The sequence below is a fragment of the Haliea sp. genome, from assembly GCF_040221975.1.
Classification (GTDB): Bacteria; Pseudomonadota; Gammaproteobacteria; order Pseudomonadales; family Halieaceae; genus Haliea.
In genome coordinates, this window is record NZ_JAVJWR010000017.1 from 1 (window position 1) to 57,671 (window position 57,671).

Annotated in this window: 47 protein-coding genes, 2 pseudogenes and 1 riboswitch (1 of these 50 running past the window's edge); of the genes and pseudogenes, 22 read left to right on the forward strand and 27 right to left on the reverse strand. The window is 63.5% G+C overall.

Features of this window, described 5'->3' with window-relative positions:
* The 3 genes and pseudogenes from RLO07_RS06320 to RLO07_RS06330 form a co-directional block, all read left to right on the forward strand.
* Positions 1-256 (forward strand): annotated as a pseudogene (locus RLO07_RS06320) (TonB-dependent receptor); the annotation flags it as partial.
* An 11-nt stretch (positions 257-267) separates the two neighbouring features.
* Complete coding sequence (locus RLO07_RS06325; protein WP_462291290.1) at positions 268-1,401, forward strand: serine hydrolase domain-containing protein; 1,134 nt, start codon at positions 268-270, stop codon at positions 1,399-1,401.
* Positions 1,398-2,864 carry an outer membrane protein assembly factor BamB family protein gene (locus tag RLO07_RS06330; RefSeq protein ID WP_462291291.1) on the forward strand — a complete coding sequence of 489 codons (1,467 nt, stop codon included), beginning with the start codon at positions 1,398-1,400 and terminating at the stop codon, positions 2,862-2,864. Before RLO07_RS06325 ends, RLO07_RS06330 begins: the two co-directional genes overlap by 4 nt.
* Before the next feature lie 132 nt (positions 2,865-2,996).
* On the opposite strand, the gene RLO07_RS06335 is transcribed toward RLO07_RS06330, so the two are convergent.
* From RLO07_RS06335 to RLO07_RS06360, 6 genes are all read right to left on the reverse strand, one after another.
* Complete coding sequence (locus RLO07_RS06335; protein WP_462291292.1) at positions 2,997-6,479, reverse strand: 2Fe-2S iron-sulfur cluster-binding protein; 3,483 nt, start codon at positions 6,477-6,479, stop codon at positions 2,997-2,999.
* Positions 6,476-6,772, reverse strand: coding sequence for a sarcosine oxidase subunit delta (locus RLO07_RS06340; RefSeq protein ID WP_462291293.1), 297 nt, complete (start codon positions 6,770-6,772; stop codon positions 6,476-6,478). Before RLO07_RS06340 ends, RLO07_RS06335 begins: the two co-directional genes overlap by 4 nt.
* 12 nt (positions 6,773-6,784) lie before the next feature.
* Entirely contained in the window at positions 6,785-8,035 is a 1,251-nt protein-coding gene (locus RLO07_RS06345) for a sarcosine oxidase subunit beta family protein (RefSeq protein WP_462291294.1), read from the reverse strand.
* Positions 8,036-8,043: 8 nt separating this feature from the next.
* On the reverse strand, positions 8,044-8,916 hold the full coding sequence (purU, locus tag RLO07_RS06350) for a formyltetrahydrofolate deformylase (RefSeq protein ID WP_462291295.1): 873 nt from the start codon (positions 8,914-8,916) through the stop codon (positions 8,044-8,046).
* Between the two features lie 159 nt (positions 8,917-9,075).
* On the reverse strand, positions 9,076-9,918 hold the full coding sequence (locus RLO07_RS06355) for an SDR family NAD(P)-dependent oxidoreductase (RefSeq protein WP_462291296.1): 843 nt from the start codon (positions 9,916-9,918) through the stop codon (positions 9,076-9,078).
* Between the two features lie 147 nt (positions 9,919-10,065).
* On the reverse strand, positions 10,066-10,638 hold the full coding sequence (locus tag RLO07_RS06360; RefSeq protein WP_462291297.1) for a helix-turn-helix domain-containing protein: 573 nt from the start codon (positions 10,636-10,638) through the stop codon (positions 10,066-10,068).
* Between the two features lie 90 nt (positions 10,639-10,728).
* Here RLO07_RS06360 and tdh point away from each other — a divergent pair, with 90 nt between their 5' ends.
* On the forward strand, positions 10,729-11,757 hold the full coding sequence (gene tdh / locus RLO07_RS06365; protein ID WP_462291298.1) for an L-threonine 3-dehydrogenase: 1,029 nt from the start codon (positions 10,729-10,731) through the stop codon (positions 11,755-11,757).
* A gap of 23 nt (positions 11,758-11,780) precedes the next feature.
* Here the strand turns inward: tdh and RLO07_RS06370 are convergent, their stop codons facing one another.
* Positions 11,781-12,326 carry a PadR family transcriptional regulator gene (locus RLO07_RS06370; RefSeq protein ID WP_462291299.1) on the reverse strand — a complete coding sequence of 182 codons (546 nt, stop codon included), beginning with the start codon at positions 12,324-12,326 and terminating at the stop codon, positions 11,781-11,783.
* Positions 12,327-12,464: 138 nt separating this feature from the next.
* Here RLO07_RS06370 and RLO07_RS06375 point away from each other — a divergent pair, with 138 nt between their 5' ends.
* Positions 12,465-13,430, forward strand: a complete 966-nt coding sequence (locus tag RLO07_RS06375) for an NAD(P)H-dependent flavin oxidoreductase (protein WP_462291300.1) — start codon at positions 12,465-12,467, stop codon at positions 13,428-13,430.
* Positions 13,431-13,511: 81 nt separating this feature from the next.
* On the opposite strand, the gene RLO07_RS06380 is transcribed toward RLO07_RS06375, so the two are convergent.
* From RLO07_RS06380 to RLO07_RS06405, 6 genes are all read right to left on the reverse strand, one after another.
* Positions 13,512-14,108 (reverse strand): helix-turn-helix domain-containing protein, encoded by a 597-nt coding sequence (locus tag RLO07_RS06380; RefSeq protein WP_462291301.1) that lies wholly within the window; start codon positions 14,106-14,108, stop codon positions 13,512-13,514.
* A 66-nt stretch (positions 14,109-14,174) separates the two neighbouring features.
* Entirely contained in the window at positions 14,175-14,960 is a 786-nt protein-coding gene (locus RLO07_RS06385) for an N-formylglutamate amidohydrolase (protein ID WP_462291302.1), read from the reverse strand.
* Positions 14,957-16,345: an aldehyde dehydrogenase family protein gene (locus RLO07_RS06390; RefSeq protein WP_462291303.1), complete on the reverse strand. Its 1,389-nt coding sequence runs from the start codon at positions 16,343-16,345 to the stop codon at positions 14,957-14,959. Before RLO07_RS06390 ends, RLO07_RS06385 begins: the two co-directional genes overlap by 4 nt.
* Before the next feature lie 9 nt (positions 16,346-16,354).
* The gene (locus RLO07_RS06395) at positions 16,355-17,728 is read right to left on the reverse strand and encodes a glutamine synthetase family protein (protein ID WP_462291304.1); all 1,374 of its coding nucleotides are present in this window, start codon (positions 17,726-17,728) and stop codon (positions 16,355-16,357) included.
* Positions 17,729-17,775: 47 nt separating this feature from the next.
* Positions 17,776-20,007 carry a TonB-dependent receptor gene (locus RLO07_RS06400; RefSeq protein ID WP_462291305.1) on the reverse strand — a complete coding sequence of 744 codons (2,232 nt, stop codon included), beginning with the start codon at positions 20,005-20,007 and terminating at the stop codon, positions 17,776-17,778.
* Positions 20,008-20,055: 48 nt separating this feature from the next.
* Positions 20,056-20,808: an SDR family NAD(P)-dependent oxidoreductase gene (locus RLO07_RS06405; protein ID WP_462291306.1), complete on the reverse strand. Its 753-nt coding sequence runs from the start codon at positions 20,806-20,808 to the stop codon at positions 20,056-20,058.
* A 191-nt stretch (positions 20,809-20,999) separates the two neighbouring features.
* Between RLO07_RS06405 and RLO07_RS06410 the strand changes: the two genes are divergently transcribed.
* From RLO07_RS06410 to RLO07_RS06420, 3 genes are read left to right on the forward strand one after another with little or no spacing between them, the layout of a single operon-like run.
* Positions 21,000-22,577, forward strand: coding sequence for a GMC family oxidoreductase (locus RLO07_RS06410; protein WP_462291307.1), 1,578 nt, complete (start codon positions 21,000-21,002; stop codon positions 22,575-22,577).
* Between the two features lie 21 nt (positions 22,578-22,598).
* Complete coding sequence (gene eat / locus RLO07_RS06415; RefSeq protein WP_462291308.1) at positions 22,599-24,041, forward strand: ethanolamine permease; 1,443 nt, start codon at positions 22,599-22,601, stop codon at positions 24,039-24,041.
* Positions 24,042-24,074: 33 nt separating this feature from the next.
* Positions 24,075-24,812 carry a glutamine amidotransferase gene (locus tag RLO07_RS06420; RefSeq protein WP_462291309.1) on the forward strand — a complete coding sequence of 246 codons (738 nt, stop codon included), beginning with the start codon at positions 24,075-24,077 and terminating at the stop codon, positions 24,810-24,812.
* A 68-nt stretch (positions 24,813-24,880) separates the two neighbouring features.
* On the opposite strand, the gene RLO07_RS06425 is transcribed toward RLO07_RS06420, so the two are convergent.
* Positions 24,881-28,393: an indolepyruvate ferredoxin oxidoreductase family protein gene (locus RLO07_RS06425; RefSeq protein ID WP_462291310.1), complete on the reverse strand. Its 3,513-nt coding sequence runs from the start codon at positions 28,391-28,393 to the stop codon at positions 24,881-24,883.
* Between the two features lie 149 nt (positions 28,394-28,542).
* Between RLO07_RS06425 and RLO07_RS06430 the strand changes: the two genes are divergently transcribed.
* On the forward strand, positions 28,543-29,010 hold the full coding sequence (locus tag RLO07_RS06430) for an Lrp/AsnC family transcriptional regulator (RefSeq protein ID WP_462291311.1): 468 nt from the start codon (positions 28,543-28,545) through the stop codon (positions 29,008-29,010).
* A 15-nt stretch (positions 29,011-29,025) separates the two neighbouring features.
* Here the strand turns inward: RLO07_RS06430 and RLO07_RS06435 are convergent, their stop codons facing one another.
* Together RLO07_RS06435 and RLO07_RS06440 are read right to left on the reverse strand one after the other, a co-directional pair.
* Positions 29,026-30,138, reverse strand: coding sequence for a DUF1214 domain-containing protein (locus RLO07_RS06435; RefSeq protein WP_462291312.1), 1,113 nt, complete (start codon positions 30,136-30,138; stop codon positions 29,026-29,028).
* Positions 30,135-31,304, reverse strand: coding sequence for a sulfotransferase family protein (locus RLO07_RS06440; protein ID WP_462291313.1), 1,170 nt, complete (start codon positions 31,302-31,304; stop codon positions 30,135-30,137). The genes RLO07_RS06435 and RLO07_RS06440 overlap by 4 nt, the downstream gene beginning before the upstream one ends.
* A 200-nt stretch (positions 31,305-31,504) precedes the next feature.
* Between RLO07_RS06440 and RLO07_RS06445 the strand changes: the two genes are divergently transcribed.
* Positions 31,505-32,263: a creatininase family protein gene (locus tag RLO07_RS06445; RefSeq protein ID WP_462291314.1), complete on the forward strand. Its 759-nt coding sequence runs from the start codon at positions 31,505-31,507 to the stop codon at positions 32,261-32,263.
* A gap of 110 nt (positions 32,264-32,373) precedes the next feature.
* On the opposite strand, the pseudogene RLO07_RS06450 reads toward RLO07_RS06445, so the two are convergent.
* Positions 32,374-33,564: pseudogene (locus tag RLO07_RS06450) on the reverse strand (serine hydrolase domain-containing protein); the annotation flags it as partial.
* A 111-nt stretch (positions 33,565-33,675) separates the two neighbouring features.
* Here RLO07_RS06450 and RLO07_RS06455 point away from each other — a divergent pair.
* Complete coding sequence (locus tag RLO07_RS06455) at positions 33,676-33,882, forward strand: hypothetical protein (RefSeq protein ID WP_462291315.1); 207 nt, start codon at positions 33,676-33,678, stop codon at positions 33,880-33,882.
* A gap of 289 nt (positions 33,883-34,171) precedes the next feature.
* Here the strand turns inward: RLO07_RS06455 and RLO07_RS06460 are convergent, their stop codons facing one another.
* The 4 genes from RLO07_RS06460 to RLO07_RS06475 form a co-directional block, all read right to left on the reverse strand.
* Positions 34,172-35,236, reverse strand: coding sequence for a 3-deoxy-7-phosphoheptulonate synthase (locus RLO07_RS06460; protein ID WP_462291316.1), 1,065 nt, complete (start codon positions 35,234-35,236; stop codon positions 34,172-34,174).
* 83 nt (positions 35,237-35,319) lie between these two features.
* Positions 35,320-35,886, reverse strand: a complete 567-nt coding sequence (locus RLO07_RS06465; RefSeq protein WP_462291317.1) for a nucleotidyltransferase family protein — start codon at positions 35,884-35,886, stop codon at positions 35,320-35,322.
* Complete coding sequence (locus tag RLO07_RS06470; RefSeq protein ID WP_462291318.1) at positions 35,883-36,842, reverse strand: XdhC family protein; 960 nt, start codon at positions 36,840-36,842, stop codon at positions 35,883-35,885. Before RLO07_RS06470 ends, RLO07_RS06465 begins: the two co-directional genes overlap by 4 nt.
* A gap of 2 nt (positions 36,843-36,844) precedes the next feature.
* The gene (locus tag RLO07_RS06475) at positions 36,845-37,336 is read right to left on the reverse strand and encodes a DUF501 domain-containing protein (protein ID WP_462291319.1); all 492 of its coding nucleotides are present in this window, start codon (positions 37,334-37,336) and stop codon (positions 36,845-36,847) included.
* A 115-nt stretch (positions 37,337-37,451) separates the two neighbouring features.
* Positions 37,452-37,614, forward strand: a riboswitch (cobalamin riboswitch).
* 102 nt (positions 37,615-37,716) lie between these two features.
* Here RLO07_RS06475 and RLO07_RS06480 point away from each other — a divergent pair.
* Genes RLO07_RS06480 through RLO07_RS06500 form a run of 5 tightly spaced genes read left to right on the forward strand, consistent with a single transcriptional unit; the run spans position 37,717 to position 42,896 of the window.
* Positions 37,717-39,579 (forward strand): TonB-dependent receptor plug domain-containing protein, encoded by a 1,863-nt coding sequence (locus tag RLO07_RS06480; protein WP_462291320.1) that lies wholly within the window; start codon positions 37,717-37,719, stop codon positions 39,577-39,579.
* Positions 39,580-39,591: 12 nt separating this feature from the next.
* The gene (gene cobO, locus RLO07_RS06485) at positions 39,592-40,203 is read left to right on the forward strand and encodes a cob(I)yrinic acid a,c-diamide adenosyltransferase (RefSeq protein WP_462291321.1); all 612 of its coding nucleotides are present in this window, start codon (positions 39,592-39,594) and stop codon (positions 40,201-40,203) included.
* The gene (locus RLO07_RS06490) at positions 40,193-41,233 is read left to right on the forward strand and encodes a FecCD family ABC transporter permease (protein WP_462291322.1); all 1,041 of its coding nucleotides are present in this window, start codon (positions 40,193-40,195) and stop codon (positions 41,231-41,233) included. Before cobO ends, RLO07_RS06490 begins: the two co-directional genes overlap by 11 nt.
* The gene (locus RLO07_RS06495; RefSeq protein ID WP_462291323.1) at positions 41,230-42,009 is read left to right on the forward strand and encodes a heme ABC transporter ATP-binding protein; all 780 of its coding nucleotides are present in this window, start codon (positions 41,230-41,232) and stop codon (positions 42,007-42,009) included. The genes RLO07_RS06490 and RLO07_RS06495 overlap by 4 nt, the downstream gene beginning before the upstream one ends.
* The gene (locus RLO07_RS06500; RefSeq protein ID WP_462291324.1) at positions 42,006-42,896 is read left to right on the forward strand and encodes a cobalamin-binding protein; all 891 of its coding nucleotides are present in this window, start codon (positions 42,006-42,008) and stop codon (positions 42,894-42,896) included. Before RLO07_RS06495 ends, RLO07_RS06500 begins: the two co-directional genes overlap by 4 nt.
* On the opposite strand, the gene RLO07_RS06505 is transcribed toward RLO07_RS06500, so the two are convergent.
* On the reverse strand, positions 42,893-43,585 hold the full coding sequence (locus RLO07_RS06505; RefSeq protein ID WP_462291325.1) for a YIP1 family protein: 693 nt from the start codon (positions 43,583-43,585) through the stop codon (positions 42,893-42,895). The two genes, RLO07_RS06500 and RLO07_RS06505, sit on opposite strands and share 4 nt — an antisense overlap.
* A gap of 149 nt (positions 43,586-43,734) precedes the next feature.
* On the opposite strand from RLO07_RS06505, the gene RLO07_RS06510 reads away from it, so the two are divergent.
* The 4 genes from RLO07_RS06510 to RLO07_RS06525 all read left to right on the forward strand — a co-directional run bounded on the left by RLO07_RS06510 (position 43,735) and on the right by RLO07_RS06525 (position 50,500).
* Positions 43,735-44,979 carry a hypothetical protein gene (locus RLO07_RS06510; RefSeq protein ID WP_462291326.1) on the forward strand — a complete coding sequence of 415 codons (1,245 nt, stop codon included), beginning with the start codon at positions 43,735-43,737 and terminating at the stop codon, positions 44,977-44,979.
* Positions 44,976-46,139: a glutaredoxin family protein gene (locus RLO07_RS06515; RefSeq protein WP_462291327.1), complete on the forward strand. Its 1,164-nt coding sequence runs from the start codon at positions 44,976-44,978 to the stop codon at positions 46,137-46,139. The genes RLO07_RS06510 and RLO07_RS06515 overlap by 4 nt, the downstream gene beginning before the upstream one ends.
* A 42-nt stretch (positions 46,140-46,181) precedes the next feature.
* Positions 46,182-48,029 carry a lytic transglycosylase domain-containing protein gene (locus RLO07_RS06520; RefSeq protein ID WP_462291328.1) on the forward strand — a complete coding sequence of 616 codons (1,848 nt, stop codon included), beginning with the start codon at positions 46,182-46,184 and terminating at the stop codon, positions 48,027-48,029.
* Between the two features lie 134 nt (positions 48,030-48,163).
* The gene (locus RLO07_RS06525; RefSeq protein WP_462291329.1) at positions 48,164-50,500 is read left to right on the forward strand and encodes a TonB-dependent receptor; all 2,337 of its coding nucleotides are present in this window, start codon (positions 48,164-48,166) and stop codon (positions 50,498-50,500) included.
* Positions 50,501-50,532: 32 nt separating this feature from the next.
* Here the strand turns inward: RLO07_RS06525 and RLO07_RS06530 are convergent, their stop codons facing one another.
* Both RLO07_RS06530 and sstT read right to left on the reverse strand, forming a co-directional pair.
* Complete coding sequence (locus RLO07_RS06530; protein ID WP_462291330.1) at positions 50,533-51,315, reverse strand: PhzF family phenazine biosynthesis protein; 783 nt, start codon at positions 51,313-51,315, stop codon at positions 50,533-50,535.
* A complete protein-coding gene (gene sstT, locus RLO07_RS06535; protein ID WP_462291331.1) occupies positions 51,312-52,529 on the reverse strand; it encodes a serine/threonine transporter SstT in 1,218 nt (405 codons plus the stop codon). The genes RLO07_RS06530 and sstT overlap by 4 nt, the downstream gene beginning before the upstream one ends.
* A gap of 97 nt (positions 52,530-52,626) precedes the next feature.
* On the opposite strand from sstT, the gene RLO07_RS06540 reads away from it, so the two are divergent.
* On the forward strand, positions 52,627-53,091 hold the full coding sequence (locus RLO07_RS06540) for a DMT family transporter (protein ID WP_462291332.1): 465 nt from the start codon (positions 52,627-52,629) through the stop codon (positions 53,089-53,091).
* A gap of 2 nt (positions 53,092-53,093) precedes the next feature.
* Complete coding sequence (locus RLO07_RS06545) at positions 53,094-53,549, forward strand: DMT family transporter (protein WP_462291333.1); 456 nt, start codon at positions 53,094-53,096, stop codon at positions 53,547-53,549.
* Between the two features lie 19 nt (positions 53,550-53,568).
* On the opposite strand, the gene RLO07_RS06550 is transcribed toward RLO07_RS06545, so the two are convergent.
* The 3 genes in view from RLO07_RS06550 to RLO07_RS06560 are tightly spaced (at most 57 nt apart) and all read right to left on the reverse strand, a layout consistent with a single transcriptional unit that may run on beyond the window.
* Positions 53,569-55,815, reverse strand: a complete 2,247-nt coding sequence (locus RLO07_RS06550; RefSeq protein ID WP_462291334.1) for a xanthine dehydrogenase family protein molybdopterin-binding subunit — start codon at positions 55,813-55,815, stop codon at positions 53,569-53,571.
* On the reverse strand, positions 55,812-56,306 hold the full coding sequence (locus tag RLO07_RS06555; RefSeq protein ID WP_462291335.1) for a (2Fe-2S)-binding protein: 495 nt from the start codon (positions 56,304-56,306) through the stop codon (positions 55,812-55,814). Before RLO07_RS06555 ends, RLO07_RS06550 begins: the two co-directional genes overlap by 4 nt.
* Positions 56,307-56,363: 57 nt before the next feature.
* Positions 56,364-57,671, reverse strand: the final stretch of a protein-coding gene (locus RLO07_RS06560; protein ID WP_462291336.1) for a cation-translocating P-type ATPase. It continues 1,383 nt past the right edge of the window; only the last 1,308 of its 2,691 coding nucleotides appear in the window; its start codon lies off the right edge, out of view; the stop codon is at positions 56,364-56,366.

Consider the following 57,671-nt stretch of genomic DNA (forward strand, 5'->3'; position numbering starts at 1 on the left):
GGAGTACAGCTACACCGACGAGGCGTTCCGGGAGGCAGTGAACATTCCCTACCTCGCCACCGAGGACTACGGCCTGTGGGGTGCACGGCTGGCGCTTCGCAGCGCGGACGACCGCTGGGAAGTATCACTCTGGGGCAAGAACCTGGGCGACGAGACCTACCGTCAGCATGCGTTTGACAACGGCATCGGCAATGGCGGCAGCACCTACGGTGCACCCCGGACCTGGGGCGCCACAGTGCGCATCAACAGCCTGTGACGGCTGGTGGCATGCCCCGGTTCACCGTGACACAGGTTGCACCGGGCTTTGAACCGCTGGCAGAAGCTTTTCAGGCGAATTTCCAGCGCAACGACGACTATCGTGAAGTAGGCGCCGCCTTCTGCCTGCTGCGCCATGGCGAGGTACTCGCCAACCTGGCAGGTGGGGTTACCGCGGTCAGTGGAGAGAACCCCTGGCGGCAGGACACGCTGGTTAACGTCTATTCGACCACCAAAGCTGTGGTCGCCCTGGCGATCGCCATCCTCGTGGAGCGCGGTGTTCTCGACTACGAGGCACCCGTGAACGACTATTGGCGCGACTTCCGCGGTCACGGCAAGGAGAAATTGACAGTCGCGGAGCTGCTTTCCCATCAGGCGGGACTACCGGGCTTTCAGCAAGCGGTGTCTTTGCAGGATCTCTACGACAGCGAGCGCATGGAGAACCTGCTGGCGCAGCAGGCCCCGATCCACCCGCCGGGTGAAAATACTTGCTACCATCCCATCACCTTTGGTTTTCTCGCCAACGCGCTGGTCCGCCACGCAACGGGTCGTGACCTGCGCTACTGGGTGGACACTCTGTTCCACCGGGAACTCGGACTCGACGTCTTTATCGGTTGCCCAGGCGCCGAAAGCGGGCGAGTGGCCACCCTGATTCCGCCCACCGCCGCAGACCCCTCCGACCTGGAAGCAATGTCCGAAGTAGTCCGGTTGGCACTTACCAATCCGGTCATACCGGCAGAGGTCGCGGCAACGGCAGCGTGGCGCAAGGCCGCGCTGCCCGCTGCGAACGGCCATGCCAGTGCCGCTGGTCTCGCGCACCTGTTCTCGATGCTTACCGATGGCCAGAGCCTGGACGCGCAGACACTGAAGGCCCTGTTCAAGGTTCGGTCCAGCCGCCAGGACGCGCTGTTGCAAATGCCCATGGCCTGGTGCGCCGGTCTGGTTCGAAACGACACCGGTCTCTACGGTCCCGTCAAGAACGTTTATGGTCACAGTGGCTGGGGCGGTTCGTTTGTCTGTGTAGACCCTGACAAAGGTCTGTCCTTTGCCTATGTCTGCAATCGGATGGGTGCCGATCTGGTGGGCGATCCGCGCGCGCGGGCCCTCTGTGAAGCGGTCTATCACTGCGGGGACAATGGCGCATGACGCAGGACAATCCCTGGAACCAGGCCCAGTGGAACAGTATCCACGGCGATAGCCGCAACTCCGATGCTGTGTCCTACCCTACAGCAGCCCGCTATACGCCCGCATGGCATGGGCTGGCAGGGACCGCTGTGCTGTTCGGTCCCACCATTGACCTCAACGGCAAGCTCTACCTCTGCAGCGGCCGTGGCCGCAACTTCAGTCATCTGCATGCCATGAACGCCGACGGTGCCATACGCTGGGAGAGCGAACCGTTCACCGATCCAGATCGTATCGGTCCACGCGCCTGCCCCTTTGCTCCCCTGGTGGATGCAAGCGGTGCCGTGTACCTGGCCGATGACAGAGCATTCTGGTGTCTGGAACAGGACGGCAGCCCCCGCTGGCGCACGGACTTGCAGCAACTCGGCATACGTGAGGGGTTTGCCTCGGCAGTATTCTCGGCCAGCGGCCTGGTCGGCGGGGTGTCACTTGATGGGATTGCGGTGTTCCTGGATCGGGCAAGTGGCAAACCCGCACTGCCAACCCTGACGCTGCCGGCGGGATTACCGCCACCGGCCGCCTCCCTGCCGCCGGGAATCTGGCAGGGCATGATGGACCCTGACACTGCAGCGTTGCTGTTTCCGGGCTTCTTCGGCACCCATTTCCCGGTGACCAACTCTCCCGCTGTGGATCTGTCCAGCGGACGGATCTATATCACCGGCGCGGGAAACAGTCCTACGCAGACGCGCCTCTACGCGCTGCAGGAAACCGCCGGCAAACTCGCCATCGCCTTTACCCGCGAGTTCGACGGGCGCTGTTCTGTAACACCGAGCCTTTCTCCTTCCGGGCATCAGGTCTACACAGGCAATCATCGTGGCGAGTTACTGGCGTTTTCCGGCGACAGCGGCAGACCACTCTGGCGCTATGCGCCCGCAGGTCCCGCGGCGTCACCTACTGTTGGCAGCGACGGCACGGTGTATACGGGGTCGAACACGGTGCCGGGGAGCCCTTCACAACTAAGCGCGATCAACCCCGAGACCGGTGAGGCACGCTGGTGTCGCGACTATGACGCGCTTGCCAGCGAGTTGCTCCCGGACCGGGCGCCATTGCTCCCCCTGTTTACGGACCCGCATCCACACGCGGTTATCAACAGTGTCCAGACCGTGGGCCGGGACCATCTGCTGGTCGTTCTGGCCCTGGGCTATACGTTCACGCCGCCGGGCGCCGCAGCGCTGACGCAGCCGCATCGGGTGGTTCTCGCCAGCATCAACCCCGCCGATGGTGAATTGAGAGGCTATACCCACCTTCCCGATACCAGCGAAGCCGGGGTCGTTCTGGCCCGCGACGGAAGCGTGTACATCTGTCACGCCGCGCTTACCAGTTCTGTCTTCTATTATGGGATCAATCCCCTGCTGCCTCCTTCTCACCGCACGCCTCTGGCCCCGAAAGGCGGCGTTACCGCATTGCAGCCGCAACTCCCCGGGTGACAGACATGAGTAAAAGCCCATCGAGCTTCGCGACCAGCATCACTCCAGCAGAACCTTGACCCTGGCAAGCACCTCGGCGAACACTGCCGCATCCAGAAGATGACGGGGCAGCAGCTGATAAATCCACGATTGTCAGCAATCCCGGCTCGCCGCCCCGAACCATTCCAGCAGGTATGCCGCCAGCGAGCGACAGGCGATGAGTAGAACCTCATCCGCCTCTGCCAGCAGCAGCACCGGCACCCCGGCGAACCGGGTCACCGCGCATTGCTGGTTGCCAAACTGCCGCGGATGCAGGTCCAGCGTTGTGCCGCGGGCGAGGACATCGCGCACCCGCGCGCCGCCCAGCCTCAGCGTCACCCGGCTATCGGTGACCTCAGTTGCGAGCGCCAGCAATTCCCCGGTATCGGCTCGCAACGCCGCCAGTTCCGTGGCGCCGGCGCCGGCCGACACCGCTACCAGCCAGTCGCCGGGCGCGCACCACAGCCAGCGCCGGCTGCCTTGCCGGTGCGCGATACCCGGACCCGGCAGCGCCGTGTTCAAATGCGTCGCCAGCGCCTGGACCTGGCCCTCGCTGCGGTGAAAGACTTGCAGGCGAATCAGTTCAAGGCCCGCTTCTTCCCGCAGGCGGAATGCAGACCTGGCAATGCCACTGTCGCCAGCCACGGGGCTGCGAGCCGTCAGGACAGGCGGTAGGGCGCCGAGCTGAGGTGTGGCCGTCCGTGATGCGCCAGTTACTGGTACAGCGCCATCGGCCTGCAGGCGCGCGCCCTCCGGATCAAGCTGGCAGGGCGTCACCAGCCGCGCCGGCTGGGTCTTGCCCTCGTAGTACACCGCTACCGTCTCGCCCAGCCGTGCGCGGGCGCCGGCGACAATCCCCAGGGCCACGGTGCGGCCCAGGGTCGGGCTGAAGCAGACCGAGGTGACGTAGCCCGCGCTGCCCCCGCCATCCCCGGCAAGCACATGGGCACCGCTGACGGTGGTCGAGGTCTCGTCCAGCAGTGCAATACCCGTGAACTGCAGGCGCTGCGGATCCTGCCCCACCTCCAGCGTCAGGGAGCGGCGACCGATAAAGTCGCCGGGCTTTTTCCCGATCGCGTGACTCCACCCGAGATCCTGGGGCATGGTATTGCCGTCGGTGTCGGAGCCCACGTGGAGATAGCCCTTCTCGGTGCGCAGCACCATCAGGGCCTCAATGCCAAAGGGCGTGATGTCCTGCGGCGCACCCGCCGTCATCAGTGCCTCCCACAGGGACTGGCCGCAGGCCGCCGGGACGCTGATTTCGAAAGACACCTCACCGGTAAAGCTGGCGCGCAGGATACGGACGGGCACGCCGCAGAGGCTGCCGCTGCGGAACTGCATGTGGGCAAAGGCGTCGCGACTCGGGTCGATGTCGCCGGGCAGCTGTGCCAGCACCGCGCGGGCCCTGGGCCCGCTGAGCATGAGCGTAGCCCACTGGGTGGTGACGTCGGTGACCAGCACTCGCAGCGCCAGCCACTCGCACTGCAGCCACTCCTCCAGGGCGCGGTGCACGGCACTGGCGCCGCCGCTGGTGGTATGCAGCAGGAAGTGGTCCTCCGCCAGGCACACCACCACGCCGTCGTCCACGACGATGCCGCGCTCGTTCAGCATCAGGCCGTAGCGGGCCGCGCCCGGTTTCAGGTTCGTTAGATTGTTCACGTACACACGGTTCAGGAACTCCCGGGCATCGGGACCATGCACCTCCAGCTTGCCCAGTGGCGAGTAATCGAGCAGGCCCACGGCATTGCGCACCGCCAGCACTTCCCGGGCAATGGCCTGAGCTTCACTCTCCCCCGCTCGCGGGTAGTATTCGGGGCGCTGCCAGCCGCCCATGTCTGCCATCTGTGCACCCAGCGCGACCTGACAAACATGCGCGGGCAGGCGCTGGAAGGGCTGGTACAGGGTGCCCAGCTCGATACCGGCCCAGGCGCCAATGGTCGCGGGATGCCAGGGCGGCCGGAAGCGGGTGGTGCCGACCTCGGGAATGCTGCGCCCGGTGGCCAGTGCCAGGATACCCAGGCCGTTGACGTTGCTGGTCTTGCCCTGGTCGATCGCCATGCCGTTGGTGGTGTAGCGCTTGACGTGCTCCACCGAGACATAGTTCTCACGCGCCGCCAGCTGGATGTCGGCGGCGGTGACATCGTACTGGAAGTCCACCCACTGGCAGTCGGCGGACACGCCGGAGGTGAGCCAGTAGGCCTGGGTGTGCAGGGGCTGGGGGAAATCGCCATTGGCGCGCCCGACCGCCGTTACCGCCTGGCTCGCGGTACCGGGCACGAAACAGCTGTCCTCCTCGCGCCATTTGAGCTGGCCGCCGGACTGGGAGTACAGATGCAGGGTCGGGCTCCAGCCGCCGGACATCGCCAGCAGGTCGCAGTCCAGGGTTTCCCGCGGCCCCTGCAGACCGTCGCCACCCTCAGTCAGGCGCCGGATCACCAGCTGCCGCAGGCCCCGCCGGCCGCGGGTATGCACCACGCTGTAGCCCAGCCGATCCACGATCCCCGCCACCGTGGCCCGCCGCAGCAGTTCCGGCGCCACCCGGGGGCGCACATCGACGATGACTGCGACCCGCAGGCCGTGCTCCGCCAGCTCCAGCGCGGTGTGCCAGGCGGAGTCGTTGTTGCAGAAGAACACGATGCGCTCGCCCAGGGTCAGGCCATAGCGGTGGCTGTACTCGCGCACCGCGCCGGCGAGCATGATGCCGGGGCGGTCGTTGTGGGGAAACACCAGCGGTCGCTCCAGGGCGCCGGTGGCCAGCACCACGCGCCCGGCAAAGATGCGCCAGGAGATCTCTCGCGGCGCGACGGGATCCGCCTGTGGACCGAGCGCAGTGCCGATCCGCTGCAGAGCAGCCAGCAGGTTGTGATCGTGGTAAGCGTTGACCGACGTCCGGGGCATCAGGGTCAGGTTCGGGCACCGGGCGATGCGCTCCAGCCTGCTGGCCAGCCAGGCCCGGTCCGCCGGGTCCGGGCTCGCCAGCAGGCTGCCGCCGGGTTCCTCCTGCTCGTCCAGCAGCAGCACCCGGCAGTCGGGATCCTGCGCCGCCGCCAGTGCCGCCTCCAGCCCCGAACGGCCGGCGCCCACGACCACCACCTCGGCGTGCAGGGTCTGCTTGAGGTAGTACTGCGGATCCGCCGCTGTCGGCGCCTCCCCCAGCCCCGCCAGCCGCCGTACCAGGCCTTCCCAGTACTTCCAGTTGGGCCAGATGAAGGTCTTGTAGTAGAAGCCCGCCGGCAGCACTTTTTTCAACAGGCCCAGCGCTGCCAACAGATCCCAGGCCGGCGACGGCCAGGCATTCTGGCCCTTCGCCACCAGGCCCTCGTACAGTGGGGTCAGCGTGGCCCTTGCGTTCGGCTCGGACCAGGCACCGTGCTCAAGTTGTACCAGCGCATTGGCGTCCTCCCTGCCGGCGGCGAAGACACCGCGGGGACGGTGCAGTTTGAAACTACGCCCGACAATGCTGACGCCATTGGCAAGCAGCGCCGAGGCGAGGGTGTCCCCGCTGTAGCCGCGGTAGGTCTCGCCCTCGAACCGGAAGGTCAGCGGCTGCCCGGTATCCACCCGGGCGTGGGGCAGGCGCTGGGGGCCGCGCTTCACGCCTCACCCCCGCTGGTGTCCGGCAATTCAGGTTTGGGGGCAGTCATGGGGTAGACGGCGAGCAACTCGTGGCTCACCGTGTCCCGCACCACATTGAACCACTGGCCGCAGCCGAAGCGGTGCAGCCAGCGCTCGTGATGCAGGCCCTTGGGATTATCACGTTGATAGAGATACGCGGCCCACTCGTCATCACTGGCGACCGACGGATCCGGCCGCGCGATATGGGACTGGCCGCCGCAAACGAACTCGTCTTCGCTGCGACTGCCGCACCAGGGGCATTCAATGCGCATCATGGCGCTGTCATCCTAGTGCGCCACACCGGCCGCGGCGCCTTCATCGATCAGCCGGCCGCGGGCGAAGCGGTCCAGCGAGAAGGGTTCCACCAGCGGGTGCGGGGCGTCGTGGGCAATGGTGTGGGCCAGGGTCTCGCCGCCAGCGGGAATGGCCTTGTAGCCGCCGGTACCCCAGCCGGTGCTGATGTAAAAGCCGGTAACCGGCGTCTTCGACACGATGGGGCTGGCATCCGGGGCAATATCGACGATGCCGCCCCACTGCCGCATCAGCTTCATCCTGCTGAGCATCGGGTACAGCTCCACCGCCGCGTTCAGTACCGCTTCCGTCGACTGCAGGCTGCCGCGCTGGCCGTAGGAGGGATGGGTATCTGCGCCGCCACCGATGACGATCTCGCCGCGATCCGACTGGGAAATGTAGCAGTGCACCATGGGCGACATGACCACGTGGTCCAGGCAGGGCTTGACCGGCTCGCTCACCATCGCCTGCAGGGTCTGACTGACGATCGGCAGCTTGACCCCCGCCAGCGCCGCAACCACGGTGCTGTGCCCCGCCACGGCCATCCCCAGTTTGTCAGTGCGTACTGTGCCGAGGCTGGTCTTCACCCCGCGCACACGGCCGTCACTCACCTCGATGCCGGTCACCTCGCAGTTCTGGATAATATCCACCCCCAGGTTGCTGGCTGCGCGGGCATAGCCCCAGGCCACCGCATCGTGGCGGGAGATACCGCCGCGGCGCTGGATAAAACCGCCATGTACGGGATAGCGGGCGCCGGCGCTCATGTTCAGCAGTGGCACCATGGCGGCGATCTGCTCCCGGCTCAGCACCTCGGAGTCCACCCCCTGCACCTGGATCGCGGTCGCCCAGCGGCGGAAGATCTCCAGCTCGTGGCGGCTGCAGGCCAGATTGATAATGCCAATCTGGCTCAGCATGATATTGAAATTGAGCTCGCGCCCGAGGGTCTCGTAGCGTTTCAGGGAGTGCTCGTAGAAACGGGTGCTCTCGGGATAAAAGTAGTTGGAGCGGCTGACCGCTGTATTGCGGCCGGTGTTGCCACCGCCCAGCCAACCCTTCTCCAGCACCGCGACATTGCTGATGCCGTGGACCTTCGCCAGGTAGTACGCCGTCGCCAGACCGTGGCCGCCGCCACCAATGATCACCACATCGTATTGCGGCTTCAGCTCCGGGCTGCGCCAGGCCTGCTGCCAGTGGCGATGACCGCCGAGGGCGTGTTTCAGCAGGGAAAAGGCGGAGTAGCGTTCCACGGGGGCGCCTAGAGGATGACCGTGCGCTGGCCATTCAACTGCACCCGCTCCTCGCAGTGCAGACGCACCGCCTGGGACAGGGCGGTGGCTTCCGTATCGTGACCGAGGTGGATCATCTGCTCCACCGACACCTGATGGTCAATCGCCTTCACTTCCTGGGCGATGATCGGGCCCTCGTCGAGGTCGGAGGTAACGTAGTGGGCGGTGGCCCCGATCACCTTGACCCCGCGGTCATAGGCCTGATGGTAGGGTTTGGCGCCTTTGAAGCCCGGCAGGAAGGAGTGGTGGATGTTGATCGCCCTTCCCTCCAGCTGCCGGCACAGGTCATCCGAGAGTATCTGCATATAGCGCGCCAGTACCAGCAGGTCCACCTGCTGCTCGCGGATCAGCGCCAGCAGTTGTGCCTCTTGCTGTGGCTTGGTTGCCGGGGTAACCGGCAGGTAATGGTAGGGCAAGCCATACCATTCCACCTGGCTGCGGCAGTCCTCGTGGTTGCTGACCACGCCGACAATTTCCGCCGGCAATGCGCCCGACCGCCACTTGGTCAGCAGCGCCACCAAACAGTGGTCGTAGCGCGACACCGCCAGCAGCACCCGCGGCAGCTGGTCGGCGGGGCGCAGGCGGTAGCGCATGTTCATCTCGCTTGCGAGCTCGGCAAAACGCTCGCTGAACTCTTCAAAGGAGACCGTCATCGCCCGATCGTCAAATACGCAACGCAGATGGAAGGTCGCGGTGACCGGGTCGCTGTAGTTGGAAATCTCGGTGATGAAGGCGCCTACCTGCAGGAACAGCTGCGAGTAATTCGCGACCACGCCGAGGCGGTCGGGGCACTGGAAGGACAGGATGTAGGCGCGAGGCGTGCCGGAGTCTGATGTGGTCATTGTTGGGCCATGGCTGCGAGGATTACGGCGAGGGTCCTGCCCTGCCGGCGCCAGCAGCGGGTCCGGCAACCGGGCCGCTGGTCTGGCAATACTGGGGGAATACTAAAGCATGACGCCGGCGCATTACAGCACCGGCGCTATTATCGCTGCAGGAACGGGCTAGAAATTGAAGCCGTTGCCCGTCACCACCGGCACATTGGTCCACAGGTCGTTCGGATCACGGTACCAGCCCGCCGCCGCCAGCGCACCGCCGTCGAGGTTGATGGTGGTGCCCGTCACCCAGGCGGACAACTCGGAGGCGAGGAACAGGGCACAGCCCGCCGCATCCTCCGGGGTACCAAAGCGCTCCAGCGGAATCCAGCGCCGGATATGCGCCTGGTGCTCCGGGGCGATCAGCTCGGACGGACGCACCTGGGCGGTCTCGGTGGTCTCCGGGGCGATGGCATTGACCCGGATGCCATCCGGCCCCAGTTCCAGGGCCAGGCTACGGGTGAAGCCGGTGATCGCATGCTTGAAGGCGCAGTAGGTGGTGACCATGGGGATACCGCGGAAAGCTTCGATGGAGGAGATGCTGATGATGCTGCCGCCCTTGCCCCGGGCCTGCAGCAGGGGAATGGCCGCCCGGGTCACCGTGAAGATGTGGCGCAAGTTGACCGCGTACAGGCGCTCCAGGTCCTCGTCGGTGCAGGCGGCAAAGGGCTTGATGATGCCGAGGAAATCGCCGACATTGTTCACCAGCACATCCAGCCCGCCGAAACGTTCCTGTACCTGCTGCATCAGGGTATTCACCGCAGCGCTGTCGCAGACATCGGTGCAGGACACCAGGGCATCGACCCCCTGCTGCGCCAGCACAGCCTCCAGTTCCGAGCAACGCTGCGAGTCGATCTCGGCCACTACCAGCGCTGCGCCGCGCGCCGCAAAGGCCTCCGCGATCGCCCTGCCGATGCCGGCGCCGCCGCCGGTGACCAGTACTGTCTTGCCGCTGAAATCCAGGTCCTGCATGCTGTTCTCTCCTGTCGGGAACGTCGTGGGAACCGGTGGTATAACACGGCGTCGACAGCCATGCATTCCCGCGGCCATGCCAGCGTGCAGGCGGGGCAAGGGAGTTTGATTTGTCAGGCTCCTGCGGCCGCCGGATGCGGCGTCGTGCTACTTGTAGGTCACCACCAGATAACCCTGCAACGCCATGCGGCCGGTGGCGCGAATACTGTGTTCGACATCGGCCCGGTAGTGCGCGGAATCACCCACCACCAGCTTGCACTCGGTACCCCCGGCGACAATTACCGCCTTGCCTGCGGTAACCGTGAACAGCTCACGGGTGCCACTGAAGTGGGCCGAGCTGTCGAGGCTGGCCCCGGGCTGGATCTGCAATTCGTAGAACTCGACGCTCTTCTCCATGTGCAGCGGCGACAGGGTACGGATCTGGCATTCGCTGTCGGCGCGGAACAGGCTGGCGGGGTCATCACCCCGCACCACCTCGATCAAGCCACTGGCGAGGGGGTCGTCCACCAGCTCACCTATACTGAGGCCGAAGGCCTGGGCGATGCGGAAGGTCACCGCCAGGGTCGGGTTGGCCTGGCCGCGCTCGATCTGGCTCAGCATGGAGCGGCTGACGCCGGAGGCGGCGGCCAGCTGGTCGAGAGTGAAGCCGTGGTGCTGGCGCAGCTCGGTCACCCGTTCGCAGAGGACCCGGCTGGCGGGATCAAGGGCGGATTTGGACATGGCATTCTTCCACAATAAAAGAATTTGTTCTTGTATACGGGATGGTCGCCATCTACTATACCGGAATATTTCCACAATGGTGAACTGGATATGAAAGCATTGGTGAAAAAGGAAGCGGCTCCGGGCCTCTGGCTGGAAGACGTGCCCGAGCCCCGGATCGGCATCAACGACGTGCTGATCAAGATCAAGCGCACCGCCATCTGCGGTACCGACATGCACATCTACCACTGGGACGCCTGGGCGCAGAAGACCATCCCGGTACCGATGGTAGTGGGCCACGAGTTCGTCGGCGAGATTGTCGAGGTGGGCTCCAACGTGGTGGATTTCCGCCCCGGACAGATCGTCTCCGGCGAGGGCCATGTGGTCTGCGGCCGCTGCCGCAACTGCATGGCGGGCCGACGCCACCTCTGCGCCCGTACCAGCGGGGTCGGCGTCGACCGCGCCGGTGCCTTTGCCGAGTACCTGGCCCTTCCCATGTCCAATGTCTGGGAGCACTCCCCGGGCATAGACCTCGATGTCGCCGCCCTGTTCGACCCCTTCGGCAACGCGGTCCATACCGCCCTGCAATACGACCTGCTGGGGGAGGACGTGTTGATCACCGGTGCCGGTCCCATTGGCGCCATGGCTGCCGCGGTCTGCCGCCACGCCGGTGCGCGCCACGTGGTGATTACCGATGTCATCGACCAGCGCCTGGAGCTGGCCGCCACCCTGGGCGCGACCCGCACCGTCAACGTGACGCGCGAGAGTATCGCCGACGCACAGAAGTCCCTGGGCATGCACGAGGGCTTCGATGTCGGCCTGGAAATGTCCGGCAACCCGCAGGCCTTCCGCGACCTGCTGGCCAACATGTGCCACGGCGGCAAGGTCGCGATGCTGGGCATCCCCAGCGAAGATACGGCCATCGACTGGAACACCGTGATCTTCAACATGCTCACCCTGAAAGGCATCTACGGCCGCGAGATGTACGAGACCTGGTACAAGATGTCGGTGATGATCGAGTCGGGGCTGGATATCTCACCGGTCATCACGCATCGCCTGAACTACCGGGATTTCCAGCAGGGGTTCGATGTAATGAGTGCGGGTGAAGCCAGCAAGGTGGTACTGAACTGGGAAGAGTAGCGGGGCGGCGGACCGCCTGAAGATCAGCGCTTGTCCACCGTTGCCAGCATCGCCAGCGCTTCGTCACACCAGGCCAGGAACTGCTCGCCCTGGCGAATACCCGCCAACAACGCCAGGTAGACACCCTTGCGCCGCACCGGCAGGGCTTCAGGCTTAGCGTAGTGGCGGCGGCGAATCCGTTCGTACAGGTACAGGCGCTGCATCATCTTTTCGCGGCGCTGCTCCACCTCCGCGGCCAGGTGGGCAGCGTTGTCCCGCCCCAGATTGTAGAGCTTGACGAACAGGTCGTCCTTGCCCTCCTGCACCCGGCTGCCGCCCAGCACCCAGTCCGACAGCGCATCCTGCCCCGCGGCAGTGAGGCCGTAGACGATCTTGTCCGGCTTGCCGGCCTGGGCCACGGTCTCCCGGCGCAGCCAGCCCTTGTCCGCCAGCTTGTGCAGTTCCTGGTAGATCTGCTGGTGACTGGCGCGCCAGAACAGGCCCAGCGACACGTCGAAGGCTTTCGCCAACTCGTAGCCGGACATCTCGTCTTCCAGCAGGGCAGTCATGATGGCGTGGGACAGGGCCATGGGGCTGGTGGATTTCCTCGCAAACCGTTTTGTCCAGCTTACCCCCCGGACCCTTTTTATGCAAAAGGTTGCATATATTTTTATTATGCAATAAATTGCATAAATCGATCTCAGCCACCCCCCCGGAGACTACTCGCCATGGCACTTCCCGCTTCCCTCCAGGGCCGTCTGCGGCTGCCCGCCGTTGCCGCCCCCATGTTCATCGTTTCCAACCCGGACCTGGTCATCGCCCAGTGCAAGGCCGGCATCGTCGGCTCCTTCCCGTCGCTGAATGCCCGGCCGGCGGACAAGCTGGAAGAGTGGCTGCAGCAGATCACCACCAAGCTGGCGGCCTGGGACGCGGCCAATCCCGACACTCCGGCGGCGCCGTTTGCGGTCAACCAGATCGTGCACGGCTCCAATGACCGCCTGCAGCACGACCTGGAACTGTGCGTGAAGTACAAGGTGCCGATCGTGATCACTTCGCTGGGGGCCAAGGAGTTCGTCAACGAGGCGGTGCACTCCTACGGCGGCATCGTGTTGCACGACATCATCAACAACCGCTTTGCCCGCAAGGCGATCGAGAAAGGCGCCGATGGCCTGATCGCGGTAGCCTCCGGTGCCGGCGGCCATGCCGGGCCGATCTCGCCCTTCGCGCTGGTGCAGGAAATTCGCGCCTGGTTTGACGGCCCGCTGCTGCTGTCAGGCTCCATCGCCACCGGCGATGCCATCCTCGCGGCACAGGCGATGGGGGCGGACCTCGGCTATATCGGTTCCGCCTTTATCGCCACGGTGGAGGCCAATGCCGAGCAGGCCTACAAGCAGGCAGTGGTGGACTGCGGTGCGTCGGACATTGTCTACAGCAATCTGTTTACCGGCATCCACGGCAACTACCTGCGGCCCTCCATCGAGGCGGCGGGGCTGGACCCGGACAACCTGCCCGAGAGCGACCCTTCCGCGATGAACTTCGGCTCAGGTGGCGGCAGCGATTCCAAGGCCTGGAAGGATATCTGGGGCTGCGGCCAGGGCATCGGCGCGGTGAAGGATATCGTGCCCGCCGCGGAACTGGTGGCGCGACTGCAGCGCGAATACGCCGCCGCCCGCGAGCGCCTGCTGGCCGGCTGAGTTTATACCATCACTCGGCTAAGCCGTGGGCGCTATTCTGGGCGGGATGGACCTGGACCCACAGCTTGCTGTCAGATACCTTTAATCGGGCTTGAAGCCCTCGACCGTATCTGCGGAAACCGTATTGGACATCAGCACCAGGGGGCGCTCGTCACTGACGGCGATATAGGCATGGGGGGTCATGCTATCGAAGCAAATGCTGTCCCCCGCCTCGAGTCGCACCGGCTTGTAGGTTTCCGTATACAGGTCCATTACCCCATCGAGGACGAGTAGAAACTCCTCCCCCGGATGGCGTGAAAATTCGCCATACTCTTCGGCTGAACGGCACTTCACGAGCATCTTCCACCACACATTGCGCTTTTTGACCATGTCATCGCAAAGCGTTTCCAGGTTCCAGCGCGGGTGCTCGAAATGCCGGCCTTCCCCATTGCGGGTCATGGCCCTGCGGCCACCCGCTGTCGGATCCTCCACCGGTCCAATCAGATTGGTGATTGGCAGGGACAGGTCCTCGGCGATCTTGAGAACCGTGCTGAAATTGACCGATGTCTTGCCGTTTTCGATCTTTGACAGCGAGGACACATTGATGCCCGTGACCTTGCTCAGATCCGCAAGCGTCATGCCCTGGGACTTGCGAAAATCCCGCAGCCTTTGCCCCAAGGTGATATCAGCGTTCGCCACAGTTATATCCATCATTCAATACGACGATTGCCTTATGGTGAACACCCCAACGAGGCATATCCACAGTCATGCCCACACGGGTTCAATCGCCTTTACACACCTGCTGATAAATCGGGACCATTGCGCCACCTGTTCGCCCGTACCCAGAAGGTCATTGCGGATCTCCAGGATCGCGTGTGGCAACCGGCGTGGCAGGACGTGGTGATCCAGGATCATCGTCTCATGTTCCCGCGCATCGTAGGGTTCATTGAACCCTACCGCGCCATCATACCCGGCCTTGATATGGCCGAACAGCTGTTCGGCAAAGTGACCGTCGCCTTTCCACAGCACCCCGACATGCCAGGGACGCTCGTGCTCGCCCAGACGGGGCGTGAAACTATGCACGGAAATCACACGGGGCTTCACCCCGGACGAGATGCGGGCATCAAGGTACTGCCGGAGCGTGTCGTGATAGGGGTCGAAAGCAAGCGCCTTGCGCAGGGCCAGTTCCTCACCGGTGAGATTCTGGTTGTCCGGCACATGCACGCCGCCCGATACCGGTGCCGCAAAATCGTGGGCGTCGACCATCCGGTTGCACTCCGCAAACAGCCGGGAATAGCCGGACAGGACTGCGGTCGCAGAGAGCGCATCCGACAGGGAGCGGGTCAGCGCAGCCGCCCCGGGATCCCAACCGATATGATCCTCAATCTCGCTCCGGGTCAGACCCAGAACGCCCCAGGGTTCGGGGACACAGCAACTGGCGTGTTCGCAGGTCAACACGATTTCGCTGTTGTCCCCGTCTCGCAGGACCTGGACCGCAGCTTTCCTGATCTGCTCGCGCTCTGGATCTGACAACACAGGCAGCAGCTTCATTCGGCGAGTGTCCGCAGGTGATAGGAGCGCGGCACCACCAGTTCTTCCAGCCCCTTGTCACAATAGGAGCGGCCGATTCCGGATTGCTTCACGCCGCCCCACGGCAAGTACATGTCAGCATGATCACAGCGATTGAGGTAGAACATCCCGCTTTCAAGCTGTCGCCCCAGCTCCAGCCCCCGCTCGGCATCCTGTGTCCAGACCGCGGCCGTCAGGCCGTAATCGCTGTCGTTCATCAGGCGGATGGCCTCCTCATCGCTGTCGACGGCCATGATCGGGATGACGGGACCGAAGGTCTCCTCTTTCATGACCGCCATGCCATGGTCGACATTCACCAGCACTTGCGGCTCCACGTAGGCGCTGCCGGGAGTTGCCAGAGCTGAGTTTCCAATGGGCATCAGCTGGCTGGCACCCTTGGCGACCGCCTCCTCAACCAACCGGTTGACCCGTGCCGCGGCAGTCGCGGAAACCAGAGGCCCCAGGAAAGGCTGGTCGTCGATCGGGTGTCCCAATTCAATGTTCGCGGCAGCATTTGTGAAGCTCTCGACGAAGCGGTCATGGATGTCCCGGTGGACGTAGATCCGCTCCACAGAACAGCAGGATTGCCCGGCGTTGCCGAAGGAGCCCTCCATCAGCTCGGGCATGATCTGCTCGACCGGGGCATCTGGGCGGATGTAGATCGGGTCCTTGCCACCCAGCTCCAGACCGTAGCGGACAAAGGCGCCGCGGCCGGCGTCGTACACTGCCTGCCCGCCGCGGGTGGAGCCGATAAACTGCACCATATCCACCAGCCCCGAGCCAATAAGTGCTTCGGCGTCGCCATGGGCAATATGCAGCGACTGGAACACGCCATCGGGCAGGCCCGCGGCGCGCGCCGCTTCGGCAAAGACTTCCCCGACCAGGGCTGTCTGCGGGGCATGCTTGAACAGAACCACGTTGCCCATCAACAACGGCGCCGTCACCAGGCTGGAAGCCATGGCCACCGGATAATTCCACGCACTGATGGAGAAGCAGAGCCCCACCGGATCCAGTTCAACCACCCGCCGGACATGCTCTTCCTGACGGATGGCGGCTGGTTGCAGCACCCTGGTGGCGTCATCCACAAGGACATCGCAATTGGCCAGCAGCCGACCCGTCTCGTCCGCCTGCCACAGGGGACGCCCCATCTGCCAGGTCACCATTTCGGCAAGCGTGTCACGACGCCTGGCAATCTCCCCGAGGAATGCCTTGATCAACTTTACCCTGTCATCAAAGCTCGTGCCCCGCCACCCGCCCAGCGCCCGGCGAGCCACTTCGGCTGCCGCCATGACCTCGGAGCGGCTGGCGTAAGACCTTGTTGCATAAATGCTGCCATCGACAGGGGAAACAATATCGAAACTCGCCATGAAGTACCTTCATACCAATTCAAAGAAACGCTCGAGCTCACGGTCCGTTACCATGGCCGCAAACTGCTCAAACTGTGTCATGCGTGAACCCGCATAGGCGTCGACGAATGCGGCGCCAAACCAGGCACGCGCCTGTTCGGAGGTGTGGAAGCGTTGAATGGCATCCTTGAAATCCGTTGGGAAACGGAGCGCTTCCGGCGTCTCCAGGTCATAGGCATTGACCACCGTGGGTTCCGTCGGCTCGATTTTCTCGCGCACACCATGCAGGCCGGCGGCAACGATAGCGGCAATGGACAGATAAGGGTTGGCGTCCGCGCCCGGCGTCCGGCATTCGACCCGGCTTGAAGAAGGGCTGCCCGGAATGGCGCGAATGGCGCAGGTCCTGTTCTCAATACCCCACTCCGCGGAAATGGGGGCAAAGATCCCCGGCACCAGCCGCTTGAAGGAATTGATGTTGGGCGCCAGCATGATCATGAAGTCCCCCATCAACGCCTGCATCCCGCCGATGAAATATTTCATTGTCCGGCTCATCCCGTCCGGGTCACCGGCATCATGAAACAAGGGGTTGCCTTCCAGGTCCGTCAGCGACGCATGGATATGACCACTTTGACCATCCACCGCGGTGGACCAGCGGGCCATGAAACTGATCAGCTTGTTGTTCCGCTGGGCCACGATCTTGGCGAAGGTCTTGAACAGCGCAGCACTGTCGGGAACGCCAACATCGTTACCATGCTGGATTGCCACCTCCATAAAGCCGTCGCTCATTTCCTCATGCAGGCTTTCCAGGGGGATCCGCATGGACTGAGCCATGTCCATCAGCTCATTGTAGAATTCGGCCTGTACACCCTGGCGCACCAGCGAGTAATAGGTCTTGTGCGGGGTCGCCACTTCAAGATTCCGGTAGCCTTTTGCCGCCGCACTCCCGGCCGTCTCATTGAACAGGGTAAATTCACACTCCACAGCATGTACGGGCCGCATTCCCATGGCCTCGGCCTGGTCGTAGATCCTCCGGTAAACGGCACGGGGACAGTACTTCTCCGCCTCGCCGATAAACTCCGAAAGGATAAAAAGATCGCGCCCGGCACGCTCCCACGGGATGAGCCGCGCCGTCTCGGGCAACAGGCGTACCGATGCGTCGGCGAAGCCGGACTCCGCCTCGGCAATACCAGGAGCAAGCAGAATGGCATCGGTTGGATCAAGCGCCAACGAGACGAGTGGGAAGCTCATTTTATCCAGCGCGCTCAGCAGCTTGTTGCGGGAGACGTATTTCCCCCGCACCGTGCCCTGATAATCCACGAAGCCAATGGTCGCGTACTCCAGGTTGCTCGCTTCAATGAACGCCAGCAATTTCTCACGCGTGGGTCTGGAAGGCAGTGTCGCCATGATTTACTCCTCGGGAAGCTCTGAACCGGTTCAGATTCCAGGGTTTCCTATAAACGGAACGCAACGCTGGCGCCCCACCAGATCGGATCTCCCGGGAACCGCTCGGTCAGGCCCGATGAAGATACGTCAAATCCGATCACGTCATACTCTTTATCCGTGAGGTTTTTAACATAACCGGCAAACTCCCAACGTTCGTCGGCCGTGGTGTAGCTTACCCTGGCATTGGCAACCAGATAGCTGTCCTGCCGGGTCACAGGCGCGTTGGAGATACTGAAATGATGATCGCTCAAATATTTGAAATCACCCTGCAGCGCCATGGTTCCACCGAAGGCCGGCCAGGAATAGCGCACCAGACCGTTGAGGTTCACCTCGGGCGACAGCGCGATATCCCTGTCCGCGGGCCCGGACGGCAAGGGCACATCAGACGCGCGAGCGTGAATGATTGAGGCCCCGAGCATGACGTCAAGTCCATCCATGGGTGACGCAATCAATTCAAGATCAAGGCCATATATCTCCGCGTCGGTATTGACGATGAACGTGGTCAGCCCCTGGAAGTTGAAAGCCTGATAGTCGTTGTAGTCATAGTAAAAGAGTGCGCTATTCAGGCGCACGAGGCCGTTGGCCAGCTCGGTCTTCATACCGAGCTCATAGGCATCGATGACTTCGTCATCGAATGCCATGCGCCCCGCCTGGAGCTCGCCCGTTATCGGATCCAGAAGACCACTGATATCGAGCGGTGCATTGAGCCCACCACCCTTGATGCCACGGTTCCAGCTGGCATAGAGAAGCATGCCGTCCCTGGGCCGCCAGTCCAGCTCGAGCTTGCCCGACCAGTTACCCTTGTCGACCTTTGCCAGCCCCGAAACATCAGTATTGAACCGCGTCAGCTCCAGAAGCTGGGCATTGTCTGGATAACTCAGGAGGTTGGAGACATAATCGATGGTTTTCTTGTCTTCAGTCCAGCGGAAGCCGCCGATGATGGTGAAGTCGGAGCCGATGTCATATTCAGCCTGGGTGAAAAGCGACCACGAGCGGGTATCCAGGGCATACGGATTGTCAAGCGTGACGCCATCCACGGGGATTTCAATTCCGTTGACATAATCCCCGTCGATCTCCAGGTAATACAATCCACCAACAAGACGATAGTCATCCCCCGTATAAAGCGCCCGCAGTTCCTGGGAGAACTGTCGAATATCGCTTTTCAGGTAAAACTGCAGAAAGGCCGTGGGACTGGCATCAGAGTCCTCAATGTAGTCTTTTTCCAGTTCGAAGTAATCGGTGATCGAAGTCACCGTCAGGTTGTCTTTGGACCACTCGATATTGGCCGTGGTGCCCCAGGTCTTGATTTCATTGCTGCCGACGAAGTCATAGTCACCCGCATGCGGGTCCCCATCGGTATCCTTGTAGCCGAACAGGTCACAGCCGTCGCAGGTGCCGTAATAATCCACATTGTCCGGCACAAATTCGCCAAGACCCTGAGCATTCACAAAGGATGTGCGGTGCTGGTAGGCGCCGGCACGGGTATCGGACTCCGCGCGCCGATTGCTTAGAAGGATGGTCAAATCCTCGTTAGGCTCGATCAGAATCTGCAGTCGTCCGGCATAGTCGTTGCCATTATTGATATCCCGGCCGATCCTGTTTTCAATCACACCGTCATGGCGATTGTGCGCGCCTGAAATTCGCACCGCCACCTGGTCGGAAACCGCGCCACCCACGGCGCCTTCGAAGTTCGTCTCGTTATACGAGCCGTAGGCCGCCTTGGCATAGGCATCGAATTCCCGGGACGGCTTTTTGGTAATGAAATGGACCAGCCCGCCGGTCGCGTTCCGGCCGAACAGGGTACCTTGCGGCCCGCGCAGCACTTCCACCCTGTCCATGTCAAACAGAAGGAAATTACCCGCCGACATCTGGCTAACATAAGCATCGTCAATATACGTGGCGACCGGACTTTCCTGGTGATCGGTAAAGTCGTTCTGGGTTACGCCCCGAATGGTGAAGAAGTTCGACGAACCGCCATTGGGCGACACCAGTTGCATCCCCGGGGTCATGTTCACGATGTCCGTGGAACTGGTGTAACCCAGCGCATCCATCTGGGACCCGGTAAAAGCCGTTACCGCAACACCCACGTCCTGAAGGTTCTGTTCGCGCTTCTGGGCGGTTATAACCACCTCTTCGAGCAGCCGGTTCTGTGCAAAAGCGGATGTATCCGTCAGTATCAGAGCAATGGCTGATACGGAAAGCACCCCCGTCGCCCTGGTCGCTACGCCTTTCTTGATCATGGTTACTCTCCTTTTATTGACCGGACCCGCCGGTAGTCACCTTGTCGTTTACAAACGGGCGGACAGACCGCCATCGACGGTCAGTTCTGTCCCGGTGATATAGGACGCCTTGTCAGATAGCAGGAACAGGCAGGCATTGGCCATATCCTCGGCCGTGCCCATCCGCCCGATGGGGACATGGTTTGCCACGGCTTCCTGAATTTCTTTTTTTCCGTCCCAGCGAGCCTGCAGAGGCGTCATTGCCACGCCCGGGAAAATCACGTTTGAACGGATTCCTTCGCCAGCCAACTGGATGGCCACGGACTTTGAAAGGGTGACCACGCCAGCTTTGGATGCCCCGTAGGCGTCCTGCGGCGCCGGGTCCCCACGGAGACACTGGACGGTCGAGAAATGGACCATCGCGCCACCACCACTCTTGCGCATGGCGGGTACAGCATGGCGAATGGTGTGCACCATGGACTTGAGGTTGATATCCATCACCTGGTCCCAGACGTCGAGATCAATGTCCAGAACCGATTTGTCCCGATCGAACCAGAGCACCCCTGCCACATTCACCAGATAATCGAGCCGCCCGAACTTCTCCACAATGCTGCCCAGGGCATGAGCGACGCAGCTCTCATCGGTCAGGTCGCCCTGAACGAAGAAAAAGTCGTCGCGAAACAGCTCGAGCTCGGCAGGTTCCGGCTTCAGATCCATCAGGAGCGCCTTGCCACCCTGCTTCAAAAACGACCGTGCTATGGCCAGCCCCATACCGCCGCCGGCGCCGGTTATGAACGCAACACGTCCAGAAAACTCTTTCATGATTCCTCGCTCGATCCCTGATTAGTCGGCCCGGTCGCCTCGCGCCCTGATAACGATGGCACGACTCTGACAACCCCAGCACATTCAGGAAAACAGATTTTTTATGTTTGTGTCAACTTTTTTCTGTATTGGCAATTTTTTTACTTTAGCGCTATAGTCACTCCGAATGCAAACAGCGCAGGAACACGTGCGTGGATACATTGGGCAACAACATTTGGGACTACATCGTCGTCGGAGGCGGGTCGGCGGGATGCGTACTCGCCGCGCGGCTCTCTGCCGAATCAACATCCTCGGTCCTTCTGATCGAGGCAGGTGGAGAAGCGCGATCCCCTTTTATCCGCGTACCGAACGGTATTTTCTTCCTGAAGGGGAGTCCCCGCTATCACTGGCTGATGACGACCGAACCGGATCCATCGCGCGGCGGCCGGCGGGAAACACTGACCTGCGGGAAGACGCTTGGCGGTGGCAGCAGTGTCAACGGAATGGTCTATGTGGACCTTCAGGCGCGGGATATCGCGGACTGGGAGAAGGCAGGTGGCGCCCTGTGGGACGGTGCGGCGCTGAAAAAAGCAGCCCTGCGTGCGCGCGAAACTCTCGACATCCAGCCTCCCGCTGACCTGCATCCAATGGCTGATGCTTTCCTTGACAGCGCCGCGGAGGTGGGCATAAGCCGTGAAAATCCCACATTCCCCCATCCCTCAACGGGCGCCATGCCCTGCCCTTCCAGCGCGGCAGGGGGCTGGCGCCGAAACACGGACAGGGCCTACCTGGCACCGGCGAGAGGGCGATCGAACCTGTCGGTCATGACGCATACGGAAATCGAGTCGATCCTGCTGGAGGATGGGCATGCCCGGGGCGTGGTGGCGCGACGCGGCAGGCAACAAACACATCTCAAAGCGCGACGAGAAGTGATCCTGTGCGCAGGCGCTATCAATTCGCCCAAAATACTGATGCATTCGGGGATCGGGCCAGCAGATGTGCTGCGCGACGCCGGAATATCCGTGGTGCAGGCACACGATGAAGTGGGGGCCAACCTTCAGGACCATCCCTGCGTCTGGATCAGCGCCGAAGTTTCCGCCAAAACCTGGAACGACCAGATGTCTGTTGCGGGATTTGCGGCCGCCGGGCTGCGCTGGGCCTTTACCCGCCGAGGGCCCGCGGGCTCGCCCATGTGTCACGCCACGCTCTTTGGTAATACCCGGGGTGATCAGGGTCCGCCAGACTACCAGATGAGCTTCATGCCCGCAGGCTATGTGGTGCAGGATCATGGGGTAGAGTTTCTGCAACGGTCTTCCGTGACCACGGCAGTCAGCCTGTGCCGACCAGCTGGCCGGGGTGCCGTCCGCATCATCTCGCCCGATCCTGCCACAGCGCCCGAGATTACCTATCGCCTGCTTGCGGAAGACGCCGACGTCGCTACCCTCGCAAGAGCCTGCCGGATCGCCCGAGGCATCTACGAAAGCAAATCCTTCGCGGCTTCCTTCCTGAGCGAGGTCGCGCCGGGTGCCAGTGTGCAAGACGATGACGAGTGGATGGATTTCGTGCGTGCGAGCGCAGTAAACATGTGCCATCCCGTCGGTTCTTGTCGCATGGGCCAGGACAGGGCCTCCGTCGTTGATCCGCGCCTGAAGGTTCGCGGGGTTGAGGGGCTGCGCATCGTGGACGCATCGGTCATGCCCGTCATTTCCTCAGGTAATACCAACGCCGCCACTATTACGCTGGCAGAACGCGCCGCAGAGATCATTCTGGATCTCACGACAGGCGCATGACATTCCGCTCCGGGGGCTCACATGTCGAACGGTAAAGTCATTCACAAGCATGGTGCAGATTATGAAACACCGGAAGCGGGCTACTTCAAGACGAGGGAACTGCGGCGCGGCGCGGCGAGCTGGGTTCTGCTCGCCGCTCTGGGCGTTTCCTATGTGATCGCGGGGGAGTTCGCGGCCTGGAATTATGGCATTGACCAGGCCGGTTGGGGCGGCATGTTCATCTCCCTCCTGCTGATGGCGCTGATGTACTTCTGCCTGGTCTTCTCCCTGGCTGAGCTTGCCTCCATCATTCCTACGGCCGGTGGCGGCTATGGCTTTGCGCGGCGCGCGTTCGGCCCGGGCCTGGGCTTCCTCACCGGGATTGCGATCGTGTTTGAATATGGTCTGGCAACAGCGGCTGTCGCACTGTTTTTTGAAGGTTATTTCAAGGCCCTGACCGGTTGGGGCGGCCTGGCGGTACTCGTTCCCCTGTTCGGTGTTTTCTTCCTGATTCACATCAGGGGCGCCCGGGAATCCTTGCGCGTCATTCTGATCCTTGCCGCCATCGCCGGGGCCGGCATTCTGGTTTTCATCGTCATGATGGCGCCTAAAATCCAGCTGTCGAACCTGTTCGACATACCGGCGACTGCCGCTACCGGGGCAAGCGCTGTGCTGCCCTATGGCTATGCTGGAATCTGGGCCGGGCTCCCCTTCGCCATCGCCATGTTTCTGGCGGTTGAGGGGATACCACTGGCTTCCGAAGAAGCGAAGGACCCTACCCGCGACGTGCCGCGCGGCATGATAACGGCGATTGTCATTCTCTTCACGTTGGCCGTCTTCATTCTCCTGAGCGCGCCAGGCGGGGCCGGATCCAGCCGTCTTGGCGAGGGCGAGGATCCGCTCATGATCGCCTTCACCCATGTTTACGGGCCCGAGCACCCGCTGCGCTATATCATCAATATCGCGGCGCTGGTTGGCATCACTGCGAGCTTTTTTTCCCTGATCTTCGCCTATTCGAGGCAAGTGTTTTCCCTGTCGCGGGCGGGCTATCTGCCGCGTTTCCTGTCGCTGACCAACAGGCGGAAGGCGCCTTACATGGCGGTCCTGGTCCCCGGTGCCATCGCCTTCGGGCTCAGTCTTACACGGGCTGCGGAACAGCTTATTGTCATCGTCGTGTTCTGTGCGACCCTATCCTATGTCATCATGATGGCATCGCACATCAAGCTGCGGTTGCAGGAACCCGCGCTTCCCCGCCCCTACCGCACACCGGGTGGGATCACCGCCCCCCTGACGGCCCTTGCACTCTCCCTGCTGGCGTTCGCAGTCTGCCTGACCATGAGTGTGACCTGGTCGCTGGCTGCAGTAGCGGGTCTTGCCATTGCAGGGTCCTATTACTGGATCTACAGTCGCCACCACCTGATTGCGCAGGCGCCGGAAGAAGAATTTGAAACCATGCAGGAGGCGAACGCCGAACTGGATGACTGAAGCCCACCAACAAGCATGTACGCAGGTATAACCATGGCCCCGAAACCGTTTCTGATCATGCAGACCGGCAGTTTCAGCGGGGAACTGTCTCCCATCACTGAAAAATATGGTGACATGGACCAAACATTCCTTGATGCCACAGGTCTTGGTCCGGGTGAGGCAAGAATCTGGCGGGTCTTCAGGGACGAGCCTCTTGCCCAACCTCCGGACGCATTCGCGGGCGTGATCATCACGGGCTCCTCAGCCATGCTGACGCAACCTGAAGACTGGATGGAAACGGCAGCGGCATGGCTGAGGGCTGCCGTGAAATGCGCAACACCGACCCTCGGTGTCTGCTTTGGCCATCAATTGCTTGCCCATGCGCTCGGCGGCCGTGTGGGCCGCAATCCGAAGGGTCTTGAATCAGGGACAGTTGATGTGCGGCTCGCCGCCAAAAGCGCGGATGACGAGCTGTTCCACATCCTGCCGGAGGTAGCGCCTTTTCAGGTACACCATTACGAATCCATTATCGACCTGCCTCGGGGAACGGAAGTTATCGGCTTCAATGCTCACGATGCGTTCCATGCCCTGCGCTTTGCGCCAAAGGCCTGGGGGGTCCAGTTCCATCCGGAAATCACCGCCGATATCATGCGCGAGCTCACCGAAATCGAGATCGCCATGCAAGTCGATACGACATTTTCCTATCAACAGGTGCTGGACGGCGTCAGGGAAACCCCGCTTGGCCCTGCGCTACTCAGACATTTCAAGGCTATCGCCACCGGGTCTGGATGAGATCTCCAGGAGGACGGGGCCGGCAGAGGTCACAACAAGCTCCAAGCTCCAGATGATCATACCTGCAATCACCTGCGTGCCTCCATCGAGGTACTGGCGTGTATCTGCACTGCGGCCAGCGGATCTTGGAAGCGCTGCAGCAGCTCCGCCCGCTGCTCCCCATAACGAACCACCGACTCGGCCTTGACCGGGCCGTAGCCGCGAACCTCCTCGGGCAGCCGAGCCAGCTCCAGGGCAATATCGAAATTGGCGGAGTCCAGCCCCGCCAGCAACTCCTCCAGCAGCGCCCGGTAGTCCGCGATCAGGGCCCGCTCCTGGCGCCGGTCCGGGTGGTAGCCGAAGGGGTCCGCCCAGGTGCCGCGCAAGCCGCGGAAACGGGCCAGCAGGGCGAAGGCCCGCAGCATCCACGGTCCGAATGTGCGCTTGCGCGGCCGCCCCTGCTCGTCCAGACCGCGGCTGAACACGGGCGGCGCGAGGTGGAACTGCAGGGTGTAATCACCCTCAAAGGTCGCCTCCAGCTGCTGGCGGAACTTGTCATCAGTATAAAGCCGGGCCACTTCATACTCGTCCTTGTAGGCCATCAGCTTGTACAGGTTGCGCGCCACGGCCTCGGCCAGGGCGGTACTGTCCGGCTTCACCGCCTGTTCCCCGGCCTTCACTGCGGCAACTGCGTCGCGATAGTCACGGGCCAGGGACTCGCCCTGGTACTGCACCAGCAGCCCCGCGCGATGCTCGACAATCTCTTCCAGGCCCGGCGGCAGGTTCAGCACCTGCACCAGCCCCGCGACCTGGCCCACGTAGTCGGCGTCCACCGCCGCCACTCTGCCCCAGGCGAATGCCTGCAGGTTTTCCGCCACGTTGACACCGTTGAGGTTCAGGGCCTGCTCCAGGGCCGCCAGCGACACCGGCACCAGGCCCTGCTGCCAGGCGTGGCCCAGCAGGAATACGTTGGCGTAGACCGTGTTGCCGAGAATGCGCTCCATGAGCTCGTTGGCGGGCACCGTATGCAGTCGCTCCGCACCGACCGCGGCGGTGATGGCGGCCTCGCGCTCGCGCATGCGGATGTCTGCATTGCGGTTGCGCACGAACTGGCCGCTGGGCACTTCACTGTGATTGACCAGCACCCGGGTACGGTCCCTGGCCAGCACCCGCACCGCGCGCGGATCCGTGCCGACCACGATATCGCAGGCCACCACGGCGTCGGCACAGCCGTCGGCAATGCGCACCTGGTTGAGCGCGGCGGGACTGCTGCCGATGCGGATGTGGCTGATCACCGCCCCACCCTTCTGGGCGAAGCCGGTGAAATCCAGGACGCTGGCGCCCTTGCCCTCCAGGTGCGCGGCCATGGTCACCAGGGCACCCACGGTAACGACGCCGGTACCGCCAATACCGGCCACCAGCAGGTTGAAGTTGTCGGCAAGGTCGACCTCCGGCGGCATCGGCAATGTCGCCACCCGGCTCTCGAGATCAGCGCCGGCGGGGTCGGCGCTCGAACGCCGCAGGCTGCCGCCGAGCACCGAGACAAAGCTGGGGCAGAAGCCCTTGACGCAGGAATAGTCCTTGTTGCAGGAGGACTGGTCGATCTTGCGCTTGCGCCCCAGTTCGGTGTCGACGGGATAGATGGAGAGGCAGTTGGATTGCACGGAACAGTCGCCACAGCCCTCGCACACGGCCTGGTTGATGAACATGCGCCGGTCCGGATCCGGGTAGGCGCCCTTCTTGCGCAGACGCCGCTTTTCCGCCGCGCAGGTCTGGTCGTAGATGAGGACGGTAACGCCTGCGGTATCCCGCAATTCCCGCTGTACCGTGTCCAGCTCGTCCCGGTGGTGAAAGCTCGTTGCGGCGGGAAACAGGGACTTCTCTGTGTATTTCTCCGGCTCGTCGCTCATTACCGCGATCCGCTGCACGCCCTCGGAACGCACCTGGTTGGCAATCGCCGGCACGGTGATGACCCCGTCCACCGGCTGGCCGCCGGTCATGGCCACGGCGTCGTTGAACAGGATCTTGTAAGTGATGTTGGTACCCGCTGCCACCGCCTGGCGGATTGCCATGTAGCCGGAATGAAAATAGGTGCCCTCGCCCAGGTTCTGGAATACGTGGCCGTTGCCGGTAAAGCGTGACTTGCCCACCCAGTTCACCCCCTCGCCGCCCATCTGTATCAGGGACTCGGTATTGCGGTCCATCCACGAGGCCATGAAGTGGCAGCCAATGCCGGCCAGCGCCTTGCTGCCCTCGGGCACCCGGGTGGAGGTATTGTGGGGGCAGCCGGCGCAGAAATACGGGGTGCGCTTGACATCGGTGGGCACACTGACTGCAACCTGCCTGGCCCGCAGGGCCGCGAGCTGCTCGTCGAACCGCACCTCGGGGTACTCGTGGGTAATGCGGGCAGCGACAATGGGCGCCAGCAGGGCCGGGCTCAGCTCACCGGTCCAGGGCACCAGCGGCCGCCCCTCCTCGTCGTACTTGCCGACCATGCGGCTGGGCTTGTCACTCTGGTAATCGTACAGGGCCTCCTTCAGCTCGCTTTCGATGATGCCGCGCTTTTCCTCCACCACCAAGACCTCGTCCTTGCCGCGCAGGAAGGCCCGGGCACCCCGGGTCTCCAGCGGCCAGACCATGCCCACCTTGTAGATGTCGATACCCAGCTCGCGGGCGCGGCGCTCGTCGATACCCAGCAACCGCAGCGCCTCCATCAGGTCCAGGTGGCCCTTGCCGGTGGTGATGATGCCGAAGCGGGCATCGGGGATTTTGTAGATCGCGCGGTCGATGGGATTGGCGCGGGCGAAGCCGCGCACCGCCTCCAGCTTGGCCACCAGGCGCGCTTCCACCTGCGGCCCTGGCAGGTCCGGCCAGCGGTAGTGGAGACCGTAGTCCGGCGCCTGGTAATCCTCCGGGGTATTGAATTCGCGGCTGTAGTCCAGTGCCACCGAGGCGGCGCTCTCCACGGTTTCGGAAATGGCCTTGAAACCGACCCAGGTGCCCGAATACCGGGACAGGGCGAATCCGTACAGGCCGTACTCAATGTATTCCGCCACCGATGCCGGGTTCAGGGTCGGCATGAAGTAGGCCATGAAGGCGACATCCGACTGGTGTGACATGCTGGAGGACACGCAGCCGTGATCGTCACCTGCGATCACCAGCACGCCGCCGTGGGGCGAACTGCCGTAGGCATTGCCGTGCTTGAGCGCGTCGCCGGAGCGGTCAACCCCCGGGCCCTTGCCGTACCAGATCGAGAATACCCCGTCGACCTCGCGGTTGGCGTCGGTTTCCACCTGCTGGGTGCCGAGGATGGCGGTGGCCGCCAGGTCCTCGTTGATGGCGGGCAGGAAATCGATGTCGTACTCGCGCAGGAAGCGCTCCGCCCGCCACAGCTCCTGGTCGTAGGCACCCAGCGGCGAGCCGCGATAGCCGGAAATGAAGCCCGCCGTGTTGAGTCCCTGACGGCGATCCAGGGCCCGCTGCAGCATCGGCAGCCTGACCAGGGCCTGGGTGCCGGTGAGGAACACCCGGCCGTTCTCGCGCCGGTAGCGGTCCTGCAGGTCGTAGGCGTCCAGGGGCGGTACTGTGGCGGGCTGGTTCATGCGGCGAATCCGGTGAGTTTCAATTCTCTAACTGTAGTCCTTCCAGGCAGGAATGTGCTTCCTTTTTCTTTGAAGCAGCACCGGATTAGCGGATAATCCTTTCTTTTTTATAAAATATTCGCAACTTTATTTCATCACAGGGGGGAATCGTGGACCGCATTGATATCCGCATACTGCAGGCACTGCAGCGCGACGGCCGCATCAGCAACCAGCAGCTGGCCACCGAGGTGGGCATTTCCCCGGCCGCCTGCTGGCGACGGATGAAGGCACTGGAGGACAGCGGCGTGATTGAGCGCTACACCGCGCTGCTGAACCGCGACAAGGTCAATCTCAAGCTCTGCGCCTTCATCCACATCACCCTGGCGCGGCACGTGCGGGAAAGCACCGCCGAATTCGAAGCCGCGGTGCGCCAGCGACCCGAGGTGATGGAGTGCTTCGTCACCACCGGGGAAGCGGACTTCATCCTCCGGGTGGTGACCGAGAACATCGCAACCTTCGACGCCTTCCTGGAAGGTTTTCTGTTCAGTATTCCCTGGATTTCCCAGATCAAGTCCAATATTGCGCTGCGGGAGATCAAGCTGGAGACGGCCCTGCCCCTGGACCAGGGGCAGTCCTGAGAGGCCCCTGGCCGCTCAGAGCCCGTCCAGCTCGCTGAACTTCACCACCCGGGCGCGTACCGGCGGATGCTCGCTGGCACCGATCCAGCGCCAGCACAGGGTGCCGCGATGGTGGCCCGCGGTTTCCACCCAGTTGGCCTGGGGCGGTTTCCGATGGGCGACCACGATCACCACGCTGCCGTCCGCCTCGTAGCGGGCCGTGTGCTTGTTGAAATGAATCTGGTGATAGCGGTAGTCCAGGGACTCCATCCACCAGTTTTGCAGCACGAAATTCCAGGTCTGGCACTCCGGTATTTCCGGGGCATGGATCAGCAGCGCCTCGTCCTCCGCCAGCTCCCAGCTGCTGTGGAAATAGTAGATATTCGGGTCGCCGCCGATCGCCTGGCAATAGGCCTGGTCCGCGGGCGCCACCTGGTTCACGGTGGGCAGGAAGCTCTCGGCCCAGCCCTCGAACAGGCCGGTGGTGTTGCGGATAAACTGCACTGCACCCTGCAGGGCCCGGTCCAGTTTTTCCGGGCTCAACGGTGCCGGCCTGTCCTGCTCGGCGCCGATACGCTCAATGCGGATTTCCGCCTTCTCTTCCCGGCGCCGGTCCTGGAAGGTCTGGCGCACGTTGAGAGCATTGGTCTCCGGGCCCATGGGCAGCCAGTTGCCGGGCTGGCGTTTCTGGCTGACGATGATTTCCAGGGTGCCATCCGGGTTGAGTTCGATATCACGGGAGTCCAGCCAGCCGTCGGTCTTCATGCCGCCGCCACTGCTGTAGCGGTTGATGACCGTGCCAAAACCGAGATAGTCGACCGTGCCGCGGGTACCGGTAATGCGGTAGTCGTGGTTGGGGTCGATACTCGCGGTCTGGTAGTGATTGTCTGGATTGTCCGCTCCCAGCTTGATGGTCTCGTGGGCCGGGCAACGCAGCTCGGGGAACAGCGGGTCGCCCGCCTCCAGGAAACTCTCCAGGCCCGCGCGCAGCATGCGGCTCAGGTAGCGATAGCCCTCGGCGCGAGTGAAGGCATCCTGGGGTGCCAGCTCCGCCTCCACCAGCTGCCCCGCCTCCTTCAGGGCATCGCAGAAGTCACTCCAGGTGCTGCCATCGAGAATGCGTTGTTCCGCGCTGTTGGGCTCACTCATGCCGCTCTCTCCTCATCCATGTTCAGGCCGTAGCGACGGGTGTAGTCCCCAAACAAGGTCTCCACCTCGTCGCGATCAATACTGTAATCCTGCAGCTGGTAGCGATGCTCGCCATGCCGGCCGCGAGGGTGGGCGTCCAGCCAGCGCTGCATGCGTTCGCGTACAGACGTATCCAGAGGCATGCCTCGCAGCGCGTAGAGCTGCTCCAGCACCGTCCAGGGATCGCGCAGGAAATCATCGTGGTGCAGGTCAATGAACTGGCCCGGATGCGCAGGCTCCAGCGCCGCCCGGTCGGCCTCGAAGGTACGGGTGTACGCGGTGAGCATGTTCATCCAGTCGCGCCCGATCTCTGCCCGGTCGACCACATCGCTGCCGCTGCGCCGCAGGAGTTCACTGAAACTGCAGCCGGAGGCGACAAACGCCATCGGTGCACGGTGGGTCTGGAGGATAATGGCATCCGGATAGACCCGCAGGATTTCCCGCAGACCCAGCTGGTGAAATGGCGCTTTCAACACCCAGCTGCCGGGGTGACGCGACTGCAGCAACTGCAGCTGGCGCCGGTGGTAATCGTAGCTGTCCGAGCGACACAGGTTGTCGTACAGCCAGTTGGCGTAGCTGGGGATATGAAACAGTGCCGGGTATTCCACCGACATGAAGTTGCGGTTGAGCAGCATGTAGCACTCATCCGGTTCCTCGGCGTCGATCAGGTGGGTGCGCTTGAATCCCGGCAGGAAGGTCTCGGTCAGGGCCACACTCTCGGCCTGCGCGGCAATGCGTGGGTCCGTGGTGTAGGTGGCGGTTTCCGGCGGCGGCACCGGGTTCTGGGCTTCCCACAGCCTCAGGGTGCGATTGCGCGGATCCTGGTTCAGCAGGTGATGCAGAGCGGTGGTGCCGGTGCGAGGCAGGCCAATGATGAACACCGGCTGGCGCACGGACTCGTCGGCGACCTCCGGGTGCGCTGCCAGATAATCCTGGATTTGCAGGCGCTTGCCGAGGCCCGCCAGGATGGTCATCTGCGCCCGCATCTGGCCAAACTCGTTGAGCCGCGCCTCGGTCAGCAGCGCGTCCAGCAGCCGCTCCAGCGCCTCGTAGAAGGCAGGGTCGCCAAAATCTTCCAGCCCGGTATCCAGCATGGCCTGCTGGCGCAGTGATTCAATTTCAAGCACGGGTCACCCTTCCTGTCATTATTATTGTGCTGACCGGCCCTGCGAGCCTCGTCAGCTGGTCACTGTACAGACCCTGGATGATGCTGGCATCTCCCGTTCCTGTGCGCATTCGTTCTGGTATAACAAACGAGACCGCGCCTCGCATTGCTCCCCGATACCCGCAACTGCTAACCTTCCGGGTTTACACAAGGACTGACGTCATGCGGCTTCCCGTTTCCACCTGGCCGGACATTGATGCCTGGCTGAAGCAATCGACGACCATCGTGATTCCCATCGGCTCAATGGAACAGCATGGGCCCAATGGCTTCCTGGGCACGGACGCGCTGTGTCCCGAGATCATAGCAAACCATGCCGAAAGCCTTGCTCCCGATGAGTTGCTCATCGGTCCGACGTTCAGCGTTGGCTGCGCCCAGCATCACCTCGATTTTCCCGGCACCATCACGCTGCGACCCTCGACCATGATCGCAGCCATGGTGGACTGGACCGACAGCCTGCTGCGCCACGGCTTCGATCGAATCTACTGGTTCAACGGCCACGGCGGCAACATCGCCACCATCGAAGCAGCTTTCTCCGAAATCCACGCCCGCCGCAGTTTCGACCCGCGGGGTGCCGACACGCGGCCCGACCTGTGGCTGCAACGCCGGGACTGGTGGGACTTCGCGGAGGTCATGTCTCTCTGCAAACAGATCTACCCGCAGGGCCACGGCAGCCATGCCACCGCCTCGGAGGTTGCCGTGACCTACTGGGCGCACCCGGAACGGGAGCGCCAACATACCGCCATGAGCCCGAAGATTGCGCCGAACGGCTCCATCAGCGACGCCGTGCGCTATCGGCGCGACTTCCCCGATGGCCGCATCGGCTCGGACCCGACCCAGGCCAATGCCGCGGATGGCGGCCGCATTGTCGCCGCCTCGGCACAGTGCCTGATCGACGATGTGGCCCGGTTCGGGCGTCGCTGAGCGTTATCCAGATCCAGCAGGTGCAGCGCAATCTGGTGCCAGATCAGCGGGCCGTGGACCTCGTTGGACTCGCCCTCGGCATCAGGGTGGGCTGACTGCTTGACAATCACCATGTCGGCGACGCTGTCGAGATAGATGAACTGTCCGTGCACGCCAATGGCAGACACGGCCCGGTGTGTATTGTTGAAGCTCCACCACTGATCGTGGTATCCGAACGCGATCTTTTCATACCAGTCATCCTGATACAGCGCATTGAAAACGGCGCGGTTGCGCGGCGTGAGGATGCGCTTCGCCACCGTGGGAGGCAGCACCTGCCGCTGGTTGTAGTACCCGTCCTGCAGGATCATCTGGCCAAAGCGCGCCGCGTCCCGGGCAGTGACATTGAGCCCGCCGCCGGCCATCGGGATACCGCCACGGTCCAGCCACAAATAGCCGCTACGCTCCGCACCCAGGGGCTGCCAGATGCGCTCGGCAAGCAATTGCTGCAGGGGCTGCCCGGTCACCCGCCTCAAGATCCAGGCCAGCACATCGGTGTTGGGGGTGACGTAGTGAAACGCGTCCCCGTGCTCCGCGTCCCGGGACTTCAGCGTCGGCAGGTAGTCGTACATCGACGCCGGCCCCGTGTAGGGAGCGGTGGGATCGTAGCCTATCCAGACAATCTGCCCGTACTGCCAGATGTCGGCCTGGGGATCCTCGTAGTCTTCGCTGAAACTGACACTGGTAACCATGTCCAGCACCTGCTGCACGGTGGCACTGCCAAAGGCGCTGTCCGCCAGTTCGGGAAGGTAGCTCGCGACCGGTTGCTCCAGATCAATCGCGCCTTCCTCCGCAAGCATCAGCACGAGCGTACCGACGAAGGACTTGGTCACGGAGAACATCTGGTGGGGCAAGTGCGGCTGCATGCCATGCAGGTAGCGCTCGTAAACGATCTGGCCGCGGTGCAGTACCAGGAAGCTGTCCGTGCGGGACTCCTCCATCCAGGTCGCCAGGTCCAGCGTGCGGTCGTCACCGACGTCGAACACCAGTTTGTCCAGGTCCACCGGCTGGCTTTGCAGCGGCGAGGCCGGGCCCGGACCGGCATAGATGTCCGCCGTCGGCGTCAGTTGCCGTATGTGCCGGAAGCCCCAGCGGCTGTAGGGCTCCTGCATGAAATTCTGCAGGGTAACCCGCCTGTCCGGGGGCACCGGCGCCCCCCGCATGAGTTCATCTACCGCGGGGGCCTGCTGCGCGGTGGCGGCGCCAGCGGTTACCAGGATCGCAACAAGCCCCGGGCGAAGCAGGGCCAGTAAACGTGTTTTCATCCGTTGTCTCCTTCCCGATTCAATCGGTGATCAGTGCGGTGGAACAAGAAAGACCGGTGCCCCGGTCTGGACAACAACCGGTAGTTGTCGGCCAGAGAAGAAGTGGCCAGCATGCAAATGCCCATTGCTTTCCAAATAAACCAAGAAGAAGGACGCACCACCATGGCGACCCTGGCGCAGTTCATTGAGGATTTGGCCACAGACCCGGCTCTGCATCAACCCTGTGTCCGGGATCCGCAGCAAGCGATGCGAAGCTATGGTCTGAGCGACAGTGAAATTGACGCCGTCAGCCGCGGTAACAAGGAAACCAGCAGTTAACGGGAAAAAAGATCAAGCCGGCAACGTACTACCATCCGTCATAATCAGCCAGGCCCTGACAGGGCACCGGGACCAATGTTCGCCAGCCTGGCTCTAGTGACCTTGCTGCTGGCCAACATGCCAGGTCATGGCCGACAGCCCGCTGCTGCCCAGGGTAATACCCAGACCGACGCAGACGAGATGACCAGGACGCTCAGCAGACAATGCAGATCTGTATCGCGGTCAATTTGGCATGCGCCGTCAAAAAACACAGGTCACGTCAACACCATGGAATCGCGGCGGTCATGCTTCAGCCAGGTGCCGCCTGGCGCCGGGCGCGCACCGCCGCGGCAAGCTCATTGAGCAGGATTTCGGTGTCTTCCCAGTTGATACAGGGATCGGTGATGCTCTGGCCATAGGTGAGAGACTGTCCCGCGACGACATCCTGGCGCCCTTCCTCCAGGTTGCTCTCGATCATGATGCCGAAAATGCTGCGGCTGCCGCGGGCAACCTGATTGCCGATGTCGCGGATGACATCCCGCTGCCGGGCGGGAATCTTGCGGCTGTTGGCGTGGCTGGCATCGATCATGATGCGCGCCGGCAGACCAGCCTTGGCCAGCATGGCGCCGGCATCATCCACCGAGAACATGTCGTAGTTGGGATGCTTGCCCCCGCGCAGGATGATGTGACAGTCCTCGTTGCCGGTGGTCTGGAATATCGCCGAGTGGCCATGCTTGGTCACCGACAGGAAGTGGTGCGGTTGGGAGGCTGACTTGATGGCGTCGATGGCCACCTGGATATCGCCATCGGTGGCGTTCTTGAAACCGACCGGGCAGGACAGGCCCGAGGCCAGCTCCCGGTGGGTCTGGCTCTCGGTGGTGCGGGCCCCAACGGCGCCCCAGGCAATCAGGTCGGCCACGTACTGCGGGCTGATGAGGTCCAGGTATTCGGTACCGGCGGGCAGCCCCATGCCGGCCAGGTCCGACAGCAGCTGCCGGGCCAGATGCAGGCCCTTGTTGATCTGGAAGGTGTTGTTGAGATCCGGATCATTGATCAAACCCTTCCAGCCCACCGTGGTACGGGGCTTTTCAAAATACACGCGCATCACCACCAGCACCTCCTCCGCCAGCGCGTCGGCGACGGCTTTCAGCCGCCGGCCGTAGTCACGCGCGGCCGCCGGATCGTGGATGGAGCAGGGCCCGACCACCGCCAGCAGGCGGTCATCCTCGCCTGCGAGGATACGATGAATGCCGTGGCGGGCGGCGGCGACTGTGGTGGCGGCGGGCTCGCTCACTGCAATATCGCGAATGAGTTGCTGGGGTGCAATCAGCTCGTTGGTGCGCTGAATGCGCAGATCGTCGGTATTGGTTGTCATTGCAGTCTCGGACAGTTTCGAAGTAGCCCGCCAATATACCACCCGCAGCGGCCCGAGTGCAGCCGGGCGCAGGCCTGCGGGTACTACAGCGCCGCCAGATCCGCCGGATAATCCACATCGCGCAGGATTCCGGGGTCCGACAGCGGCAGGCACAGGCGCCCGCTGCCCGCCCGCCGAACCAGATCACGGGCGCCACGGTCGCCCTGCAGGCGGGCGAGGGCGGAAAAAAAAGCGCGACCGAACCCTACCGGATGGCCGGGTTCCCCTGCATAGGTCGGCGTGACAACGGTATCCGTGGTCAGGGCCGCCGCCACCTGGCGGAACGTTTCCGGGCGGATGGCCGGCATATCCGCCAGCGCCACCAGAAGGCCCTCCCAGCCCGCCAGCTGCGCCACCGCGTCTGCCAGGGTGGCCCCCATGCCCTGCGCGGCATGCTCGCACACCAGCACCGGAACACGCTCCGCCAGCAGCCGCTCCCTGAGCGAGTCGTCACCGGGCCGCAGGCAGACTCGCAAGGGCAGCCCGCTTTGCCGAATCGTCGCTACGACAGCGAACAACAACGGGCCACCGTTGGGCAATGGCGCCAGCCGCTTGTCACTGCCAAAACGCTGGCTGCAGCCAGCGGCCAGCAACAGCACGCCAACAGTCACTGCCGCGCCCGCCGCAGCTGCACCAGCTCGGCCATGATGGCAACGGCAATTTCCAGCGGTGTCTTGCTGCCGATATCCAGCCCTACCGGAGCGTGCAACGCCCTCAGGCGGTCCTCCCCGATATCCAGCTGCCGCAGGCGCTGCAGGCGTTTCTCGGTGGTACGACGTGACCCCAGGGCACCCACATACCAGGCGTCGGTGGCCAGGGCCTCCATCAGCGCCATGTCATCGATGCGCGGATCGTGAGTGAGCGTGATTACTATGCTGTGGCAATCGCTGGCATGCTCGCGCACGGCATCATCGGGCATGCCGCCGAGCAAGGGCACTGTTGGGCCCTGCCACTGCTCCCGCATGCGCGGCCGGGGATCGACCACCAGCACCTCATAGTCCATCGCCAGAGCCAGCTCCGCCAATGACTGGCCCAGCTGCCCCGCACCGACCAACAGCAAACGCATCTGCGGCCCGAAGGTCTGATCCAGGGTGTGGCCATCAAAGCGCAGGGGCGCATGGTGTTCCTGCGCCGCCGTCACGGTAGCCCCGCTGTCCAGGGCAACGGAACGACGCAGGCAGCGGCGGGCGGCAATGGCATCCAGTGCTGCACGCAGCCAGCTGCGATCCCGCTCCAGGGTCAACCGCTGCACCAGTACCTGCAGCCGGCCACCGCAGGGCAGACCCAGGCGCTCATTCTGTTCCGCGGTGACGCCATACTCGATCAGCTCGGCCCGCGCCACCGGCAGGACCCCGGACTGCAGGCGCTGCAGCAGGTCTTCCTCAATACAGCCCCCGGACAGGGAACCGACCTGTTCGCCGCGAACGTTGCAGGCCAGCAGCGCACCCGGAGGGCGCGGTGAGGAGCCCTGAGCGGCGACGATGGTGCACAACCAGACCGGCGGCGCAGTGGCCTCTGTCAGCCAGTGGAGCGCGCTGCCGAGAATGGCCTGGTCCGGTATCTGCATGATCAGGGAGCCGCCCAGTACCGGTCCAGCAGGCCACCGATGGTGTTGGGCACCACCAGGTGCGCTGCATACCAGGTGTGCAGGCAGCGTATGCGGCTGAAGTCGGCGATACCGCCAATGCCCCGCTCCTGCAGCACTGACGCAAACCCCGCCGCCTCCAGGGCACTGCGCTCGCCGGTGGCGAGGAAGCTGTCGCGCAGCCGGATATGAGCCTCGTGGTCCACCCGCATGGATGCCCGCAACCCCGGTTCGGCGTTGACCCGAGTCTGGAGATCCTTGATCAGGCCGCGCGCCTCGTCCTGGTCGATGCGATAGTTCAGTACCGGGTCGACCAGCCAGAAGAGGGTCGGAAAAGGCTTGCCATCCACCAGCGAGGCCACCCTGATAACACGGGGCTGGCCACCGTCATCGAGCACCGGGATGTCCTCCAGACCGCGGGGTTCGCGACCCAGCAGTGTCGCCACCGCAGTCCATTGTGATTCGGTAAATGCCATTGCACCTTCCGCAGCTGTTGCTCAGACGCCTATTCTACGGCAAACATGCAGCCACGTAAGGCGCACAAGCTGCTGGACACGATCTGGACAATTGACAGCAGCAGGCCGAGTCACTAAAGTGCAGCCCGTACCAGGTGCCTGCCGCCGGTGTCGCTTGACACGGCTGGGCCGGTTAAATGGGAAGTGTGGTGAGGCCCCGTGCCGATGCCACCGCTGCCCCCGCAACGGTAGACAGCAACAGCTGTGAGCCCGATACCTGCCTGGCACAAGCAACGATGGAGCGGAGGGCTTCATTGAAGGTTGCCTGATGCCGTTTCCCGCATCGTGTTCCCTGGATCCCCTCCCTCAATCGCCACACTTTCCTGGCATTGAGGTACGACATGAAACCACACGCACTCGCCAGCGCGGTCGCGCTGCTGACCACCCTGCCCGGCTGGGCTGACAACAACACCGCTACCCACCCGCTGGAAGAGATTGTCATCAGCTCCTCCAGGATCGCCATGCCCCTGCGCGAGGTCGGCACCTCGATCTCGGTCGTCGATGCGGAGGAAATCCGTGCCCGCGGCTTCAACTCCCTGCAGGACATCCTGCGCAGCCAACCGTCTGTTGCAGTCAGCAACAACGGCGGCCCCGGCAAGGTATCCTCGCTGCGCATTCGCGGCGAGGAAGCCTACCGGACGCGGATCCTGGTCGACGGCATCGATATCTCCGACACGTCCGCGCCCCAGGTCGGGCCGCGAGTCGAGCAACTGCTGAGCAGCGGCGTGCAGCGGGTGGAAATCCTGCGCGGCCCCCAGGGCCTGATGTATGGCGCCGACGCTGGCGGGGTCATCAACATCAGCACCCGCGCTCCGGGCGATGGCTTCGGCGGCGACGTCAGCGCGGAAGCCGGCCGCTACGGCAGCCGACAATTCGCCGCCAACATCGGCGCCGGCAACGACACCGTGGACGGCAACCTGTCGCTGGCGGACTACCACAGCGACGGCTTCAACTCGCGCACCGATGACATCGACCCGGCGGACGACGACGGCTACGACAACACCACCGTGCACGGCCGCGCCGGCTGGAACATCAGCGAACACCTGCGGCTGGAGCTGGTCGCCCGGGATGTCGAGGGTGACAGCGCCTACGACGATTGCTTCACCAGTGACACTTTCGCCCCCAGCAATCGCTGCAGCGACAGCTACTCGCAGCAGTCCTGGCGCACGGCCGCCAGCTTCCGCGGCGAGCAGCTGCAGCATGAGCTGGCCTACAGCCACAGCGAGACCGAGCGCCAGAACTTCACCGCAGGCCTGCCGAGCTTTGGCACCGAGGGTTCATTGAGCCGGGTCAGCTATCTCGGCAGCTACTCGACAGGGGACGCACTGCAGCTGGTGTATGGGGTGGATCACGAGGAGCAGGAACTGGATGACGGCACCTTTGACACCGAGCGCGACCAAACCGGCGTCTACCTGGAATACCAGGGACGACTCGGCGACAGCCTGTACTTCACTGCCGGCGGCCGCTACGACGACAACGAGGACTTCGGCAGCCACGACTCCTGGCGGGTGAGTGCCGCCTACCTGCTGCCCGTAGGGGCCAGCGAACTCAAGCTCAAAAGCGCCTGGAGCACCGGTTTCCGTGCCCCGAGCCTGTATGAAATCGCCTACAACCGCAGTTTCTTTGCCGCCCCACCCGCAACCGATGCGAGCCTGCGGGAAGAGCGCAGCGAGGGCCTGGATATCGGTGTGGCCTGGTACAGTGCCAGCGGCCTGGTGCTGGAAGCCATTGTTTTCGAGCAGACCGTGGAAAATGAAATTTTCTTCGACCTGGCCAACTACTCCGGCTACCTGCAGGGCAGTGGCGACAGCGACTCCTCAGGTATAGAACTGATCGTCGAGGTGCCCCTGCCGATGCAGCTGCAACTGCAGGGCAACTACACCTACAACGATACCGAGACCGCGGCCGGCGGCCACCGGATCTATCGCCCGCGGCATCTCACCAATATCGGCCTGCAGTGGCAGGCGCCATCCGGTCCGCTGGCCCTGGGCCTGCATTTGCGCGCTTCGCGGGACGCACGCGAGTCCGATGGCAGCGCCCTCGACAACTACGAAGTCCTGGATCTGAACGCACGCTACACGCTGGCAGCCGGACTCGAAGTCTACGGCCGCATTGAGAACCTGCTGGACGAGGACTACGAAGAAATTCCCGGTTACCGGACCAGCGCCCGGGCCGCCCATGCGGGTCTGCGCTATTCCTTTTAGGAGCCTACTCGAATGACCGACAGTGAACGCAAGAACGAACGCCACAAGAAGGCCATGGCCAAACAGAAAGCCAGTGTCGATGCCAGTATCAACGCCGCCAGCACCGAACGCGGGGTCGCGATCCTGCTCACCGGCAACGGCAAGGGCAAGTCCAGTTCCGCCTTTGGCATGGTGATGCGCGCCCTGGGCTATGGCTACAAGATCGGCGTCGTGCAGTTCATCAAGGGTGAGCAACTGTCCGGCGAGGAGATCTACCTGCGGGAGCATTGCCCGCAGGTAGACTTCTACCAGATGGGCACCGGCTTCACCTGGGACACCCAGGACCGCAGCGGCGACATCGCTGCCGCCGTGCGCACCTGGGAGCAGGCCAGCGCCATGCTCGCCGACCCCGCCTACCATCTGGTGGTGCTGGATGAGCTCACCTACATGCTGGCCTTTGACTACCTGCCTGAAGACAAGGTACTGCAGGCGCTGGCCAACCGGCCGCCGGAACAGAGCGTGGTGGTCACCGGCCGCGGCGGCGGCAAGGCGCTGCAGGAGATCATGGACACGGTCTCGGAAGTGAAAGAGATCAAGCACGCCTACAACGACGGCATCAAGGCTCGTCGCGGCGTTGATTACTAGCAGCATTCAGCGCCAGCGCCGTGCCCGCCGCCTGCTTGTGGTGCTGGTGGCACTGCTGCCGCTGGCGCTGCTCACCGGACTGGCCAGCGGCGCGGTCAACCTGCCGCCCATGCAGGCATTGCGGGGCCTGCTGGCAGGCGCGGACGGTGGCCAGGCGGCGATGATTGTGCAACAGATCCGCCTGCCGCGGGTGTTGCTCGCCGCAGTCATGGGCGCGGTCCTGGCGATGAGCGGCGCCGCCATGCAGGGTCTTTTCCGCAATCCGCTCGCAGACCCCTCGCTGATCGGTGTCACCGCCGGCGCTTCCCTCGGGGCCTCGCTGTTGATCGTGCTGGGAGGCGGGATGCTGCAGGGTTTTGTCGGCCTGACCCTGGTTTCCGTGGGCGCTTTTGTCGGCGGTGTGCTCGCGGTGCTGCTGGTGTACCGGCTGGCCAACTCGGCCAATGGCACCTCGGTAGCGACCATGCTACTGGCGGGGATCGCCATCACCGCGCTGGCCGGCGCCGTGGGCAGCCTGCTGGAATTCTTTACCGATAACGAGCGTCTGCGCCAGATCAGTCTGTGGAAAATGGGTGGTCTCGACGGCGCCAATCCTTCGCGACTGGCACTCGCGAGTCTGGTCAGCGGCGCCGTGCTGCTGGCCCTGCCGCGCTACGCGCAGGCACTGAACACCCTGCTGCTGGGGGAATCCGAAGCGCGCCATCTGGGCATTGACGTGGACCGGACCAAGCTGGCCCTGATCGGCTGGGTCGCAGTCGGCGTCGGCACCTCCGTGGCCCTGGTCGGTACCATCGCCTTTGTCGGCCTGGTAGTACCCCACGTCGTGCGCCTGTGGATCGGCCCCGATCACCGCTATCTGCTGCTTGCGTCTGCCCTCGCGGGCGCCATCCTGCTGGTGGTGGCGGACACCCTGTCGCGGGTGGTACTGGCACCGACGGAGCTGCCGGTGGGTATCATCACCGCACTGATCGGGGTACCCTTTTTCATCTCGCTGCTGCGCCAGCGCCACCAGTATGGCATGCAGACATGAGTGTGCTTGCGCTCGACGGCGTCAGCGCCGCACCCTGGGGCGAACCGGTGCTGGTGAATATCCAGCTGCAGCTTGCTGCAGGTGAGGTCGTGGTGGTGATCGGTCCCAACGGCGCCGGCAAATCGAGCCTGCTGCGACTGCTCGCTGGGGATTTCCCCGCCAGTACCGGCACCCTGGAATTCGTCGGCCGCCCCCTCGCCGCCTGGCCACGGCGCGAGTTGGCCCGGCATCTCGCCTTCCTGCCGCAGCTGTCGCTGCTGAATTTCCCCTACACGGTGGAGGAAGTGGTATTGCTGGGGCGGACTCCGCATTCGACCGGTGCTCGCGCCGACCGCGATATTGCCCAGCAGGTACTGGCGGCGACCGACACCCTGGGGCTGCGCAACCGTCTCTATACCCAGCTCTCCGGCGGCGAGCGCCAGCGCGTGCAACTGGCGCGGGTGTTTGCCCAGATCTGGGACCGCAGTGACATGAGCGGCAAGCTGCTGCTGCTGGATGAACCGACCGCGGCACTCGACCTGGCCCACCAGCAGCAACTGGCCGCCGCCATCGCCGCGATTGCCGGTCGCGGGTGCGCAGTGCTGCTGGTGGTGCACGATGTTAACCTCGCCGCCGCCGTCGGCAACCGGCTGCTGGTGCTGGACCAGGGCCGGCAGGTGGCCACAGGGTCACCCGGGGAGGTGCTCACCGCGGCACTGTTCCGGGATCTTTTCCATGCCGAGGTACTGGTGCAACCACACCCGAACGGTCGCCAGCCGCTGGTCATAGGCTTGTGACAACACCTCGGGGTACTCTCTGGTGCCTGTTGCTGGCGCTCGCCGTCACAGCCCGTGCCGAGCCGGTCAGTGTGGTGGATTTCACGGGGCGCACGGTGACCCTGCCGGCGCCGGCCCAGCGCATTGTCGCGCTGGCACCCCATATCGTCGAAAACCTGTACAGCGCGGGCGCCGGCGATCACCTGGTCGGGGTTGTCAGCTACAGCAACTTTCCCGAGGCGGCCCGCAGCCTGCCCCGGGTCGGTTCCTTCAATGCCTTCAGCCTGGAGCAGATCGTCGCTGCGCGGCCGGATCTGATCCTGATGTGGGGCTCGGGCAACGGTGCCGGCGCCCTGGAAAAGCTGGAGCGGCTGGGCATCCCGGTGTACGTGAGCGAACTGCGCCAGCTGACCGACATTGCCGCCAGCATCCGTTTGCTGGGCGAACTGGCCGGCACCCGCGCCCATGCCGAGGTCGAAGCGGCGCGGTTGGAGCAGGGCTTCGCGGAACTGGCGCAGCGCTATCGCGATGCCGAGCCGGTCTCGGTGTTTTACCAGATCTGGCACCAGCCCCTGCAGACCATCAACGGCGAGCATCTGATCAGCCAGGTTCTCGCGCTCTGCGGTGGTGACAACGTCTTTGCCGATGTTGCCACGCTGGCGCCGCGGGTCAATCTGGAATCAGTGCTGGCACGCAATCCCGATGCGATTGTCGCTGGCGGCATGGCTGACGCGCATACCGAATGGTTGCACGACTGGTATCGGTATCCCGGCCTGCGAGCATTGCAGGGAGGCCTGCTGGTGGTCGACCCGGACCTGATCCAGCGGCCAACGGCGCGCGTGCTGGAAGGGGCCCGGAATCTCTGTACCCAGTTGCAGCGGGTACGCAATCTGCGTAACGCCGATTAGTCGCCCCGGTTGTCGGCGGCTTGGTTCGCACCCTCTTCCAGGCCCTTGAAGAACTCGCCCATCTTGCGGCCTGCCTCCTCTGGAGACATGTCTTCAATGCCCTGGAACTGGCTGCCCATGCGTTCCATGCGCTCCTCCATCTGCCGCGCGGCGCGTTCGCTGGCAATGTTCGACAGGATCATCAGCGCCGCCAGAATGCCGAAAACGATCTGGGCGGTCCTGCGCTCACGGCCATGTACCGACACGCTGGCCTCAATCATCAGGAACGCGCCCCAGGCAATCATCACGATACTGCCGATATAGGGCACGATGGCCAGCAGCGCCGGGATGGGATAGATGGCCGCGACGGAGGCCTGGCAACGAAACGCCGTTTCATAGCTCTCGGCGGAACCCATCAACTTCCAGATCACATAGAGGATAGCGGCACCGATAAACGCGCCCAGCACGGCAAAGATCGGCATCACAATGATTGCGCCCAGACCCGCCGCCATCATGCCGGCCGTCGAACCGAAAAATGAAAGCACCGCGGTGATCAGCCCCATCACTGCGCCCATCACCGCCACGAAAATCACCGGGTTGCCATAGCCGCCCGTCTTGGGCATGGTCTGGTAGAAGCCCACGGGATTGGTGATTACCTCTTTTGCCTGGGCAATGACCTGATTGATATCGAAAGTCGTCTGGTCGCTCATGTTTCCCGTCCCCTGCTGTTTGTTGTCATGGCGCGGCACCAGGGCCACTGCCCAAATAGTACGAGCTAGCCGCGTCGATTGCCACCGCTATAGGTTTGCTCCGCAGGCACTGGTATCCTGAACGCCCGCACCCTGTATCCAGGTTCACCATGGCCCTCCGTCTCTACATTACTCCCCTGCTGGCGCTGCTTCTGGTCGCAGGCACGGGGTCTGCGCGCGCCACCGACTACACCTTGCTGTACCGCGCCGCGATCAGCCCCGACAGCGAGGTCGCCAGGGTGGAAATCCGCCTGCGCGGCGAGCGCCTGCCCCGGAAACTCGTACTGCACCTGAACCCGGATCGACACCTTGCCCTGCGCAGCGACGCCGGCCTGACTCTCGAGGGAGACACCGCCACCTGGAAACCGCAGGGGCCGGACGCCAGCCTGCACTACGAGTTCGTGATCAGCGAGAAAAAGGCCAGTGGCCGCTACGACTCCCTGCTGACCGAAGACTGGGCCATCCTGCGCAGTGACAAGCTCATCCCCCCGATCACCGCCACTGTCGCCAAGGGCCTTGTAGCCAGTGCTGAACTCCAGTTCGAGCTGCCCCCGGGCTGGTCCTCGGCCGCGCCCTACGCCAGTACCAGCGAGAGCAGCAACCACTACCGGATCGTCGATCCCGGGCGTCGCCTGCCGCGTCCGAAAGGCTGGCTGATCCTCGGCAATATTGCCAGCCGCCAGGATATGATTGCCGGGGTCGATGTTCGCGTTGCGGCACCGGCGGGCCAGGGCGGACGCCTGCAGGATACCCTGGCGTTCCTGGCCTGGACGGTTCCGGATGTGAAAGCCGTATTTCCGGGTTTCCCGGACCGGCTGCTGGTCGTCACGGCCGGCAAGCCCATGTGGCGGGGGGGGCTGTCGGGCACCCGCTCGCTGTTCATGCACGCCGACCGCCCGCTGATCAGCGGCAATCGCACCAGCAGCATGATCCACGAGCTGGTGCACGTGGCTAGCGGCATCAACGGTGGCAAGGACGCGGACTGGATCGTCGAGGGTCTTGCGGAATACTATGCCGCCAACATTCTCTGGCGCTCGGGTGCAATCAGCGATCTGCGCTACCAGCAGACGATGGCGTGGAAGGAAAACTGGGGTCGCAAGGCCGACACCCTGTTCGTAAAGCGCTCCTCGGGGCCGGTTACCGCCCGCGCGGCGGTGTTCATGCACCGGCTGCATCTGGCCCTGCAGGACGCTACCGACGGCGCAGCTGGCCTCGACGATGTGGCACGGGAGCTGGCCCGCGACAGGGGCCGGGTATCCCTGCCACAATTAAAGCAGATCGTGCAGGAACTGGCGGCTGACAGCGTTGATGTCGATGCTCTCATCGCCGGCCTGGAGCATGTCAGCGCGGGATGAGAGACGGTCTGCAGCCAGCGTCCGTGCAGCCGCGCCTGGCCCGGTTCGTGACACTGTTGCTGGCGTGCCTTGTCTTTGCCAGCCTGTCGCAGGCGGCTACTGCACCGCTCGACGACATCACCCCGCCGCAGGCGCCGGTGCTGGAAGTCTTTGTGCGCTCAGGCTGCCCCCACTGCGACAACGCCAAGGCATTCCTGCCGCGGTTTGCAGCGCAACACCCCTGGCTTGCAATCCACTATCGAGCGGTGGACAGGGACCCGGAAGCCCGCGACGATCTCCACCGCCACGCCCGGGCAAGCGGCAGCTGGCCGCCCGGCGTCCCCACTTTTGTTTTCAACGGTCGTGTACTCGTGGGGTTTGCAGATGCTGAAAGCACCGCTCCGCTGCTGAATGCACTGATCGCAGGGGATGCGGCAGCGTCCAGTATCGAGAGCGATCTCTTTGGCTCTCTCAGTGTAGCCAAACTCGGCCTGCCTCTCTTCACCCTGGCTATAGGCTTGCTGGATGGCTTCAACCCCTGCGCCATGTGGGTGCTGCTGTTTTTGCTCTCCATGCTTGTACGACTGCAGTCCCGCCGGCGCATGGCCCTGGTGGCGGGCACCTTCGTGCTGGCCAGCGGTGTGGTGTACTACCTGTTCATGGCGGCCTGGCTGAACCTGTTCCTGGTGATCGGCTTGACCGCCTGGCTGCGCTACGGCCTGGCCGGGCTCGCCCTGCTGATCGCCGCCGTCAATATCAAGGACGCCATCCGGCCCGGCCTGGGCCTGTCGCTGTCGATTCCGGAAGCAGCCAAACCCGGCCTGTACCGGCGCATGCGCAGCGTGATCAACAGTGACACCCTGCTGCTGTCTCTCCCCTCTGTCGCCCTGCTGGCCATCGTCATCAACTTCGTTGAACTGCTTTGTACCGCCGGGTTTCCGGCGCTCTACACCGCGATCCTCACTCAGCAGGACCTGCCGTCCGCAGCATACTACGGTTACCTTGCTCTCTATATCCTCGGCTATATCGCCGACGATGCACTGATGGTGGCGCTTGCGGTCATCGCGCTGGGCAACCGCAAACTGTCCGAACGCGGAGGCAGGCACTTGAAGCTGTTGAGCGGGCTGGTCATGCTGGGACTGGGAACGGTAATGCTGCTGCAGCCCGGCTGGTTGTTCTAGGGTATACTTGCCTCCCTTTCTGTCTGCTTATTGGAAGCCGACATGCTCCGCCTCATGCGTCATTATTGCATCGCAGTGCCTCTGTACACGGCGCTCACAGCACTGTCCCCGCCGGCGACGCTGGCTGCACCTGTTGAACTGCCGGTCAAGCTTGACTACGCCCTTGTCAGCGAAACACTGTCGCGCCAGATTTTCCACGGTCCCGGGGGGCAGGCAGAGCTGTTGCGCGACCACCGCGGCTGCAATCAGCTGACCCTGAGTGAGCCCAAGGTGTCGGGCACCGACACCGGCCTGCTGCGGCTGACCACCAGGGTCAGCGCCCGCGTTGGCACTCCGGTAGGCGGGCGCTGTCTGCTGCCGTTTGCCTGGAATGGCAGAATCGAAACCTTCAAGGAGGCCCTGGTCGCACCGGGCAGTGGCCGGGTCACGTTCCGGGTGACCGACTCGAACATTCTCAGCGCCGACGCGGAGCAACGAAAAATGTCGGGGGTGGTGTGGAGCTGGATCAAGGACCAGGTCCATCCCCGGCTGGGTACCGTCACACTGGATTTCGGACCGGCAGTGACCGACCTGCGCGCTCTGCTCCGGGATGCACTGGCGGCGGGGCCCACGGATCCAGGTCTCGTTGCCGACTCCCTCAACTTGCAATCAGCTCGCGCGGGGGCAGATGCGCTGATCGTTACCTTCTCCCTCGATGCTCCGGCACCCCCGTCCGACTGGGAGTCCGCGGTGGAGACAACGCTGACCACGGAAGAACTGGCGGCCTGGGACGCCGCCTGGCAATCATGGGACGCCTTCGCCACCTGGCTGGTGAAGGATCTGGCAACCCCCGCAGAGCCCGAGCTGCGCGCTGCCCTGGCAGAAATCCTGCTGGAGGCGAGGCACGAGCTGCGGGATGCGCTGGCAACAGACGCTCGCGAGGAGGATCCTGTTCGCCACCTGTTCCTCTCGACCTGGGCACGCCTGGCCCCGCTGCTGCAGAGCACAGAGCTGAATCTGCCCAGTGCCCGCGGCGTGGAACTGGCGACCTTCATCAGCGCCGCCAACGCCTTGCAGGCGCTGGATTCGGCGGCTCCGCACCTCGGCCTGAGCCTGGATAGCAATACGTTGCGACGCATGGCGCGCATGCTGGTGCCGACTGTCACGGACGACGAACTGGCCTACAACGACCGCGTAGACCCCCAACTGCGGCAACTGCTGGGGCTGGCACCGGAGCTGGAACCGGAAACCCTGGAGGCTACCGCTGCGGCCGGCCCTTTTGCCTGGCTGATGGCGCCCGCCCACGCGGCGGCTGTGAGCCCGTCACTGGTGAAACTCCTGACCGACTGGATTCCCGCTCCGAATGATCTGGACCGCTACCTGCGGACCATGGAGCAGCTGCTGGACGAGAGCATTGCGGTGGAACGCAAGCGCGGCAAGGTGCCGGATGCCTACTTCGACCTCTACCACGACCTGGTGCGGGCCACCGCCTGGCAGGAATCCTGCTGGCGCCAGTTCGTGAAGAACAATGGCGAGATCCGGCCGATACAGTCCTCTGCCGGCTCGGTGGGGCTGATGCAGATCAACCAGCACGTCTGGCGCAACCTCTACGATCTCGAGGCATTGCAAAACAACGTCGGCTACAACGCCCGCGCGGGCAACGAAATCCTCGCCCACTATCTGGTTGATTATGCGATCAAACGCAAGGAGCACGAAGCACGCGGCGATATCCACGACCTGGCCCGGGCAACCTACGGCGCCTACAACGGCGGGCCCCGGCACCTGACCCGTTATCGCCGGGACGACACCAACGCCTATCTGAACGGCATTGATGAGGCGTTCCAGGACAAGTATGTGGCCATCCGCCAACAGGGCACTGAGGCGGTCAGGCAGTGCTACGGCGGCCAGTGATGCGACCGGGCCGACCCGGCGAGGGCGACTGGCGTCAATGCCACTTTTTCACACAGTCCACCGCCGGGATAAGTGCTCCCCGACTGTGAGAAGTGTTAGATTACCGCAACAATAAATTCGCAAGGTTGCATGCCATGATCAAGCCCCGTTTCCACCGCACTGTTGTCGCCACCGCCACCGCCGTCGCCGCCGCAGCCTTCACCGGCAGCACCCTGGCCCAGGCCCAGGTACTTGAGGAAGTGATCGTCACCGCCCAGAAACGGGAGCAGAGCCTGCAGGACGTGCCCATCGCGGTGACCGCATTCAGCAATGAAATGCTGCAGAAAACCGGCGTGCGCGACATGTTCGAGCTGGCCAACAACGACCCGGCCCTGATCGTCAGCAAGACCCAGACTTCCACCACTTCCAACTTCAGTATCCGCGGCGTGTTTACCAGCGGCCAGAACTTCGGCCTGGAATCATCCGTGGGCCTCTATGTCGACGGCGTCTACCGGGCGCGCCAGAGCTCCATGATCAACAACCTCGTGGACCTTGGTTCGGTGGAAGTTCTGCGGGGCCCCCAGGGCACCCTGTTCGGGCGCAACACACCCTCGGGAGCCGTGTCCATGAACAGTGTCAGGCCCGACCATGAGGGCACAGGCTATCTTGAAGCCCAGGCCGGTGATCTCGGCCTGCTGGCCCTGCAGGGTGCGAAGTCCTTCTCTGCCATCGACAACGAACTGGCCTTGCGGGCGACAGGTTTTTACCAGGAGCGCGACGGCTATGTCGATGTTGTCGGTCTCGGCGAGGACCTGATCGACGACCGCGACCGCTGGGGTATTCGCCTGCAGGCCCTGTATACGCCCAGCGACCTGCTCTCGGTGCTGGTGATCGCCGACCGCTCGGAGGTCGACGAAATCTGCTGTGCAGCCGGCAACTACAAGAACAACCTGGTAGCGCAGGGGCTGGCGCCCGGTGCCCCGGTCAAGACCGGCTCCGACCAGCGGGTACTGAACCTCGGCGGTACCGTGATCGATCAGGACGACTTTTTCCGCGGTGCGGTGGCCGCCAGCTTCCTGCCTGAATCGCGCAATGAAGACCAGGGCATCTCCGTGCAGGTGGACTGGCGGGCCGAAAATTTTCTGGTCACCAGTATCACCGCCTTCCGCACCTTCGAGTCCTGGGACAACGCGGACGTCGATTTCTACGATATCGACGCCCTGATCCGCAGCAATGACGCCGAGCAGGAGCAGTTCTCGCAGGAGCTGCGCTTGAGCAATGAAACCGAGAACTTTACCTGGGTTGTCGGCGCCTACTACTTCGAGCAGGAGCTGGACTCGGTGGTGGACACCATGGTCGGCGCCGATACCGGCGGTCTCGTCGGTGTCCCCACGATCGCCTTTCCCGCCGGCACCGGGTCCCGCAATGTCGCCAGCCAGGACCATACCACCTGGGCCCTGTTCGGCCAGTTCGACTACAACCTCAGCGACGACCTCGTCCTGACCGCTGGCGGCCGCTGGACCCAGGAGGACAAGGATATGGTGAACGTGTTCACGGAGGACGCCTCCGCCGTACTCGACTTTGTTTCCCCGGGCTGGGGTTTCTGGCTGTTCCCGCCGTTGGCGCCGCGCGCGGATGTCGACGAGACCATCGACGATGACCAGTTTACCGGCACCTTGAAACTGAGCTGGTTCGCCACTGACGACATCATGCTCTATGCCTCCTATGGCACCGGCTACAAGGCGGGTGGCGTCAACACCGACCGCATTGCCGCCATTCTGCCGGTGGCGTTTGACGCCGAGACCTCGGAATCCTTCGAGGTCGGCATGAAAGCGGAATTTCCGGAGCAGGCCCTGAGGGTGAACGTGGCCCTGCACCGCACGGATACCGAGGATCTGCAGACCATCTCCTTCCAGGGCACGGGTTTCGCACTGCAGAACGCCGGTGTGGCCAAGACCCAGGGCGGTGAAATCGACGCTATCTGGCAGCCGCTGGAAGGCATGAGTCTTACCCTCGCCTATGCCTACAACGACGGCGAGTACGAGGACTTCGCCGCCGGGGACTGCTGGATCAGCACTCCCTGGCACACCAATCAGCCCGATCCCCGGGCCAACGGTGACGGCTCCTGCGACCGCAGCGGCGGTCTGCTGTCCGGCAACCCCGAGAACGTGGTGGTCGCTTCCGCGCGGCAGGCATTCCCGCTCGGTGAGGGCCTCACTGGCTATGTCTTTGGCGAGTACATCTTCACCGATGAGCGCATGACCGACGTCAACAATGATCCGGCCAAACTCGCCGGCTCCTATGAGTTGCTCAACCTGCGCGCAGGCCTGATTCTCGAGCAGTGGGACGCGGAAATCACCCTCTGGGGCCGCAACGTCCTGGATGAAGACTACACCAATACCATCTCCGACGGTGTGGCCCAGGATGGACGCCTGATCGCCTACTTCAATGAACCGGCTACCTGGGGCGTGACCCTGCGCAAGAACTTCTGATCGCCCGCGGAGCGGGCTCCTACGATTTGGGGCTATAAACCGCGTATCTCCGCCACCATGAACAGCACAGCGCGGCCCGCCATCTGCACACGGTCGCCGCGCAGCGCTACCCGCAGTTCACCGCCACGGCGGGAAATCTGGCGCGCGTTCATCCTGTTGTTGCCAAGGCGCTGCGCCCAGTAGGGCACCAGTTTGCAATGGGCCGAACCGGTTACCGGATCTTCCGGCACACCGACCCTGGGCGCAAAGAAGCGGCTGACAAAATCGTGTTGTTCCCCGGGAGCGGTGGCGATAACGCCGCGGCAGTCCAGCCTCGCGAGCAGGGCCTGCTCCGGCTCCAGTGCCCGCACCTCGGCCTCGCAGGCAAATACCGCCAGCAGGTCATCTGCCGCCAGCACCTCCATTGGCTGCCGCCCAAGGGCCTCGACCAGGCCCGCAGGTGCCGCGCAGGGTCGAGGCACAATGGCGGGGAAATCCAGCACATACCAATCCCCGTCCCGGCTCACGCTCAGCTCACCGCTGCGGGTGGCGAAACTGATCGAGTCGGCGCTGTAGCCCAATTCCGCATAGAGCACATGTGCCGCCGCCAGAGTGGCGTGGCCGCAGAGATCCACCTCGGCCGCCGGGGTAAACCAGCGCAGCTCGAAGCCATTGTCCACGGGCACGAAATAGGCGGTCTCGGACAGGTTGTTCTCCATCGCGATAGCCTGCAGCAGCGTATCGTCAAGCCAGGCCTCCAGCGGACAGACAGCGGCGGGATTGCCCTCGAACACACGGCTGGCGAAAGCATCGACCTGGTACTGTTGCAGCGTCATGCAGCGCTATCTCCGTTGTCACTTTCCGGCAGGCGTACCTGATCGATCGCATAGGTATAGATAACATCGGTACTGGAATTCAACGCCGTTTCCGCCGAGTCCTGAATGACACTGATGACAAAGCCCACCGCCACCACCTGCATGGCAACGTCCAGCGATATGCCGAACAGGGAGCAGGCCAGCGGCACCAGCAACAGGCTGCCGGAGGGCACGCCGCTGGCACCACAGGCGGCCAGGGCGGCGATGACACAGAGCAGCAGCGCGGTGGCAAACGACATCTCGATACCCAGGGTATTGGCGGCGGCCAGACTGAGCACGGTGATGGTAATGGCAGCACCAGCCATATTGACGGTCGCACCGATCGGGATCGTCACCGCGTAGAGTTCTTCACTGATGCCGATTTTCTTTGCCAGATTGAGGTTGACCGGAATATTGGCCGCGGAGCTGCGGGTAAAAAACGCGGTGATCCCCGACTCCTCCAGGCACTTGAAAACAATCGGATAGGGATTGCGCTGGATCAGCAGAAACACCAGCAGCGGGTTCACCAGCAGGGCCATCACCAGCATGCAGGCGACCAGCAGGCCTGCCAGGCTGGCATAGCCCGCCAGCGCTGACAGCCCGGTAGTCGCCACCGTGGCACAGACCAGACCGAAGATGCCCAGCGGTGCGAGACGGATCACATAGCGCACGATATCGCCGATGCCAACCGCGAGCGTCTGCAGATGCTCCTTGAAGGTACTGTTGGCCTTGCGAAAGCTCAGGCCCAGCAGAATGGCCCAGGTCAGGCAGCCGAGGAAGTTTCCCGTGAGCAGGGCATTGACCGGATTGTCGATCAACTTGAACAGGACATCCACCAGCACCGCAGTCACCGCCAGCGGCGGGCTGCCCGCGGCAGTTTCGCTGAGTGCGATAGTCTGTGGAAACAGCTGGCTCATCACCACTGCAACCAGCGCGGCGCTGACGGTACCCAGCAGGTAGAGGGCCAGGGTCAGCAGGGACTTGCGACCGTCGCTGCCACTCTCGTGCTTGTTGGCGATCGCCGACATCACCAGCAGCAGTACCAGCAGCGGTGCCACTGCCTTCAACATGCCGACAAAAAGCTCCCCCAACAGACCCAGCGGTGCCGCCAGTGCCGGTGCCAGCCACCCCAGCAGGGCGCCCAGGACGACGCCAACAAGGATCTGGGGCACAAGGCCCAATTTCACAATAGACATGGCTCCTCACTCGTTGGGCTGTTTGCGGTCCACAGGACAGGCCGATGATACACTGTACCCTTCCACGGACACACTGCGAGCAACCCGGCAAGCAACAGTGATTACTCTCAGCACAGCATTCCTGCTCACCTGCAGCCTTGCGGTCGGTGCCTGCGGCGCCTCCCAGGCCGGAGTAAATTCGCAACTGCGCCTGGCCCTGCACTCGCCCCTGCAGGCCGCGTTCATATCCTTTCTTGTCGGCACGCTGCTGCTGGGCATGATTGCGCTGCTGCTGGGCGCGCCCTGGTTTGCGCACGGCACCCCGGCGAGCCTTCCCTGGTGGGCATGGCTGGGAGGCCTGCTGGGGGCCTTCAACGTCGCCATGTCGGTTTACCTGGCTCCCAAGCTGGGAGCGTTGACGCTGTCGATCAGCATCATCTGCGGCCAGGTGCTGGCATCCATGGTGCTGGACCACAACGGCTGGCTTGGCTACCCTGACATTGAACTGTCCCTGCCGCGGCTGCTGGGCGCAGCGATGATGGTAGCCGGCGTGTTGCTCGTCGCCAGAAAGCAACCCGCCTGATCGTGCGAACTCCCGGCAAACACTTCCTGCTGGCCTGCAGCTTTGCAGTCGGCTGCTCCCTGGCCTCCCAAGCCGGCATCAACTCCGAATTGCGTACGGCCCTGAGTTCTCCGGTGCAGGCAGCTTTCATCTCGTTTCTACTGGGCACGGTAACCCTGGGGCTGATTGTGCTTGCCCGGGGTTGGGCATGGTTCAGGCCCGGGGCTCTCGCCAGCACACCGTGGTGGGCATGGCTCGGCGGCGTCTTCGGCGCCTTTATTGTCAGCATGTCCATTTTCCTGGCACCGAAACTCGGGGCCCTGACGCTGGCCATTGCCATTATCAGCGGTCAGGTGCTGGCCTCCCTGGTACTCGACCAGAAAGGCTGGCTCGGCTACCCGAGGGTTCCGCTGTCAATGTCTCGTGCCGCCGGCACCATGCTGATGGTGCTCGGGGTCATACTGGTGGCGGCAAACTGAGCCCTGCGTTACCGCTCAATCACACATCGAAGTGTTTGCTCAACGGCAGTTCCCTGATTCGCTTGCCGGTAGCGGCAAAGACGGCATTGGCAATTGCGGGGGCGGTGGGCGGCGTCGGCGGTTCACCCACCCCGGTCGGGGCGGCGTCGCTGGCGACGATATGGCTGCGAATCACCCCGGGCACCTGATCCATGCGCGCAATCGGGTAGTCGTGGAAGTTCGACTGCTGCGCCTCGCCACCGCTGAAGGTTATCTCTCCGTTCAGGGCCAGGCTGAGGCCGAAGATCATCCCCCCCTCCATCTGTGCGTGGACCCGGTCCGGGTTGATGACACGGCCGGCGTCGATCACGCCGTGCAGCTCCAGTACCCGCAAGCGGCCATCCGTGACGTCCACCTTGCTGGCGACCGCAACATCGCTGAGAAAACTGTTGGCCACCGAAAGTCCCCAACCCTGCCCTGGCGGCAGCTCCTCACCCCAGGGTATGGACGCCACCAATTCGCGGATCACCGTCCTGGTGCGTGCGGTGGCAAAGGGGTACTCGCTCAGCGAGCGTCCATAGTTGCTGTACTCGAAACCCTCGGGGCTGAAGTCCAGCAACCTGTCCTCACCGATCAGCTGCAGCCAGAAGTCTGCGGGATCACGCCCGGCGGCGTGCGCCAGTTCATCGACAAAACTGCCGACACCAAAGGCGTAGGGGACATTGTAAACCGAGCGCAGCCAGCCGATGCGCACGTGGCCGGGCGCCTCGTGGCTTTCAATTCGCAGATTGGGCACGGCAAAGGGCACACTGGCAAAACCCTGGGACAGACCGCCACTACTGTTGATGCGCACACTGGTATCAAAGGTGGAACCAATGGGTGGCGCGGCCTCCCGTCCCAGCCAGGCAGTTACCCTGCCGTCTTCATCCAGTGCCCCCTTGAAGTGCTGGGCGCTGCAGGCGTGGAAGTAGTCGTGCCGAATATCATCCTCGCGGCTCCAGACTACCTGCACCGGCTTGCCGACATGGGACGCCAGCCTGGCCGCCTCTACCGAGAAGTCGGGCTTGGACTTGCGCCCGAAGCCGCCACCGAGCAGCGTTACATGCACCGTCACGGCGGCAACGTCCAGATCAAGCGTCTCCGCAACAATACGCCGGGTAGCCTGCGGCGTCTGGGTACAGGCCCAGATTTCACAGCCATCATCTGTCACCCGGGCCGTCGCCACAGGCGGCTCCATGGAGGCATGGGCAAGGTAGGGGGTCCTGTAGGTAGCCTCGACCACCGAGGCTGCGTCCGCGAGAGCGGCATCCACATCGCCGCGCTGACGCCGCACCTGACCCGCGCCTCCCTCAACCCGTGATACCAGTTCATCAAGGTAAGACTCGGCGCTGTGGCTGCTGTGCTCGCTCTCGCGCCAGCGTACCCTGAGGGCTGCGCGCCCCTTGAGCGCGCTGTAGTTGTTGGTCGCGATTACCGCCACGCCTTCGACGGGGTTGAAGCCCGGGGCGCCATCCACCGCCTTCAGCTCTACCACATCCAGCACGCCCTTGACTGCCAGCGCCGCTGAGGAGTCATAAGATGCAATGCGCCCCTGCAGCCAAGGGGTCCTTTCAATACTGGCATACAGCATTCCGGGCACGTGCACGTCGATACCGTAGGTGGCATTGCCGGTGATCATGTCCTGCAGATCGACTATCGGCACATCCTTGCCGATATAGCGAAAGTCCGCCGTGTCCTTGAGGCGCAGGGTTTCCAGGTCCGGCAGTGGCAGCTCAGCAGCCCGGGCTGCCAACTCACCGAAACCCAGGCGTTTGCCACTGCCGTGATGAACCGCGTGATCGTGCGCTGCGCACTCTTCCACCGGCACCTGCCAGGTAGCGGCCGCGGCCTGCTCCAGCAGGGTTCGGGCCGCTGCGCCCATCTGTCGCATGATATGATAAAAGTCGCGCACGGAACGGGAGCCGTCGGTGTTCTGGCTGCCGTAACGCGCATCCCCGTGGGCCTGAATGACCTTAACCCGCTGCCAGTCTGCCTGCATTTCATCCGCGACCACCTGCGGCAGGCTGGTGCGGATGCCGGTACCCATCTCGGAGCGATGGGCAATGATTTCCACGGTACCGTCCGTAGCTACACTGACAAACACATTCAGCTGCGAACCTTCCGCCTGGTCGAGAATGCCGGCCAACGCCACATTGCGCGGCACCACCGCGCCCAACACCAGACCGCTGGCGGCAAGACCGGTCAACTGCAGAAAACGACGACGGGACACGATACTGAAAGTGCTCATGACGCGTCCTCCCCGCTGCCGGCTTTGGCATTGGCATTGGCGGCAGCATCGGCAAAGGTACTCTTGATCGCCGTCCTGATGCGTGGATAGGTGCCGCAGCGACACAGGTTGCCCGCCATTGCAGTATTGATTTCCTCGTCAGATGGCTCGGGATTGCTCGCCAGCAGGGCGCTGGCGCTCATCAACTGGCCCGCCTGGCAGTAGCCGCACTGGGGCACATTGTATTCGCGCCAGGCCTGTTGCAGGGGATGCGCGCCCTCTGCGGACAGGCCTTCTATGGTGGTTATTTCACCATTCGCCGCATCCGCCACCGTGAGCTGGCAGCTGCGTCGCGGCTGCCCGTCCAGATGCACGGTGCAGGCTCCGCAGAGGCCCTTGCCGCAGCCGTATTTGGTGCCACGAAGGCCGAGCAGGTCCCGCAATGCCCACAGCAGAGGCATATCCGGCTCTGCCTCCAGCTCTGTCAAGTTGCCATTAATCGTCAGCTTCATGAATGCACCCCGTCGCTCCCATACCACAACTCTATACACTCCAGCGTAGACAGCAAGTCAACTGCCACTGCCGGCAGCGGCACTGACCGCGGTCTTGCGGCGCCGCAGATACCACTTGTGCATCTCCTCCACCAGCAGCAGCACAAGGGCCACCCCCAGCAGCATCAGCCATTGCACCAGGGTCACCGGGCTCAGGGCCAGCACATCGCTGATGCCCGGCAGGTACATGGCGGCGATATGCACCCCCTGGGCAAAGGGCACCGCCAGGATCAGGAACGGGTTACTGAGTACGGGCATCCGGAACAGGGATTGCGTTTCCGAACGACTGCTGAGCGCGTGGATATTCCCGAACAGCACCATCAGCATCAGGATGGCGTTGCGCGCATCGATGACATCGCTGCCGCTATTCAGCAACCAGGCAAAGGTCGCAAAGGCCAGCGCACCCATGGTGGTGCCGCTCACCAGCACATGCTCGATAATATGCTTTTCGAATATCGGCTCCCGGGGGCTCCGGGGCAGCTGTTCCAGTTCGTGCCCCTCAGCCGGTTCAAATGCCAGGGCGACATCCTGCAGGCCATTGGCCACGAGGTTCAGCCACAGCAGCTGCACTGCAATCAGGGGCATGGGCAGGCCGGCAAAAACCGTCAGGAAAAACAGCAGCAGTGCCGAAAACCCGGTGGCAGCCAGCAGGGCAATCACCTTGCGGATATTGTTGTAGACGATACGCCCCTGCTCGATCCCGTCGACGATGGAGGCAAAGTTGTCGTCGGCAATGATCAGGTCCGCGGTCTCCCGGGCAACGTCGGTGCCGCGTTTGCCCATGGCCACACCGGCGTTGGCCCGACGCATCGCCGGGGCATCATTGACGCCATCGCCGGTGACCGCCACAAAATGGCCGTTGCGCATCAGGCTGTCGACAATCTGTTCCTTTTGCGTGGGCTCTATCCGCGCAAATACTCTTGCTGGCATTATCAGCGCATCGAGCGCCGCCTCTCCCTGGGCGGTGGCCTCCCTGATCATGCTGCCGGTGACCACCAGGTCGCTGCCGTCATCCAGCTCCAGCTCCCGCGCTATGGCCCCGGCGGTCGCGGGATGGTCGCCAGTCACCATGGCCACCTCGATGCCGCCTCTGCGGCAGCGGCGAATGGCTTCCCGCGCCTCGGGCCGCACCGGGTCAATCATCGCCACCAGACCCAAAAAGGTCATTTGCCCAAGTTGCTCCAGGGCTCCGCTGTCCTCTGCTTGGCGCCGGGCCAGCGCAATCAGGCGGTACCCCTTGCCTGCCAGATGTTCAATCTGGCCGTCAATCAGCGCGCGATCCACAGGCACATCCCCATCGCGGGTGCGCATGCAGCTGCAAAGGCC

Coding starts and splice junctions, on each gene's coding strand:
- RLO07_RS06370 (WP_462291299.1), bottom strand. CDS start 12,326: ATGGCCCTGTCCCACGCCATCATGACTGCCCTGCTGGAAGACGAGATG.
- RLO07_RS06340 (WP_462291293.1), bottom strand. CDS start 6,772: ATGATGCGCATTGAATGCCCCTGGTGCGGCAGTCGCAGCGAAGACGAG.
- sstT (WP_462291331.1), bottom strand. CDS start 52,529: ATGTCTATTGTGAAATTGGGCCTTGTGCCCCAGATCCTTGTTGGCGTC.
- cobO (WP_462291321.1), top strand. CDS start 39,592: ATGACCGACAGTGAACGCAAGAACGAACGCCACAAGAAGGCCATGGCC.
- RLO07_RS06525 (WP_462291329.1), top strand. CDS start 48,164: ATGATCAAGCCCCGTTTCCACCGCACTGTTGTCGCCACCGCCACCGCC.
- RLO07_RS06505 (WP_462291325.1), bottom strand. CDS start 43,585: ATGAGCGACCAGACGACTTTCGATATCAATCAGGTCATTGCCCAGGCA.
- RLO07_RS06520 (WP_462291328.1), top strand. CDS start 46,182: ATGCTCCGCCTCATGCGTCATTATTGCATCGCAGTGCCTCTGTACACG.
- RLO07_RS06530 (WP_462291330.1), bottom strand. CDS start 51,315: ATGACGCTGCAACAGTACCAGGTCGATGCTTTCGCCAGCCGTGTGTTC.
- RLO07_RS06435 (WP_462291312.1), bottom strand. CDS start 30,138: ATGAGTGAGCCCAACAGCGCGGAACAACGCATTCTCGATGGCAGCACC.
- RLO07_RS06405 (WP_462291306.1), bottom strand. CDS start 20,808: ATGAAAGAGTTTTCTGGACGTGTTGCGTTCATAACCGGCGCCGGCGGC.
- RLO07_RS06550 (WP_462291334.1), bottom strand. CDS start 55,815: ATGAGCACTTTCAGTATCGTGTCCCGTCGTCGTTTTCTGCAGTTGACC.
- RLO07_RS06515 (WP_462291327.1), top strand. CDS start 44,976: ATGAGAGACGGTCTGCAGCCAGCGTCCGTGCAGCCGCGCCTGGCCCGG.
- RLO07_RS06480 (WP_462291320.1), top strand. CDS start 37,717: ATGAAACCACACGCACTCGCCAGCGCGGTCGCGCTGCTGACCACCCTG.
- RLO07_RS06455 (WP_462291315.1), top strand. CDS start 33,676: ATGCAAATGCCCATTGCTTTCCAAATAAACCAAGAAGAAGGACGCACC.
- RLO07_RS06375 (WP_462291300.1), top strand. CDS start 12,465: ATGGCACTTCCCGCTTCCCTCCAGGGCCGTCTGCGGCTGCCCGCCGTT.
- tdh (WP_462291298.1), top strand. CDS start 10,729: ATGAAAGCATTGGTGAAAAAGGAAGCGGCTCCGGGCCTCTGGCTGGAA.
- RLO07_RS06470 (WP_462291318.1), bottom strand. CDS start 36,842: ATGCAGATACCGGACCAGGCCATTCTCGGCAGCGCGCTCCACTGGCTG.
- RLO07_RS06325 (WP_462291290.1), top strand. CDS start 268: ATGCCCCGGTTCACCGTGACACAGGTTGCACCGGGCTTTGAACCGCTG.
- RLO07_RS06475 (WP_462291319.1), bottom strand. CDS start 37,336: ATGGCATTTACCGAATCACAATGGACTGCGGTGGCGACACTGCTGGGT.
- RLO07_RS06385 (WP_462291302.1), bottom strand. CDS start 14,960: ATGAAGCTGCTGCCTGTGTTGTCAGATCCAGAGCGCGAGCAGATCAGG.
- RLO07_RS06445 (WP_462291314.1), top strand. CDS start 31,505: ATGCGGCTTCCCGTTTCCACCTGGCCGGACATTGATGCCTGGCTGAAG.
- RLO07_RS06330 (WP_462291291.1), top strand. CDS start 1,398: ATGACGCAGGACAATCCCTGGAACCAGGCCCAGTGGAACAGTATCCAC.
- RLO07_RS06395 (WP_462291304.1), bottom strand. CDS start 17,728: ATGGCGACACTGCCTTCCAGACCCACGCGTGAGAAATTGCTGGCGTTC.
- RLO07_RS06390 (WP_462291303.1), bottom strand. CDS start 16,345: ATGGCGAGTTTCGATATTGTTTCCCCTGTCGATGGCAGCATTTATGCA.
- RLO07_RS06495 (WP_462291323.1), top strand. CDS start 41,230: ATGAGTGTGCTTGCGCTCGACGGCGTCAGCGCCGCACCCTGGGGCGAA.
- RLO07_RS06460 (WP_462291316.1), bottom strand. CDS start 35,236: ATGACAACCAATACCGACGATCTGCGCATTCAGCGCACCAACGAGCTG.
- RLO07_RS06355 (WP_462291296.1), bottom strand. CDS start 9,918: ATGCAGGACCTGGATTTCAGCGGCAAGACAGTACTGGTCACCGGCGGC.
- eat (WP_462291308.1), top strand. CDS start 22,599: ATGTCGAACGGTAAAGTCATTCACAAGCATGGTGCAGATTATGAAACA.
- purU (WP_462291295.1), bottom strand. CDS start 8,916: ATGACCACATCAGACTCCGGCACGCCTCGCGCCTACATCCTGTCCTTC.
- RLO07_RS06425 (WP_462291310.1), bottom strand. CDS start 28,393: ATGAACCAGCCCGCCACAGTACCGCCCCTGGACGCCTACGACCTGCAG.
- RLO07_RS06510 (WP_462291326.1), top strand. CDS start 43,735: ATGGCCCTCCGTCTCTACATTACTCCCCTGCTGGCGCTGCTTCTGGTC.
- RLO07_RS06400 (WP_462291305.1), bottom strand. CDS start 20,007: ATGATCAAGAAAGGCGTAGCGACCAGGGCGACGGGGGTGCTTTCCGTA.
- RLO07_RS06360 (WP_462291297.1), bottom strand. CDS start 10,638: ATGTCCAAATCCGCCCTTGATCCCGCCAGCCGGGTCCTCTGCGAACGG.
- RLO07_RS06555 (WP_462291335.1), bottom strand. CDS start 56,306: ATGAAGCTGACGATTAATGGCAACTTGACAGAGCTGGAGGCAGAGCCG.
- RLO07_RS06420 (WP_462291309.1), top strand. CDS start 24,075: ATGGCCCCGAAACCGTTTCTGATCATGCAGACCGGCAGTTTCAGCGGG.